This is a genomic window from Campylobacter sp. RKI_CA19_01121 (assembly GCF_025771295.1).
Taxonomy (GTDB): Bacteria; Campylobacterota; Campylobacteria; order Campylobacterales; family Campylobacteraceae; genus Campylobacter_D.
Genome location: NZ_JAKMQA010000008.1, coordinates 1 through 57,671, shown reverse-complemented (window position 1 = coordinate 57,671; position 57,671 = coordinate 1). Strand labels below are relative to the sequence as shown.

The 57,671-nt window shown below is 30.1% G+C and carries 56 protein-coding genes and 1 tRNA gene (1 of these 57 running past the window's edge); 27 read left to right on the top strand and 30 right to left on the bottom strand.

What is annotated here, in order from left to right:
- A protein-coding gene (locus L8T90_RS05525; RefSeq protein WP_263736943.1) for a metallophosphoesterase crosses the window boundary here: on the bottom strand, positions 1-705 show its 5' portion. It extends 426 nt beyond the left edge of the window; the window shows 705 of its 1,131 coding nt (coding positions 1-705); it begins with the start codon at positions 703-705; the stop codon falls past the left edge of the window.
- Between the two features lie 71 nt (positions 706-776).
- Here L8T90_RS05525 and abc-f point away from each other — a divergent pair, with 71 nt between their 5' ends.
- The 7 genes from abc-f to L8T90_RS05490 are packed head-to-tail and all read left to right on the top strand — an operon-like array spanning position 777 to position 7,516.
- Positions 777-2,714 carry a ribosomal protection-like ABC-F family protein gene (abc-f, locus tag L8T90_RS05520; protein ID WP_263736942.1) on the top strand — a complete coding sequence of 646 codons (1,938 nt, stop codon included), beginning with the start codon at positions 777-779 and terminating at the stop codon, positions 2,712-2,714.
- A gap of 53 nt (positions 2,715-2,767) precedes the next feature.
- Positions 2,768-3,955: a M48 family metallopeptidase gene (locus L8T90_RS05515; protein ID WP_263736941.1), complete on the top strand. Its 1,188-nt coding sequence runs from the start codon at positions 2,768-2,770 to the stop codon at positions 3,953-3,955.
- Positions 3,955-4,755 (top strand): HemK/PrmC family methyltransferase, encoded by an 801-nt coding sequence (locus tag L8T90_RS05510; protein ID WP_263736967.1) that lies wholly within the window; start codon positions 3,955-3,957, stop codon positions 4,753-4,755. Before L8T90_RS05515 ends, L8T90_RS05510 begins: the two co-directional genes overlap by 1 nt.
- Positions 4,756-4,785: 30 nt before the next feature.
- Positions 4,786-5,259, top strand: a complete 474-nt coding sequence (locus tag L8T90_RS05505; protein ID WP_263725229.1) for a DUF4149 domain-containing protein — start codon at positions 4,786-4,788, stop codon at positions 5,257-5,259.
- Between the two features lie 28 nt (positions 5,260-5,287).
- A complete protein-coding gene (locus L8T90_RS05500; protein WP_263736940.1) occupies positions 5,288-6,037 on the top strand; it encodes a flagellin in 750 nt (249 codons plus the stop codon).
- A gap of 37 nt (positions 6,038-6,074) precedes the next feature.
- On the top strand, positions 6,075-6,950 hold the full coding sequence (gene cmoB / locus L8T90_RS05495) for a tRNA 5-methoxyuridine(34)/uridine 5-oxyacetic acid(34) synthase CmoB (RefSeq protein WP_263736939.1): 876 nt from the start codon (positions 6,075-6,077) through the stop codon (positions 6,948-6,950).
- A gap of 2 nt (positions 6,951-6,952) precedes the next feature.
- On the top strand, positions 6,953-7,516 hold the full coding sequence (locus L8T90_RS05490) for a hypothetical protein (RefSeq protein WP_263736938.1): 564 nt from the start codon (positions 6,953-6,955) through the stop codon (positions 7,514-7,516).
- On the opposite strand, the gene L8T90_RS05485 is transcribed toward L8T90_RS05490, so the two are convergent.
- Both L8T90_RS05485 and L8T90_RS05480 read right to left on the bottom strand, forming a co-directional pair.
- Positions 7,496-7,681, bottom strand: a complete 186-nt coding sequence (locus L8T90_RS05485; protein ID WP_039668212.1) for a hypothetical protein — start codon at positions 7,679-7,681, stop codon at positions 7,496-7,498. The genes L8T90_RS05490 and L8T90_RS05485 overlap by 21 nt on opposite strands.
- An 8-nt stretch (positions 7,682-7,689) precedes the next feature.
- On the bottom strand, positions 7,690-8,214 hold the full coding sequence (locus L8T90_RS05480) for a thermonuclease family protein (protein WP_263736937.1): 525 nt from the start codon (positions 8,212-8,214) through the stop codon (positions 7,690-7,692).
- A 53-nt stretch (positions 8,215-8,267) separates the two neighbouring features.
- On the opposite strand from L8T90_RS05480, the gene L8T90_RS05475 reads away from it, so the two are divergent.
- Together L8T90_RS05475 and L8T90_RS05470 are read left to right on the top strand one after the other, a co-directional pair.
- Entirely contained in the window at positions 8,268-9,536 is a 1,269-nt protein-coding gene (locus L8T90_RS05475; RefSeq protein WP_263736936.1) for a M20/M25/M40 family metallo-hydrolase, read from the top strand.
- A 130-nt stretch (positions 9,537-9,666) separates the two neighbouring features.
- Positions 9,667-11,061 carry an anaerobic C4-dicarboxylate transporter gene (locus L8T90_RS05470; RefSeq protein WP_263663985.1) on the top strand — a complete coding sequence of 465 codons (1,395 nt, stop codon included), beginning with the start codon at positions 9,667-9,669 and terminating at the stop codon, positions 11,059-11,061.
- Between the two features lie 29 nt (positions 11,062-11,090).
- Here L8T90_RS05470 and L8T90_RS05465 read toward each other — a convergent pair whose 3' ends face one another.
- The 8 genes from L8T90_RS05465 to L8T90_RS05430 form a co-directional block, all read right to left on the bottom strand.
- A complete protein-coding gene (locus L8T90_RS05465; RefSeq protein ID WP_263736935.1) occupies positions 11,091-12,941 on the bottom strand; it encodes an aryl-sulfate sulfotransferase in 1,851 nt (616 codons plus the stop codon).
- A 43-nt stretch (positions 12,942-12,984) separates the two neighbouring features.
- Positions 12,985-13,629, bottom strand: coding sequence for a thiol:disulfide interchange protein DsbA/DsbL (locus L8T90_RS05460; protein WP_263736934.1), 645 nt, complete (start codon positions 13,627-13,629; stop codon positions 12,985-12,987).
- Positions 13,630-13,684: 55 nt separating this feature from the next.
- Positions 13,685-16,084, bottom strand: a complete 2,400-nt coding sequence (locus L8T90_RS05455) for a DUF3726 domain-containing protein (protein ID WP_263683030.1) — start codon at positions 16,082-16,084, stop codon at positions 13,685-13,687.
- 17 nt (positions 16,085-16,101) lie between these two features.
- Positions 16,102-17,628 (bottom strand): BCCT family transporter, encoded by a 1,527-nt coding sequence (locus L8T90_RS05450; protein WP_214126123.1) that lies wholly within the window; start codon positions 17,626-17,628, stop codon positions 16,102-16,104.
- 9 nt (positions 17,629-17,637) lie between these two features.
- On the bottom strand, positions 17,638-18,630 hold the full coding sequence (locus tag L8T90_RS05445) for a dipeptidase (RefSeq protein WP_263678876.1): 993 nt from the start codon (positions 18,628-18,630) through the stop codon (positions 17,638-17,640).
- A gap of 26 nt (positions 18,631-18,656) precedes the next feature.
- On the bottom strand, positions 18,657-20,102 hold the full coding sequence (locus tag L8T90_RS05440; RefSeq protein ID WP_263678874.1) for an aldehyde dehydrogenase family protein: 1,446 nt from the start codon (positions 20,100-20,102) through the stop codon (positions 18,657-18,659).
- An 18-nt stretch (positions 20,103-20,120) separates the two neighbouring features.
- Positions 20,121-20,504 (bottom strand): RidA family protein, encoded by a 384-nt coding sequence (locus tag L8T90_RS05435; protein ID WP_263663992.1) that lies wholly within the window; start codon positions 20,502-20,504, stop codon positions 20,121-20,123.
- A 227-nt stretch (positions 20,505-20,731) separates the two neighbouring features.
- Positions 20,732-21,361, bottom strand: a complete 630-nt coding sequence (locus tag L8T90_RS05430) for a GntR family transcriptional regulator (RefSeq protein ID WP_263663994.1) — start codon at positions 21,359-21,361, stop codon at positions 20,732-20,734.
- A gap of 146 nt (positions 21,362-21,507) precedes the next feature.
- Here L8T90_RS05430 and L8T90_RS05425 point away from each other — a divergent pair, with 146 nt between their 5' ends.
- On the top strand, positions 21,508-21,888 hold the full coding sequence (locus L8T90_RS05425; protein WP_263736933.1) for a YbgC/FadM family acyl-CoA thioesterase: 381 nt from the start codon (positions 21,508-21,510) through the stop codon (positions 21,886-21,888).
- Here the strand turns inward: L8T90_RS05425 and L8T90_RS05420 are convergent.
- From L8T90_RS05420 to L8T90_RS05410, 3 genes are read right to left on the bottom strand one after another with little or no spacing between them, the layout of a single operon-like run.
- Positions 21,866-23,083, bottom strand: coding sequence for a hypothetical protein (locus L8T90_RS05420; protein WP_263736932.1), 1,218 nt, complete (start codon positions 23,081-23,083; stop codon positions 21,866-21,868). The genes L8T90_RS05425 and L8T90_RS05420 overlap by 23 nt on opposite strands.
- Positions 23,080-23,691: a uracil-DNA glycosylase family protein gene (locus tag L8T90_RS05415; RefSeq protein WP_263736931.1), complete on the bottom strand. Its 612-nt coding sequence runs from the start codon at positions 23,689-23,691 to the stop codon at positions 23,080-23,082. Before L8T90_RS05415 ends, L8T90_RS05420 begins: the two co-directional genes overlap by 4 nt.
- A complete protein-coding gene (locus L8T90_RS05410; protein WP_235362456.1) occupies positions 23,691-24,164 on the bottom strand; it encodes a GNAT family N-acetyltransferase in 474 nt (157 codons plus the stop codon). Before L8T90_RS05410 ends, L8T90_RS05415 begins: the two co-directional genes overlap by 1 nt.
- 138 nt (positions 24,165-24,302) lie before the next feature.
- Here L8T90_RS05410 and rpmH point away from each other — a divergent pair, with 138 nt between their 5' ends.
- Genes rpmH through L8T90_RS05355 form a run of 11 tightly spaced genes read left to right on the top strand, consistent with a single transcriptional unit; the run spans position 24,303 to position 35,354 of the window.
- Entirely contained in the window at positions 24,303-24,437 is a 135-nt protein-coding gene (gene rpmH / locus L8T90_RS05405; RefSeq protein ID WP_012661270.1) for a 50S ribosomal protein L34, read from the top strand.
- Positions 24,434-24,760: a ribonuclease P protein component gene (gene rnpA, locus L8T90_RS05400; protein WP_263664026.1), complete on the top strand. Its 327-nt coding sequence runs from the start codon at positions 24,434-24,436 to the stop codon at positions 24,758-24,760. Before rpmH ends, rnpA begins: the two co-directional genes overlap by 4 nt.
- On the top strand, positions 24,748-25,131 hold the full coding sequence (yidD, locus tag L8T90_RS05395) for a membrane protein insertion efficiency factor YidD (protein ID WP_263664027.1): 384 nt from the start codon (positions 24,748-24,750) through the stop codon (positions 25,129-25,131). The genes rnpA and yidD overlap by 13 nt, the downstream gene beginning before the upstream one ends.
- Complete coding sequence (gene yidC / locus L8T90_RS05390; RefSeq protein WP_263736930.1) at positions 25,095-26,675, top strand: membrane protein insertase YidC; 1,581 nt, start codon at positions 25,095-25,097, stop codon at positions 26,673-26,675. Before yidD ends, yidC begins: the two co-directional genes overlap by 37 nt.
- On the top strand, positions 26,659-27,504 hold the full coding sequence (locus tag L8T90_RS05385; protein WP_263683038.1) for a Jag N-terminal domain-containing protein: 846 nt from the start codon (positions 26,659-26,661) through the stop codon (positions 27,502-27,504). The genes yidC and L8T90_RS05385 overlap by 17 nt, the downstream gene beginning before the upstream one ends.
- The gene (gene mnmE / locus L8T90_RS05380; RefSeq protein ID WP_263736929.1) at positions 27,501-28,829 is read left to right on the top strand and encodes a tRNA uridine-5-carboxymethylaminomethyl(34) synthesis GTPase MnmE; all 1,329 of its coding nucleotides are present in this window, start codon (positions 27,501-27,503) and stop codon (positions 28,827-28,829) included. The genes L8T90_RS05385 and mnmE overlap by 4 nt, the downstream gene beginning before the upstream one ends.
- A 12-nt stretch (positions 28,830-28,841) precedes the next feature.
- Positions 28,842-31,019: a phosphoribosylformylglycinamidine synthase subunit PurL gene (purL, locus tag L8T90_RS05375; RefSeq protein ID WP_263736928.1), complete on the top strand. Its 2,178-nt coding sequence runs from the start codon at positions 28,842-28,844 to the stop codon at positions 31,017-31,019.
- A gap of 2 nt (positions 31,020-31,021) precedes the next feature.
- Positions 31,022-31,792: a DnaJ domain-containing protein gene (locus L8T90_RS05370; RefSeq protein ID WP_263736927.1), complete on the top strand. Its 771-nt coding sequence runs from the start codon at positions 31,022-31,024 to the stop codon at positions 31,790-31,792.
- Entirely contained in the window at positions 31,789-33,321 is a 1,533-nt protein-coding gene (gene purH / locus L8T90_RS05365) for a bifunctional phosphoribosylaminoimidazolecarboxamide formyltransferase/IMP cyclohydrolase (RefSeq protein ID WP_263736926.1), read from the top strand. The genes L8T90_RS05370 and purH overlap by 4 nt, the downstream gene beginning before the upstream one ends.
- 15 nt (positions 33,322-33,336) lie before the next feature.
- Positions 33,337-34,929 (top strand): methyl-accepting chemotaxis protein, encoded by a 1,593-nt coding sequence (locus tag L8T90_RS05360; RefSeq protein ID WP_263678856.1) that lies wholly within the window; start codon positions 33,337-33,339, stop codon positions 34,927-34,929.
- Positions 34,930-34,940: 11 nt separating this feature from the next.
- Positions 34,941-35,354, top strand: a complete 414-nt coding sequence (locus tag L8T90_RS05355; RefSeq protein WP_263725209.1) for an META domain-containing protein — start codon at positions 34,941-34,943, stop codon at positions 35,352-35,354.
- Positions 35,355-35,364: 10 nt separating this feature from the next.
- Here the strand turns inward: L8T90_RS05355 and pyrF are convergent, their stop codons facing one another.
- The 6 genes from pyrF to L8T90_RS05325 are packed head-to-tail and all read right to left on the bottom strand — an operon-like array spanning position 35,365 to position 40,036.
- A complete protein-coding gene (gene pyrF / locus L8T90_RS05350; RefSeq protein WP_263664007.1) occupies positions 35,365-36,048 on the bottom strand; it encodes an orotidine-5'-phosphate decarboxylase in 684 nt (227 codons plus the stop codon).
- Positions 36,045-36,443, bottom strand: a complete 399-nt coding sequence (nusB, locus tag L8T90_RS05345) for a transcription antitermination factor NusB (RefSeq protein ID WP_263659333.1) — start codon at positions 36,441-36,443, stop codon at positions 36,045-36,047. Before nusB ends, pyrF begins: the two co-directional genes overlap by 4 nt.
- Position 36,444: 1 nt before the next feature.
- Complete coding sequence (ribE, locus tag L8T90_RS05340; protein ID WP_012661257.1) at positions 36,445-36,915, bottom strand: 6,7-dimethyl-8-ribityllumazine synthase; 471 nt, start codon at positions 36,913-36,915, stop codon at positions 36,445-36,447.
- A gap of 12 nt (positions 36,916-36,927) precedes the next feature.
- Entirely contained in the window at positions 36,928-37,731 is an 804-nt protein-coding gene (gene kdsA / locus L8T90_RS05335; RefSeq protein ID WP_263736925.1) for a 3-deoxy-8-phosphooctulonate synthase, read from the bottom strand.
- Between the two features lie 21 nt (positions 37,732-37,752).
- Positions 37,753-39,114: a uracil-xanthine permease family protein gene (locus L8T90_RS05330; protein ID WP_263736924.1), complete on the bottom strand. Its 1,362-nt coding sequence runs from the start codon at positions 39,112-39,114 to the stop codon at positions 37,753-37,755.
- Positions 39,104-40,036 (bottom strand): DMT family transporter, encoded by a 933-nt coding sequence (locus L8T90_RS05325; protein ID WP_263678848.1) that lies wholly within the window; start codon positions 40,034-40,036, stop codon positions 39,104-39,106. Before L8T90_RS05325 ends, L8T90_RS05330 begins: the two co-directional genes overlap by 11 nt.
- A gap of 99 nt (positions 40,037-40,135) precedes the next feature.
- Between L8T90_RS05325 and der the strand changes: the two genes are divergently transcribed.
- Genes der through L8T90_RS05300 form a run of 5 tightly spaced genes read left to right on the top strand, consistent with a single transcriptional unit; the run spans position 40,136 to position 46,616 of the window.
- Complete coding sequence (der, locus tag L8T90_RS05320; RefSeq protein WP_263728032.1) at positions 40,136-41,521, top strand: ribosome biogenesis GTPase Der; 1,386 nt, start codon at positions 40,136-40,138, stop codon at positions 41,519-41,521.
- Positions 41,505-42,002, top strand: coding sequence for a shikimate kinase (locus tag L8T90_RS05315; RefSeq protein ID WP_263736923.1), 498 nt, complete (start codon positions 41,505-41,507; stop codon positions 42,000-42,002). The genes der and L8T90_RS05315 overlap by 17 nt, the downstream gene beginning before the upstream one ends.
- Positions 41,999-42,958 (top strand): tryptophan--tRNA ligase, encoded by a 960-nt coding sequence (gene trpS, locus L8T90_RS05310; protein ID WP_263664013.1) that lies wholly within the window; start codon positions 41,999-42,001, stop codon positions 42,956-42,958. The genes L8T90_RS05315 and trpS overlap by 4 nt, the downstream gene beginning before the upstream one ends.
- Before the next feature lie 11 nt (positions 42,959-42,969).
- Positions 42,970-44,205, top strand: coding sequence for a serine--tRNA ligase (gene serS, locus L8T90_RS05305; protein ID WP_263736922.1), 1,236 nt, complete (start codon positions 42,970-42,972; stop codon positions 44,203-44,205).
- Positions 44,206-44,213: 8 nt separating this feature from the next.
- On the top strand, positions 44,214-46,616 hold the full coding sequence (locus L8T90_RS05300; RefSeq protein WP_263736921.1) for a tetratricopeptide repeat protein: 2,403 nt from the start codon (positions 44,214-44,216) through the stop codon (positions 46,614-46,616).
- Positions 46,617-46,702: 86 nt separating this feature from the next.
- Here the strand turns inward: L8T90_RS05300 and L8T90_RS05295 are convergent.
- The 7 genes from L8T90_RS05295 to secA all read right to left on the bottom strand — a co-directional run bounded on the left by L8T90_RS05295 (position 46,703) and on the right by secA (position 54,222).
- Positions 46,703-46,777 (bottom strand) — tRNA-Asn (locus L8T90_RS05295).
- A 68-nt stretch (positions 46,778-46,845) separates the two neighbouring features.
- Positions 46,846-47,754, bottom strand: a complete 909-nt coding sequence (locus tag L8T90_RS05290; protein ID WP_263736920.1) for a radical SAM protein — start codon at positions 47,752-47,754, stop codon at positions 46,846-46,848.
- The gene (gene hemE / locus L8T90_RS05285) at positions 47,751-48,773 is read right to left on the bottom strand and encodes a uroporphyrinogen decarboxylase (RefSeq protein ID WP_263736919.1); all 1,023 of its coding nucleotides are present in this window, start codon (positions 48,771-48,773) and stop codon (positions 47,751-47,753) included. Before hemE ends, L8T90_RS05290 begins: the two co-directional genes overlap by 4 nt.
- Positions 48,774-48,785: 12 nt before the next feature.
- Entirely contained in the window at positions 48,786-49,292 is a 507-nt protein-coding gene (locus L8T90_RS05280; protein WP_012661246.1) for a YqhA family protein, read from the bottom strand.
- Between the two features lie 11 nt (positions 49,293-49,303).
- Positions 49,304-50,320 carry an aspartate-semialdehyde dehydrogenase gene (locus L8T90_RS05275; protein ID WP_263678836.1) on the bottom strand — a complete coding sequence of 339 codons (1,017 nt, stop codon included), beginning with the start codon at positions 50,318-50,320 and terminating at the stop codon, positions 49,304-49,306.
- Between the two features lie 12 nt (positions 50,321-50,332).
- A complete protein-coding gene (locus tag L8T90_RS05270) occupies positions 50,333-51,622 on the bottom strand; it encodes a sigma-54-dependent transcriptional regulator (protein ID WP_263736918.1) in 1,290 nt (429 codons plus the stop codon).
- Positions 51,623-51,630: 8 nt separating this feature from the next.
- The gene (secA, locus tag L8T90_RS05265) at positions 51,631-54,222 is read right to left on the bottom strand and encodes a preprotein translocase subunit SecA (RefSeq protein WP_263736917.1); all 2,592 of its coding nucleotides are present in this window, start codon (positions 54,220-54,222) and stop codon (positions 51,631-51,633) included.
- A 117-nt stretch (positions 54,223-54,339) separates the two neighbouring features.
- Between secA and lolA the strand changes: the two genes are divergently transcribed.
- Positions 54,340-54,846, top strand: a complete 507-nt coding sequence (lolA, locus tag L8T90_RS05260) for a LolA-like outer membrane lipoprotein chaperone (RefSeq protein WP_263702827.1) — start codon at positions 54,340-54,342, stop codon at positions 54,844-54,846.
- Here the strand turns inward: lolA and L8T90_RS05255 are convergent, their stop codons facing one another.
- The 3 genes from L8T90_RS05255 to L8T90_RS05245 are packed head-to-tail and all read right to left on the bottom strand — an operon-like array spanning position 54,847 to position 57,615.
- On the bottom strand, positions 54,847-55,491 hold the full coding sequence (locus tag L8T90_RS05255) for a flagellar basal body-associated FliL family protein (protein WP_263736916.1): 645 nt from the start codon (positions 55,489-55,491) through the stop codon (positions 54,847-54,849).
- Between the two features lie 2 nt (positions 55,492-55,493).
- On the bottom strand, positions 55,494-56,849 hold the full coding sequence (locus L8T90_RS05250; RefSeq protein ID WP_263736915.1) for an ATP-dependent DNA helicase: 1,356 nt from the start codon (positions 56,847-56,849) through the stop codon (positions 55,494-55,496).
- 1 nt (position 56,850) lies between these two features.
- Positions 56,851-57,615 (bottom strand): class I SAM-dependent methyltransferase, encoded by a 765-nt coding sequence (locus L8T90_RS05245; protein WP_263683070.1) that lies wholly within the window; start codon positions 57,613-57,615, stop codon positions 56,851-56,853.
- Positions 57,616-57,671 lie beyond the last annotated feature (56 nt).

The following is a 57,671-nucleotide window of genomic DNA, read 5'->3' as shown; positions in this document are numbered from 1 at the left end:
GCTTATCGCATTTATATCATTATAATACTCATGATTTCCATAAACAAAATAAGTACCATATTTTGATTTAAAATTTTCTAACAAATTAATATAAGACATACTAGCTATATCTGCATCGATTAAATCCCCAGCTATGATGATTATATCAACATTTAAAGCATTAACCTCATCAATTAAGGTTTTTAAAAAATCTTCACCTAAATTTTTCCCTAAATGCACATCAGAAAGCAAAGCTATGTTTAAATCTTCTTTTAAATTTTTAATTTTAATATCTACCTCATTAACCTTAGGCGTGCTGATAGCATTTACAAAGCCTTTAAACACCATACTAACGCTAAGTATAATAAGCCAAGAATCAAAAATTAATTTTAAAAACTTTCTTCTTTGAAGGCTAAAAATTTGCTCTTTTTTATTTTCGTTAAAGAAAATCCAAGAACCAATTTCAAAAACCACTCCAAAAAGCAATAAAAAGCAAGTAATAGTAGGAAAAATAGCTAAAATATAATAAAGCTTTTCATGCAAAAAATCCCCGCGCATATTTACAAAAAAGATTAATTCACATGCAAAAACTATTAAAACAAAAGCTAGTACAAACTTCTTATAAGGTTTTAAAAAATCAACCTTACTTAAAAATCTTTTATAAATATACCAATTTGCCAAAGCAAAAAATAAAACTAATAAAGTAAAAAAAACAAACACTCTCATAGTGTAATTTTATTTAAGCAAAATTAATACTTTTTAAAGTAAAATCGCAAAAAAACATTTGGGAAAGAAATTTGGCTTTAGTAGATTTAATCGATGCAAATAAGAAATTTAATACAAAAATAGTTTTAGAAAATGCAAATTTTAGTGCAAATTTAGGAGAAAAAATCGCCATTATAGGCAAAAATGGCGAAGGAAAATCAAGCTTTTTAAAAGCCCTTATGGGAACTTTAAAACTAGATAGCGGTAGAGTGATTAAACAAAATAACACTAGCATAGGCATACTAAGCCAACAAGTAAGCTTTGAAAGCACCTTAAGCGTGAGTGAGACCATCAAAAAAGAACTTGAAGAAATTTACCAAGCCTTAAAAGAATTTGAAAACTATAACGAAAAACTAGCTCTTGATCCTGAAAATAAAGAATATTTAAAAAAAGTAGATGAATTAAGTTTATTTATAGATTCAAAAGATGCATGGAATTTAGACCAAAAAATACAAAGAATACTAGAAGAGTTTAAACTATTAGAGTATAAAGACAGAACACTTTGCTCTTTAAGCGGAGGTGAGATAAGGCGCGTAGGACTTTGCACACTTTTGCTGAAAAATCCTGATATATTATTGCTTGATGAGCCAACTAATCATCTAGATGTATATATGAGTAGCTTTTTAGAAGAAAGATTAAAAGCTTCTAAAATGTGTGTTATTTTCATCTCCCATGATAGATATTTTATCGATGCAATAGCACAAAAATGCGTAGAAATAGAAGCAGGAAAACTAAGTATTTTTGAGGGTGGATATACGCAATATCTAGAAAAAAAAGCAGCTATTTTAGCTTCTTTAGCTAAAAGTCATGAAACCTTACTTAAGCAACTAAAAAGCGAAGAAGAATGGTTAAGAAGAGGAGTTAAAGCTAGACTTAAACGCAACGAAGGGCGTAAAGAACGCATTTTTAAAATGCGTGAAGAAGCCAAGAAAAACCCAGGAGCTATCAAACGCTTACAACTTGAGATTAAAAGAGCAAGTAAAAATTTCAACCAAACCCAAAGTCAAAATCGTAAAAAAATGCTTTTTGAACTTAAAAATATCTCAAAATCTATCGCTAACAAGACACTTTTTAAGGACTTTAATGCACGAATTTTACAAGGTGAACGCATAGCCATAGTAGGTAAAAATGGCTGTGGTAAATCTACTTTTTTAAAAATTTTACTTGATCAAATTCCACTTGATAGTGGAGAAATTAAAAGAGGTGAAGTTAAAATAGGCTATTTTGATCAAAGCAGAAGCTTACTCAATACCGATAAAAAACTTTTAGAAATTTTTTGCCCAAATGGCGGTGATCACATTCAAGTGCGTGGTAAAAATATGCATGTTTATGGATATTTAAAACAATTTTTATTTCCAAAAGAATTTTTAGAACAAAGTGTGAGTGTGTTAAGTGGGGGCGAGAAAAACAGAGTTGCCCTAGCCTTGCTTTTTACTAAAGAATATGATGTATTAATCTTAGATGAACCAACAAATGATTTAGATATAGCTACGATTAATATCTTAGAAGAATACTTACTTTCTTTTGAAGGTGCGATTTTGCTTGTCTCGCATGATAGATATTTTGTTGATAAAATAGCAACTAAACTTTATGCTTTTGAAGATAATGCAAATATTAATATAGAAGTTCTTTCTTATAGTGAGTATTTAGAAAATGAAAAAGAATACAAGGACTTTGAAGAATTTTCTAAAAGTTTAGAAACAAACACTACAGCAAGTGTAAAAACAAAAGAAAAATCAAGTAAAAAACTAAGCTATAAAGAAAATGAAATTTTAAACTCATATCCTGATAAAATTCATAAATTAGAAGAAGAAATCAAAGAAATCAAAAATGCCCTAAGCAATCCTGTAATCTATCAAGAGCTAGGTATAAACACCCTTTATGAAAAGCTAAATTCCTTAGAAAATGAACTTAGTATTTTAGAAGAAGCTTATTTTGAAGTTTTAGAAAAAAGTGAAAGCACTGGTTAACTTTATATATTTTAAATAAGATAAAATTACTCAAATTTATTTAAGGAAAAATTATGACTTTAATAACTATTTTATGTATTTACACGGCCTTTTTGATTTTTATATCTTATATGCAAATTTCTTTTTTAAAAAAAGAAAGAGAAAAGCATGCAATTATTTTAAATGAGCATGATTATAAAAATGCTGCAAATATCGCCATAGAAAATGAAAAATACAAAATCTTTTCTAATCTTTATAATCTGATGATTAATATTTCTTGGATTAGCTTTGGCTTTTTATATTTAAAAGAAATTTTCATCAAAGAAAATTCTACTTTAGAAAATACTTTATTTTTACTTACATTTTTATTGATTATTAGTATTTTAAATTTACCACTTAGTTATTATGAAAGCTTTGTAAAAGACAAAAAACACGGATTTTCAAATATGACTTTAGTACTTTTTATTAAAGACAGCATTAAATCTTTAGCCCTAATGCTTATTTTTGGCTTTTTAATTATCTATGCTTTAGTGTTTTGCTTTGAATTTTTTAACACATACTGGTGGATTGTTGCTTTTGCTTTAAGCTTTATAATCATACTTATTATAAATCTCATCTACCCTACTCTTATTGCACCTATGTTTAATAAAATGAAAAAACTTGAAGATGAAAATTTATTAGAAAAAATCACCAATTTAATGCAAAAATGTGGCTTTAGTGCAAATGGTGTTTATGTTATCGATGCAAGTAAAAGGGATAAAAGATTAAATGCTTATTTTGGCGGTTTATTTAAAAGCAAAAGAGTGGTGCTTTTTGATACACTTTTAAATGCTTTAAAAGAAAAAGAACTCATCGCTGTTTTAGGTCATGAGCTAGGACATTTTGTGCATAAAGATTTACTAAAAATGTTATTTTCTAGTGCTTTGATGCTTTTTGCTTTATTTTTTATCTTTGCACATTTACCAAACTTTTTTTATATTGAAAGTCATTTAGATGGAGTAAATGCTGGAGTTTTTGCGCTTTTATTGATTTTTGGAAATATTTTTACTTTTATTATCTCTCCACTACTTAATAAAATGAGTCAAAAAAATGAATTTAATGCTGACTTACATGGAGCAAAACTAAGTTCTAAAGAAGATATGAAAAATGCCCTCATAGCCTTAGCAAAAGAAAATAAAGCCTTTGTTAAAACAAGTAAAATTTACACTTTCTTTCATCTAAGCCATCCTTGTATTTACGATAGAATCAAAGCTTTGCAATGATTTCAATCAAACAGGCCTTAAAGCAAGCTTACGCAAAAGATCCTACTCACAAAGAATATATACTTTTTATTCTTTGTGAGCTTTTACAAAAAGATAAGGCTTGGATTTTTTTAAATCCTGAATTTCAAATCGATGAAAAAGTTTTTTTAGAATACGTAGATAAATTTTTAAATGGCGAGCCTTTTGAGTATTTATTTCAAAAAACACAGTTTTATGGTTTAGATTTTTTTACTAAAAAAGGTGTTTTAATACCGCGTTTTGATAGTGAAATATTACTTGAAAGATGCTTAGAAATTTTAGATCATAACTCTTTTAAAAATATACTTGAGATTGGCTTTGGGAGTGGAATTTTAAGTATCTCTCTAGCAAAGTTAAAGCAAATTTTTATACAAGCTTGCGATATCAACCCAAAAGCATTGGAACTTGCTAAAAAAAATGCAGATTTTCATAATGTTTCAAATTTAATTGATTTTCAACTTTGTGATTTTAAAAACATGCAAGGAAATTTTGACTTTATTTTTTCCAATCCACCTTATGTTAAAAATGACTATCCTTTAGATAAATGGGTGCAAAATGAACCGCATAATGCTTTATTTGGCGGGGATAAAGGTTGGGAAATTTTACATGAAATTATCCTTTTTGCCAAAAATCATAACACAAAAGTCTTAGCATGTGAATTTGGTTATGATCAAAAAGCAATTTTAAATAAAATTTTAGAAGAAAATGATTTTAAAGCTACTTTTTATCAAGATTATAATGGATTTGATAGAGCCTTTGTTGCGTGGAATTTAAAAAATTAGACTATAATTATCTTTTTATAGGAGAAAATAATGAAATCAATATATTTATTTTTACTAGCAAGTTTAATTGGGATTGAAATTAGCATAGGCGTACTTTTAGCTCCGACTATATTTTATCCTGCTAAATTCATAGGTGAAGGAGTTTTAACTCATTTTCAAAGTGGACTTTTAATGACACACATTTTTGTACAATTTGGTTATGTTTTACTAGGTGTGAGTGTTTTATCTGTTTTAATGGAAATTTTCTCATTTAAGGATAAAAATTTAACTTTTAAAATAAATTTTTCAAAATTCATGCTTTCTTTAATCATTTTGGCACTAAGTTTGCTTTTTGTATTTTACTTCACTGCTTATGTTTTAGAAGCACAAAGTTTAGGAGAAGAAGCAACTAAGACTCAAGAATTTATAAAAATTCATGGTGCAAGTGAAGTTGTGATGAAAATTATCATGTTATCACAAGTAATTTTATTTTTTTTAAATTTTAAAACAAAAAAAATGATATAATAAAATAAGTCTTTAAAAGGAGTCAAAGATGAAAATAGGCGATATAGGGACAACTCAACAAAACCATTACTTAAATCAAGCGCAAAAAAGCCAAGAAAAAGCTTTAGAAAATATAGCCGCAATGCGTGCTATAGATGGGAGCGATGGGGCAAATTTAGCCATAGCTGATTCTTTAAGAAGTCAGTATAGCACCATAGATCAAGGTATTTTAAATGCTTATGATTCAGTAGGTGTTTTACAAATTGCTGATTCGACATTAAATAATATCTCAGCTACTGCAGATAAACTTAATGAGCTTTCTGTACGCTCAAATAGTGCTGCATTAAATGATAGACAAAAAAGCATGCTAAATGCTGAAGCAAATAAGCTCATCAGCTCGATCAATGATGCATTTTCAAACGCGACTTTTAATGGAAAAAATGTTTTCCAAAGTATGGATTTTGTTGTTGGATCTGGGGTTGAAAGTATCAATTTAAACCAACCAAGCACGGCAAACTTAAGCCTTGAAAACCAAGATGGAATTCGCGATTTTCAAGATCAAGTAGGTTCTTTACGCGCAGATATTGGTGCTGGGATTAATGCTATCCATTCTAATATCAACTCATCTTTGCAAACTAGCATTAACACTAAAGAAGCTGAAAGTAAATTGCAAAATAATGACTTAGCGCAAAATATTAATGATTTTAATGCAAATTACCTAAAAGAAAATGCATTTTTATTTGCAAATGCTCACTCAAATGTAATGCTACAAACTAAACTAGCAAGCCTACTTCAATAATAAAACTCCCAAATAAGGGAGTTTTTTAAGGAAAAATATGCAAGATAATGCTTTATTAAAGCAAGTTTTAAAACATCCTTTATATGAAAAAATTCAAAAACTTGGCACAAAAGTTAAAAACTCAAATTATCTAATAAACGAAAGTTTTGATATTTTTTGTGATAAAAGTTTAGATAATGAGATTAAGGACATTGCCTTAGAATTAAAACCTTGGCGCAAAGGACCTTTTAAAATCAATGATTGGTTCATAGATACAGAGTGGCAAAGTTTTATTAAATTTAACATATTAAAGCCTTATATGCAAGAAATCAAAGGCAAAGTGGTTGCGGATATTGGTTGTAATAATGGTTATTATATGTTTAAAATGCTTGAATTTAATCCTTCAAAACTCATAGGTTTTGATCCTTCTATTAAGTATTATTTGCAATTTTTACTTTTAAACTCTATTGCAAAAACTCCTATACAATATGAGCTTTTAGGCGTGGCTGATGTACCAAATTATGGCATAAAATTTGATGTGATTTTTTGTCTTGGCGTAATTTATCATCGCAGTGATCCTATAGCCATGCTAAAACAACTCAAGCAATCTTTAAATAAAGATGGTATAGTCTTTTTAGATACTATGTATATAGAAGATGAAAGAGAAATTGCACTTATCCCTCAAAAAACTTATTCAAAAATACCAAATATTTTTTTCATTCCGTCGATATTGGGTTTAAGAAATTGGTGTTATAGAGCTGGATTTAGTGAATTTGAAATTATAGCAACCAAACAAACTGATTTTGAAGAACAAAGAAAAACACAATGGATTGATTCTTATTCTTTAGATCAATTTTTAGATGAAAATAACTCAAATTTAACTTGTGAAGGCTATGAAGCACCAAAAAGAGTTTATGTTAAATTAAAGGTGTAAAAATGGCAAGAACAGTAAGTGCTGTTACTATAGAAGAGCTAATAGACCCTGAAGAATTAAATCGCATTAAATCAGAACTTATCACTTGTCCAGGGATAAATAATGCTTTAGCAGGAAGCATTTCTCATATAGAAAAAAACTTTGCTAAAGGTATCTTAATCACAACCCATGATATGGCAGTAGATGAGCTAGGATTAGTGCATAGTGGTTTTGTATTTAACGCGGCAAATTATATAGCTCAAGCTGCAATCAATAAAGAATTTAGCGTCTTAATAGGCTCAAGAAGCTTTTTTTATGCGCCTTTAAAAGTTGGAGATGTTTTAAATCTTGAAGCAAGTGCTTTATTTAGTGATGATTCAAGAAAAAGAGAGGTTAAAGTAGTTGGCTTTGTAAATGATATTAAAATTTTCGATGCATCTTTTCAAGTAATCACCACAGATGATCATATATTTAAATTAAAACAAAGTCAAAGCACAAGCTCTAGCAGTCAAAACCAACAAGAAACCTCCAAGCAAGATGCTGCTCCAGAGGAATTAAATGCTGTTTTAAAAGGAATCGGGGGTTAAAGGTAAATCCACCCAATTCTTTGGGCATTCTTTATGGTAAGTCCCGCTTGCATCATAATATTCTTTACAATCATCATAAAAGCGGTTTGAAATTCCTCTTTCATTTACAAAACAACCGCCAAAAAATAATGCTAAAAATCCAATGAAAAATATTTTTTTAAACATCTCTTTTCCTATTTTAATCTTATTTGTTTACGCCATTTATAAGGTTCTATAGGATTTTCATCTACCCATAAGCCTTTTTTATTTTCTTTGGCATAATTTTGCTCATTTACATACAAATCACTATAATGTTCATAAGCCCAAGCAAAGCCATTTTTAACCATAACTTGATTGATATCTTTATCATTTAAATACACAATGGCTAAAATTCTACCATATTTATCCTCATCTTTTACATTCAAAACCACTTCTTTATTCAACACAATTGCATTTAAAAATTGCGTAGCCATCTTTCCATAAGCTTGATCACTTTCAGGTGCATCTATACCAAAAAGTCTAATTTTAAGTTTTTCATCTTCAAATTTAGCCTCAATAGTATCCCCATCTACTACACGACTTACTTTAGCATTAATATATGAGCCACTATCATAATTTAAAATATAAGCAAAAGCAAATAAAAAAAGTGCAATTAAAAATTTCTTTGGATCTTTTAGTAAAGTTATTAGTAATTTAATTTGCTTTTTAGAAATTTTCATTTAAACCTCATCTATATAAAAATATGCCATAATTACAACAAAAAGGAGATTTTATGCAAGAAATTATACAAAATTTTAAACAAATTACTCAAATACCTCATTGTAGTTTCCATACTGAAGAATTAAAAAAATTTCTTATTGATTTTGCCAAAAGTCAAAACTGCCGAGTAAACGTTGATAAAGCAGGTAATATCCATACATATAAAGGAAAACCTAAAATTTGTTTACAAAGTCATTATGATATGGTTTGCATGGGAGAGGCTCCTAATATACAAATGTATGAAGAAAATGGATATTTAAAGGCCAAAAACTCGAGCTTGGGTGCAGATAATGGCATAGGAGTATCATTAATGATGCAAGCTTTAAAAGACTTTGAAAATATCGAATGTCTTTTTACTAATGATGAGGAAGTTGGCCTTTGTGGAGCAAATAATCTTACACATGCTTTGATTTCAAACAAACTATTAAATTTAGATCATGAGAGTGATGATGAAGTTGTTATAGGTTGCGCTGGTGGTGTGGATATTTTTGCTAGTTTAAACTTAGAAATAGGCGAAAAAGAAGGTGAATGCTATGAAATAGAAGCAATTGATTTTAAAGGTGGGCATTCAGGGATTGATATTGTTAAAAATATTAAATCTTCTATTAAAGAAGCAAGTTATTTTATCACTCAAAACCAAGGTGAGCTTTGTGAGTTTAACGCAGGTGAGAGAATTAATTCTATACCAAAACATGCTAAAATCATAGCATTTTTTAAAAATCCCCCAAAAGAAAATAATCATTTTAAAGTGAATTATATAGGTAAAATCAAAAGGACATATTATAAAAATTCTCAAATCATTTTAAATCTTATCAATGCTTTTGCACAAGGTGTTAGAACTTTTAATCATCAATTAAATTTAGTCCAAACAAGTATCAATCTTTCATTAGCTTATGAAAAAGAAGGTAAATTTCATTTTGAACTTTTTGCAAGATCAAATGATTTACAAGAGCTTAAAAATATAGAATTTGAAACCTTAACTTATTTTAAAATGCAAAATTGTGAAGTTTCAAGTGCAAATTTTTATCCGCCTTGGGCTAACAAAGATACTAATTTTGGAGAAGAAATTCTAAGTTATTTTAAAAAAGAAAATCCAAATGCCAAGCTTTATACTATACATGCTGGTTTAGAATGTGGTATTATAAGTGAAAAACAACCGCTAGAATGTTGCTCCATAGGCCCAAATATCAACAGCCCTCACTCAACAGATGAAAAATGTGAAATAGCTTCTATTGAAAAAATCAGCAAAATTCTTTTTGCTATCTTAAAAAATTACCAATAAGCAAAAAACCAATATTTTGACAAACAAATTCAAAATATTGGTAAATATTTATTTAAATAAGAAAAAATTTTATTTACTATTAATAAAAATTACACTATACTCTCGCATATTTTAAAAACAAGGAGAGAGTATGGAAATGCTAACTAGCCTTAGCGAAGGCACTCAATTTAGTATCCAACTAGCCGTAGTTCTCATTTGTCTTTTTTATGGGGCAAAAAAAGGCGGTATCGCTCTAGGTTTGTTAGGCGGTATAGGTTTATTAGTTTTAAGTTTTGGTTTTGCTGTAGCACCTGGAAAACCTTCTATTGATGTTATGCTTACTATCTTAGCTGTTGTTGTTGCTAGTGCAACTTTACAAGCTAGTGGTGGTTTAGATGTAATGTTGCAAATTGCAGAAAGGGTTTTAAGAAAAAATCCTAAATTTTTAACCATCTTAGCTCCTTTTGTAACTTGCTTTCTGACCATGCTTTGTGGAACCGGACATGTTGTTTATACTATGATGCCTATTATTTATGACATTGCTATTAAAAATGGCATACGCCCAGAAAGACCAATGGCTGCTTCTAGCATTTCTTCTCAACTTGGAGTTATAGCAAGTCCTGTTTCAGTTGCTGTTGTAAGTTTAACCGCATTACTTTTAAATCCAGAAATCAACAAACATCCTTTAGCAGGATTTGATGGCTATGTAGATTTACTTGCTATTACTATACCTTCTACTTTAGTGGGCGTTTTAGCTATAGGAATTTTTTCTTGGTTTAGAGGAAAAGATCTTGATAAAGATGAAGAATTTCAAGCTAGAATTAAAGATCCAGAACAAAGAGAATACATCTATGGTGATAGCAAAACTCTTCTTGGACAAAAACTTCCAACTATTCAATGGGTAGCTATGTGGATTTTCTTAGGTGCTATTGCAATAGTGGCTATACTTGGAGCCTTCCCGGAACTTAGGCCACAATTTACCTCAAAAGGCGTTACTAAACCTATGAATATGGTTGCAGTAATTCAAATGTTCATGCTTTTAGCAGGTGCGGCACTCATCATCTTTACTAAGCTTGATGCAAGTAAAATTGCAAAAAATGAAATTTTTAAATCAGGTATGATAGCTTTAGTAGCTGTTTTTGGAATTTCTTGGATGGCAGATACTATGTTTGCAGTACATACTCCTATGATGAAAGAATCTTTAGGAAATATTGTTATAGAACACCCTTGGACTTATGCAGTTATGCTTTTATTAATTTCTAAATTTGTTAATTCTCAAGCAGCAGCAATTGCAGCTTTTGTGCCACTTGCATTAGGAATTGGTGTTGAACCAGGTATTATCATTGCTTTTGCAGCAGCTTGTTATGGATATTATATTTTACCAACCTATCCAAGCGATCTTGCAACTATACAATTTGATAGATCAGGTACTACAAAAATAGGTAAATTTGTTATCAATCACAGCTTTATCTTACCAGGTTTAATTGGTGTAATTGTTTCTTGTATAGTAGGTTATTTCTTAGCTTTAGGTGCAGGATATTTATAAAATCAAAGGGCTTATTTTAAAGCCCTTTTTTATTTAAATGCTTTTTCTAAATCAATAGGCATAGCCTGATAACCAGTACTTGCTCCACTAAAGCGAATTTGTACTGAAGGTTCTTTAGCTCCCCATTTAAACTCATCTATTTCAGGTTTTGGTTCTCCTATAGCAACACCCTTGCTTAAATCAAAAGCCATACCAGCACTAGCACTATAAACCATAATCGAATTTTTATCTTTATAATACTCAGCTAAAGAAGTAATAGGCGAAAACCATTTATTGCCTCTTTGTTTTCCATATTCCCAAATTTGCTCTACGGTTTTATTTTTTTGATCTATTTTATATACAACCGCTCTTGAATATTTCATCGAAGCAAAAGCAGGTTGTGTTATAGCTCTTGCATCACCATTGTCAAAAGCTGTAATGTAAATATATCTTTTGTTAGATTTTTCATCTATTCTAAAAGCAGTGTGTTGTGTCCATGTAAAATCAAAGCCACCTTCCTTATTTTTATAACCAGGACATTTGCTATAATCATCTTCACAAATTATATTTTTGCCATTTTTATCAATAGGTTGTAAAAGTGCTTTTTTATATTTTTCTCCCCAGCCCTTATGTGCTCCTAATATCCATTTTACTTTTTTATCACGGCCGATTTTTATAATAGCGCTTTGATGACGACTTGAAATGATAATGCTATCATCACTTGGATCATAATCTATGCTATTTACATGAGCCCAGTTACGCCCTACTCCAGTGCCTGCTATATCCCCAAAAATTTCACTTGTATCCATTTTAGCTAATTCTTCATTGCTTAAAGTTTTACCCGCTTTTGAAACATCTACATTTAAACAAACTGCACCTTGATCTAAAACTTTGATAATATTAGCTCTATATGGATCTAAAATTTCAAAAAGCCTCCACTCATCTACCACATTGCCATTTTTATCAACTTCTACTATCACATCACGCACTGAGCGCACATTTTTACCATCAGGACGCTTAACATTAGCCAAAGCTACTCTTAAAAGATAATTACCATTTGGCATTTGACTCATAGAATGAGAAAAATCTATATAAGAAGAAGGTAAAATGCTGTTAAAAATTTCTCTACCCATTAAATCATATTTTACATATCTTTGACCAAACCCAAAGCTTAATGCCCCATCTGAGTTTTGTCTAAAGCCCATCATAATACCACGATTATAAATATTATTTTTATCCATTAGCTTATCATTATCTAAATACCAACGAATTTCACCCTTTGTATCGACAATGAAGGCATTAGAAGCCTCATCCCATTCTAAAGCACCACCACTTGGATTATTCCATATAGCTTGAGAGCTTTTTGCGCTGTATTTTCCTGGAGTATTATTTACTAGATATAATCTATCTTCAAATTCTTTATCTACTTTAAGTACTTCCACTTTTTCAAAAGGCACACCTCTTTGCATAAGACTTCCACTTGGCTCTATATTTACCCCACCTGTTGCTATTTTATATACCTCATCTATTACTTTTTCACTTTTTCCAAAAGCACTTTTAGTATAGCTTACTTTTACTGTGTTTAAATACGATGGATAAAGTCCAAAAATAGGAATTCCTCCATAAGTTTTAATTTTATTAGAACTTACCTTATAAGATATAGTTTGTCCATTTGGCTTTGGAACTATAGTCACACTCACATCACTTAACTCATATCCTCCATCTACAATCACAGCACTAAGCGGGGATAAACCATAAGGATTGAGCTTTATAGTTCCAATTTGTCCTTGCACTTGATAGTCTATCTTAGCTCCGCTTACTCCACCTACAGCTAAAGCTAAATTTGGCGCTAAAACCATGCTAGCTAGCAAGCTTAAGCTGATGATTTTTTTAATTTTCATGCTTATCCTTTATAAGATCAATAACACCTTTAAAATAAAGGCATTATTTAACTGAAAGTTCTTTAATTATACGGATTAGTTCTTCTAAAGAAGTAATGTATTCAGGATTGATTTGATACTTACCATTTACTACAAAAGCAGGCGTGCCATAATTTCTTGAAATTTCATTAGCCACATCATAAGCAACTAAAAGCTCTTTGGCTTCTTTAGTTTGTAAAAATTTTTGCAATTCTTCTTTACTAGCACCAATAGCATTTAAACCTATTTTATAAAACAAATCAAGATTATTTAAATTTAATTTTTTTTCAAAATGACTTACAAAATACACATCAGCAAGCTTATAAGTAAGACTTTTTTCACTAGTAACATCTAAACCTAAAGCTTTTTCTTTAAAAGAAGCTAAAGCAAACATCTCATTTAAAGCCCCACCATACTCACTCATAGAACTTACCGAAAAAAGATCATATTTTAAATTTGGCAAAACCTCTTTAACCTTTGCCAAAGTGTGAAATTGATGATGGGTGTAACAATGAATGCAACGATAAGAAAATACCTCTATTAGAGAATTTTGTGCATTTGGAATAGGTGTTTTTAAAGTAATATACTCTTTACCCTCACTTAACGCATTTGCATTTATAGCAAAACTGAGCGTACAACAAACAATCAAAAAAATATTTTTTAAATTCAATTTTAACTCCTATATCATGATATTGCAATATAATTATATTGCAATATCATAAACATCAGGATTCAACCACACCTCCAGCATCTTTTCTTGATTGCTCACTAGATTGAACCATAATTCCTTTTGTATATTTCAACAGTTCCTCCCATTCTTTCTTTTGTAGCAAGATGCCTTTTTGAACACTCTCTTCGTAATTTTTTTCAATAATATCATGAGAAATACTTACATTCTCATCATTTCTGATTAAAGGATTTTTAGAAATTTCAATATAAAGCGCTCTTTCATCTAAATCACAAGGTATATTTTTCATTAAAATATCTGGAAAATCTTCATTATTTTTTATAAAGTATTCCACATACTGAGATTGCTTTATGTCATACCAATAAGCTTTAACATATAAATTTTTATTTGATAATCTTTTTAACTGAGAATACACAAAACACCTATTATAACATTTTGAAATTTTTATATTTAAAGAATTATATTGATTTAAAAAATCAAGCGCATACGCAATAATAATTTGAATATGACATAATATGCTATGATGATTAAGATCAACACTTAAATACTCATTTGTAATATTTAATGTTATATCTAAATTGTCGCTTTTCAAATAAGGTGCAGCTTTAAGAAAATTTGATAATCCATTTAATCCAGCCATTTGCATGTCAATAACCATAGATGCAATTAAATCAGCTTCTCCAAGATTTAATTTTAATCCATTATAAGCTTTAATACAAGCAGCTTTAAGTTCGTTTTTGGAAACATAAACATTATTATTAGATAAATCACAAACACTATGCTTATTTTTTGGCAATAATGGAAACATCCACTCATTAGCATGAATTTCATCCATTAAAGGTGCATTCTGAAACAATGTCACTTGAACCCATCTATCTGATCTTGGATCATACTTTGTTGCACCAAACATAGACAATTTAGCTCTTAAAAGATGCATAGGCAAAAAGTCTTTTGCTAAAACATTAGCTCTTATATCACCCATTACACAATTTCCCATAGTCCAAACTCTTCTAGCTATAGATGTAAAACAAGGGTTTTCTAGTAAAAATTTACTTATATGTAAATAATCATCCTGATTTTTTAAAGCATTGTAAAATTTAACCACTTGCCTAGCAATATCTAAAGGTTGTTCTAGCTCATCTCCATTATCAATACCTCTTACTCCAAGCCTAGGCTCTTCTTTTTCTTCAGATATATACCAAAACCAATAATTATTTTCAGGATTTTCAAAATTAATACCTAAAGCCCAATCATATTTTTTCTCTATTACATTTTTAATTTCAGAAATTTTAACACCAGTAAGTTCTAATGGAGTTTCATCGATTGTCATCATTTTATCGTGTATATCAACTAATTCAGGATACAGTTCTAATAAACACGAAAGTACGATTTCTTGTGCTTCCAAAGAATATTTTTTTGTATATTCTACAAATTCCTCAATAACCATAGAAGCATTTATTTTTGTTTTTATTTCTTTTACTATATAAGAAAGCTCACTTGAAGCTATTTTGTTTAAATTATCTTGCCTTGAATCTATTGTTGTTATTTCTTTAAGATGTAAACTTGCTCTTTTTAAATAATCAATCAATTCTTTAGCCTTACTCATATCAAGCTTTTGTTGCATAACTTTTGACAAAGCTAATTCTCTTTGATAAAGCCAGTTATCAACAACTTTTGGGTGTTTAATCAAATAAGGAGCCATACCAAGTCCAGTAGCATTTCCCACACCTAAATATCTTTGAATATCTCTATCAAGTTCTACAGCTTTATCTCCGCAACGCTGTTTGGCTATATAATTTACCCAATCTAAACTAAATTGCCTTACAATATAAACAGCGCACATTTCAGCAGAAAATGACTGAGAAAAATCTCCATTTTTTTGCAGATTATCAAAATCAGAAATTCCAAATTTTCCACTTCCATATACAGCTGTGGTTCTTAATATATAACCAACTTTAGCTAGTTCATCTAAATCAGGTTGTTTTCCATTAGCTAAAGAATTAACAATATATTCAAAAATTCTTACACTTTTATTAGCCCTTGCTAAAACAAAAGCATTGTTAAAATTTCTACCAGCTTCTTGCAGTGGAACATTTTCTTTTAAAACAGTCAATAATCCACTGTCAATCTCTCCATTTACAAAAGTAAAAGTAACATCCCACTTATTTGCTATAACTCTATCATTTCTTTCTTCATCTTTTATATAATTAGCAAATATAACAAGATGATATATTCCATGAGGTGTTCTAACTTGATATATTACATCACCAAATCCTTTATCATCTAAATCCCATAAAATATTTTTTAATACCCATTTTTCTTGAGCAATTTTCCTCATCAAAGTTCTAGTAAAACTAAGTCTAGATGAGTGCATAGAGCCTAGTCTTTCTAAAGACATGACTTCTTGCGGACTTCTTAATTTCATATCATTTTTCATTTTGTCTCCTTTTTGTATTAACGTAAATTTTGCTCATCTGCCATTTTAATTGCAATCTGTATAGAGTTCCATAAGGTTGGTAATAATATAAATGAAACAGGCACAGCAGTAATTACTATAAATGATTGTAAAGCCGAAATTCCTCCCTGTCCGATAGATATTAAAATAATTGCCAATACCCCCATTAAAATTCCCCAAAAAGCTCTAAGAAGTTTACTAGGTTCAGTGTTCCCACTAACAATAACACTCATAGTATAAGTCATAGAATCACCAGTTGTAATAATAAAAATAGCTGCCAATATCAAAAATAATGCTGAAATAAATGTTGACAATGGCAATGACTGTGTTATTGCTATTAACGCAGCAGGTATATTAAAACCTTTAAAAGCAGAGCTTATGCTGCCTGGATTTTCTATTTCAAAATACAATCCTGTTCCACCAACAATAGTAAACCAAAACATTGTGATAATTGGTGCGCAAATACTTACAGCTATAATAAGCTCTCTTAAAGTCCTACCTCTTGAAATTCTAGCAATAAAGATAGCCAATACTGGACCATATCCTAAAAACCACCCCCAAAAAAACAAAGTCCAAGATGCAAGCCAAACAGTATCTTCTCTATAAGTAGCCATAGGTATAAAATTTTGTATCAAAGTTCCAACACCTTGAACATAAACATCCAAAATAAATTTTGTAGGACCAAAAATAAAAATAAAAAACATCAAACCTACAGCTAAAATAACATTCCATTTACTAAGAATTTGAATGCCTTTTGCTAAACCCCTAAGTGAAGATATAGTATAAACTAAAATAGCCAAAATAATAATACTCATTTGAGTGATTATATTATCTGGTATTTGAAAAATCATATTTAGTGCATAAGAAATTTGTAAACCTAAAAATCCTATAGGTCCTATAGTACCAGCAGCAACAGCCACAATACAAAAAGCATCTATTAAAGAACCAATCCATCCGTGTATAACTTTATCACCAAAAATAGGATAAAGAATAGTTCTAGGTCTTAAAGGAAGGCCTTTTTCATAGTGTAAATACATTAGCACTATTGTGGTAATAGTTCCAGAAACAGCCCAAGATAAAAAACTCCAATGCATGTAAGATTGCGCTAGAGCTTCTGTGATTTTTTGAAAAATATTACTAGTATTTCCAAATACAGGAGATGGAGAAACAAAATGAGCTATAGGCTCTCCAGCAGCCCAAAAAACACCTCCGCCTGCAAGTAAAGTACACATAATAATAGATATCCATTGAAATGTACTCATTTCAGGATTTTTAATATTACCCAAAACTACGCCGCCTGTTCTTCCCCAACTAAGCCCGATCCCAATAATAAAAGTCAAAAGTAGTAAAATTTGCCAATAAGCACCAAAGTATTTTGCTGAGACATTAAAACCAAACTCAACGATCGCACTAAGTAACTTTGAATCAATTAAAGCTATTACAACAAATATCATCAAAAATCCACTACTACAAATTAAAGTCAACTTATCAATACGAGTATTGTTTTTAGGAGCACTGTTTAACATTTTAACTCCTTAGCAAGTTTGAGCTTTTAAGCCATCTTGTAAAAAATGAAGCCAATTAAGACCCATGATTTTTTTTACATCATTCTCAGAAAACCCATAATTAATCAATCCTTTATAAATATTATATAAGCCACTAGAATCATTAAACCAAGACACATTTTTAGGCCATGTGGAATTAGTAGCACTACCTTCGCCATAATCTTTTATCTTAGACCATCTACCATTGCGCATCCATTCTAATACATCTAATGGTTGATTTAAACATAAATCACTTCCTATACCTATATGATCAACCCCTATCATATCTGCCAAATCAGCACTCATTTTACAAAAATCATCCAATGTACAATCACTTCCATTTGGCAAATGAAAAGGATATAAAGACAAACCTATCAAACCTTTTCTCTTAGCTAAAGCTTTTATCACCTCATCGCTTTTATTTCGCAATCCATTGTGCGCAAATTTAGGATTAGCATGAGATATACATATAGGGCGAGACGATATGTCAATAGCTTCCAATGTTGATCTATCACTACTATGAGACATATCAACAATCATACCAACCCTATTCATTTCTTCAATCGCTTGTTTGCCAAAGCGAGTAATACCACTGTCGTTTTTTTCATAACAACCAGTAGCCAATAAGCTTTGATTATTATAAGTTAGCTGCATAATCAACAAACCAAGCTGTCTCATAACAGATATTAACCCTATTTCATCATCAATCAAAGAACAATTTTGCGCTCCAAAAAAAATCCCTACCTTATTTTGAGCTTTTGCTTTTAAAATATCTTCGCTTGAAAAAACAGGCAATATATATTCATTAAATTCTTCAAAAAATCTATGCCACTGAGCAAATCTAGTGAGTGTTTCTCTAGCATTTTCATGATATACTAAAGTAACATGCACAGCACTAACACCACTTGATTTTAAAAATTTAAAATATTCTTTATCCCATTTGCAATATTGCAAACCATCTATAATGATATCTTTCCCAAACATAACCACCTCCTTTTTGTAAACAACATTTAATAAGCTTTTACATAAGTTGTTTTTACAACTGTGTAAAATTCCTTCGCATAAGAACCTTGCTCTCTTGGACCAAAGCTAGATTCTTTTCTGCCTCCAAAAGGTACATGATAATCTGTTCCAGCTGTAGGAAGATTAATCATAACACAACCACTTTTTGCTTCTTTTTTAAATATGTTTGCATTTTTTAAACTCGATGTTACAATCCCTGAAGTCAATCCAAAACGAGTACCATTATTAAGCGCAACAGCTTCTTGTAAATCTTTTGCTTTAATCACACATGCTAATGGAGCAAAAATTTCTTCCTGATTAACATCCCAATCATTTTTAGTATTAATAAATAAAGTAGGAGACATATAGTAACCATTTTTATCAAGTGATAATTTTTTACCACCAAATACCAATTCCGCTCCAAGATCTTTAGCTCTTTGAACCCATTTGAAATTAGATTCAAATTGTTTATTATCGGCTACTGGTCCCATAAAAATTCCATCATCTAAGCAATGGCCAACCTTTAATGTTTTCATTCTAGAAACCATTTTCTCAACAAAAGCATCGTGAATACTTTCTATAACAATCAAACGAGAACTTGCTGTGCATTTTTGTCCAGTACCTGAAAAAGCTCCTGCAATAGCACACTCAACAGCAAGATCAAGATCTGCATCATCCATAACAACTAAGGCATTTTTACTACCCATTTCTAATTGACATTTAACAAAATTTGCAGCCGTAGCACGTGCTATTTTTCTACCAACATCAACAGATCCAGTAAAAGAAAGTGCGTTGATATTTCTAGAATTAATAATAGTCTCACCAACTTCTCCACCACTACCTAAAACTAAATTAAATACACCGCTTGGCAATCCATGCTCATGAATAATCTCAGCCAAAGCTACAGCAGAAGCTGGAGTGGTATTAGCTGGTTTCCATACTATACTATTACCAAAACAAAGAGCAGGAGCTATTTTCCAAGAAGCTGTTGCAATAGGGAAATTCCAAGGAGAAATAATACCAACAACACCAACAGCCTCTCTTGTAATCTCAACATCAACACCACTTCTTACAGACGCTGCATTTTCCCCAATTTGTCTTAATACTTCAGCTGCATAATATTGAAAAAATTGACCTGATCTAAACGCTTCTCCTTTTCCTTCTATTTTTGTTTTTCCTTCTTCTAAAGATATGATTTTTCCAATCTCATCGCTTCTATTCATTAAAGATTCACCGATTTTATAAAGCAAATTTGCCTTTTCTTCTAAAGGAGTTTTTTCCCAAGAAACTTGAGCCTCTTTAGCAGCATCAATAGCTAGCTCTACTTGTTTTTTATCAGCCTGTGCTACATCCCCTAGATCATTATCAATATCAGATGGATTAATATTTTTTATAGTATTAACACCCTCTACCCATTGACCATTAATATATAAACCCTTAGTACAATCTAACATTTTATCTCCTTTATAATTTTAATTATGAGTTTGCGCATAAACTACAAATTCAACCAGCATTTCTTCTCTAGCCAAACCAGAAACAATAAATGCAGCTCTATTTGGATAAACTGTATTGAAATAGGTTGAATATATCGAATTTACAAATTTTAAATCTTCTCTTTTTGTAACATAAATTAAAATCTGTAACACATCATCTAATTTAGAACCAGCACATTCTAAAGTATGAATAAGATTTGAAAAAACTTGCTTGGTTTGCGCTTCTATACCACCAGTAACAACCTCTCCATTTTTATCAATAGGAATTTGTGCTGTATATAAAATATTATTTGATACAACCGCCCATTCTAATGGAGATTTTGAGGGGAATAATTTTGTTTTAACCGCTATTTTACTTGACATACAACTCCTTTTTGTATTGTTATATTTTCAAGTCTATAGGAAAAAAACTTAATAAATACTTAATGCCGACAATAAATATATTATATATTTTCTTACCTTGAAAAAACATGTAAATATGTGAATATTGGTAAATATATTTAAAAGATATCCCTATGATTAAAACATCAAATAAGTTAGTAAGGTAGTTTTAGTTGTAAAATTGAATATATACTTATTATATGATTATATCAAATCAAATATTGTTTAACAAAATTCTCAAAATAATCAATAATGTCATCAACATATTCCAAAGCTTTTTCTGTGTTTTTTTGATACACAGCTTTTAATATATTCTTGTGTTTTTCTTTTACAATATCATGTTGACTATTTTGAGCATAGCGATACCAAAATCTCCTTGAAATCCCTTGCACATTTCTCAATTCTTCGTAAATAAAATAATTTTTAGAAGCTTTAGCTAATACATCTTGTCTTTTATCAAGCCATGATAAAAAATTTATTTCATCATAATTTTCAATTTCATTTAAAAGTTCATTTATAGCTTTTTTATCATCCTCAGTAAGTCTTTTTATAGCACATTCTATACAAAGTTTCAAAATAACTCTTCTTACTTCCAAAAGTTGCATTTGTAAAGAAGCATTCATTTGTGGAACCATTATTCCTGCTTTTGATATATTCACCAAATAACGTTTTGAAAGCAACAATAATGCTTCTCTTACAGGCGTACGTCCAACATCAAGCATATTTGCTATGCCCTGTTCTGTCAAAATACTACCAGGCTCTATTTCACAAAAAACTATTCTTCTTTCTAATTCATCATATACTTGTTCGGCTAAAGTTTTATTTTTCACTTTTTTCATGTAATTTCCAAATATAAAATAAAAATTATAGAATAATATCTAATTATTAATGTATTTAAGACAGAATATTAATGATTAAAATTCATATTTGATATTCAATTTACTTTAAATATAATGTATTATAAAAAACAAAAAAAGGATTTTAAATGCAAATACGAATTTATTATGAAGATACCGATGCAGGCGGAGTGGTATATCATAGCAACTACTTAAAATTTTGCGAAAGAGCAAGAAGTGAGATATTTTTTCAAAAAAATGCAAAAATTTTTGACAAAAGCACAGGACATTTTCTACTTACAAAAGCAAATTGTAACTTTTTAAAACCCGCTAAACTTGGAGATCTTATAGAAGTAAAAACATTTATCACAAAGCTTAAAAAAGCTTCAGTTTATATAAAACAAGAGATTTACAAAGAAAACACCAAACTTTTTGAGGCTGAATTTACCCTAGCTTTTTTAAAAAATGAAAAAGTAGCCCCTATAGATGAGGCTATAGCTAAGATTTTTACTGATTTTGCAAAGGAGTAAAACCTAAGCCTTGCGAGCGAATGATTTTAACCTTATAGTCAAATTGATTATCATTTAAACTCTCATCGAAAATTCTTTGAGAGTCTTTATCTAAAAACTGCGTATAAAAATAATCAAGCCCCACGCTAGTTGCATACGCTATCCAGTTGTAATTAATATTTTGCGAAAAAAGCTCATTAAGATAGCTTAGAGTTTGATCCTCATTAGAAATGGAATTTGCTAGTAAAAGTTTTTTTCTATCGTTAATTTGCGTTAAACTTAGCAAAATAGGATTATAATTAATCTGAGTTGATAATAGCACAAAAGGTTCTATATCATAAGTTCTTATTTGCGAGCTTATGAGTGCTGTTTTTATCAAAGAAGTATTTAAAATAATACTAGAATCTTGAAAACTTCTATTTTGATTTAAAATGCTTCTAAAATCAAATTTAGAACTATTAATAGTGTAAATTTTCTCGCTACCATTCCCTATGTTTAAAACATTTTCATCTAAGCGATTTGCCAAAGGTGTTCCATCTGAAAAAATGATATTTTTACCATTTGAATACTCTAAAAGTTTTTGAATTTGTTTTTGATAATCTATACTTCCAAAATATACATTTTCATTTTGCGTATCAAAATTTCTTTTGTGTGCAGTAGGAATAAAAACTTTTACATTAGAATCAAGGCTTTCTTTTAATAAATTTTTCACACCTTTATCTGTAAAACCAGCGATGATGTAATTAAATTTTTCTTCTTGAGCTTGTTTAAAAGCTTTAGTTATCTTGTTCTCATCTTCTGTGCCTATTAAAAACACCTTTACTTTTATTTGCGCTCTTTGTCTTAATAAATACGCTATGCTTGAATTTATAATAGTATTAGAATAACTTTTAATCGTTTGCTCAGGTATAATAATAGCTAATTTTACACTAGCATTTTTTTGAATTCTTTTTTCAAAATCTATGATGGAATTTAAAAGTTTAGTATAGATATTAACCAAGAGTTCATTTGCATTATCATTGTTAAATCTTGATAAGAAATTAAAATAAAGTCCTGTTTCTAGCAAAGTAAATAAACAATCATTATCACAATTTTGAAATTCTAAATTAGGATAAAAAGACTCACTAGGTTCTATGGGCGATGGCTTTTGTTCTTTTGCAAAAACACTTAAAGTTAAAACAAAACTCATCATCAAACAAACTAAACTTTTTCTCATAAATAACCTTTTATTTTTTTAATATCATCTATAAATTCAGTATAAAAGCTAGGATTTTTACTCAAAAAATTCAAATCATAACTTGGCAAAAGCAAAGCATTATTAAAACGCATACATTGCCCTTTGTATTTTTGAAAGTTCTCAAAACCCAAACTTACAAAAGCTTCTTGACCAAGACATAAAATAATCTTTGCTTTTACAAAATCAAGCTCGTTATAAAAATACGGCAAGCATAATTTTAGTGCTTGATCATCTATTTTAAAATTACTAAAACATTTAAACATATAAGAAAAATATATCTCATCTTCTTTTAAATTTAAAAGCTCTTTGCATAATCTTAAAAACTCTTGTTTGTTTTTAGAAGCAAAAAACTTTCCACTTTCGTTTTCTTCTTTATCAATAAAAGCTTGATAAATCAGAATTTTAGCATTTTTGGCTTCTTTTTCTATTAAACTATACTTTCTTAATTTAGAAAAATGACAAAGATTGCAAGTTTTTACTCTTTCGTTTAATTCTTTAAAACTTAAGTTAAAATGTCTAATTTGCTTTTGTTCATCAAAGTATTCATAACCAAAAGCTTTTAGATAATACAAACTGCGTTTATTCATCACATCAATGCTTCTAAATTTTCACCCTCTAAACGATAAGTTCTCCACTCACTCATATGTCTTGCATTTAACTTGGTATAAAATTCAATCCCCAAATCATTATCATTTAAACAAACCCACTCTAAGCGTTTAAGATTTTTTTCTTTGCAAATTTGCGCTAGATATTTAAAAACAGCTCTAGCATAACCTTTTTTTCTATATTTTGGCTGTATGTAAATATCTTCTAGGTATAATCCACCCAAACCCCAAAAAGATGAAAAAGTAAAATAATACATCACATAGCCTATTATCTCACCATCAACCTTTAGGCTCAAAGCCTTAGCATATTCATGTTTAAAAAATGATTCTTCAAGTTCTTTGCTTGTGCATTTTACATCTTCAAGCATATTTTCATGAATAGCAAGTTCTTTGAGTAATTCTAAAATTTTTTCCAAATCTTCTTTTTTACTCTCACAAATTTCAAAAGCCATTATTTTTCCTTAGTTTACAAAATAAAATCAAAATTTAGCAAAAAGTTTTAAAATAACTCTTAATTAAAAGCAGATTTAAGTAAGATTTTGCTAACATACTCGCTTATTATTTTGTTTTTTATTTTAAGTTAAGGAAAAAATATGAAAAGAACATATCAACCACATAAAACTCCTAAAAAAAGAACTCACGGCTTTCGTGTACGTATGAAGAGCAAAAATGGTCGCAAAGTGATCAATGCTAGACGTGCTAAAGGTAGAAAAAGATTAGCGGTATAAAAGATTTTCTAAGTATTAACGACTTAGGAGAGTTTGCAGCAATTTATAAAGAAGGTAAAAAATGGCATTGCGAAGGCATGATCATCTTTTACTCTTTAAGCGAAGAAAAAAAATTCGCCGTTGTTGCTAGCAAAAAAGTTGGAAAAGCTGTTATAAGAAATAGAGCCAAAAGGCTCTTAAGATCAGCTTTTTTTCAGGTTAAAAATCAAGTTGAAAACGGAAAATACATACTTGTAGCCAAAACGAGTATCACTGAAATTCCTTTTTTAAAATTAGAAAAAAACTTGAAATGGGGTTTGAAAAAAATAGGATGCATAAAATAGTTTGTCTAAAATTTATCAGATTTTATCAACTCTTTATCAGTCCTTTTAAACCACAATGCTGTAGGTATTACCCAAGTTGCTCTGAATATGCCTTATGGCAATTTAAAAAAAATAATATTTTTAAAGCATTTGGTGCAGTTTTTTTAAGAATTTTAAAATGCAATCCGTTTTTTAAAGGTGGTATTGATTATCCTAAAATACGCAAGAATAATCTAAACTCAGGTATATGTTTTAAACCTAGTTTTAATGCTTTAAAACAACTCAATTATCTTTATATCCCTTGCAACGATAATCAATTTTTTTTAATTAAGATTATATTTCCAAAGGACAATCCGTGTCAGAAAATTTATCTCAACAAAAACGCATATTAATTGCTGTTGTATTATCATTTTTATTTTTTGTAGTTTATGATTATTTTTTTATACCCAAAGCTCCACAAACTGAGCAAAATATCACTCAAATAGAACAAAACAACTCAGCTCCACAAAGCACTACGAGCACTAACTCTCAAGCTCCAAAAACAGAACTTAGCGTTAATCAAAAAGAAGAAATAGCAGTTGTTAAAAGTGAACATTTTGAAGCACATATTGACTCTTTAGGTAGGATAGCTAAATTTTATCTAAGTGATGAAAAATACAAAGATGAAAATGGCAAAAGTATTAATCTAGTAGATACTTCTTTATCACCTTTACCATTAGAAATAAGATTTAGTGATGCAAAAATCAATCAAGAGGCATTTAATACACCATATACCACAAGTCAAAAAACTATCAATGTCAGTGATGAAAACACAACCTTGATCCTTACTCAAAATTTAAATGATTTAGTAGTAACTAAAAAAATCACTTTCCATAAATATGGAAACTATGATTTAGAGGTTAATCTAAGCAAAGACGCAGCTTATTTTATCACACCAGGTTATCGTCCAAATATAGCAGTTGATAGCTATACAGTACATGGGGTTTTGATCTTAGATAAAGATGATAAAATCACAATGTTAGAAGATGGCGATGTAGAAAATGATGAAAGTTTTTCTAATGTAACCCTTATGGCGGCTTCAGATCGCTATTATAGTGCTTTCTTTTATAATTTTGAAAAACCACTCAATGCTGTAGTTACTAAAGATAATCACGAAAATTCTATCGTTTTTGCAAGTGCGACAAATACTTTTAAGGCAAGCGGTTATGTTGGCTCAAAAGAGCATGAAATTTTAAGAAGCATTCATGCGGATTTAGATGATGTTGTGGAATATGGTTGGTTTACTTTTATAGCTAAGCCTATGTTTGAATTTTTAAATTTCTTACATGGCTACATGGGCAACTGGGGTTGGGCTATTGTAGTGATGACTTTAATTGTGCGTATTATTCTTTTCCCACTTACTTACAAATCAATGATTTCTATGAATAAACTCAAAGATTTAGCACCTAAAATGAAAGAAATCAGAGAACGTTATAAAGGCGATCCGCAAAAGATGAATTTGCACATGATGGAACTTTATAAAAAACATGGTGCAAATCCTATGAGCGGATGTTTGCCTATACTTATTCAAATTCCAATTTTCTTTGCAATTTATAGAGTTTTACTAAATGCTATAGAGCTAAAAGCTGCACCATGGGCTTTTTGGATTACAGATTTATCTGTGATGGATCCATGGTTTATCTTACCTATATTTATGGGTCTAACTATGTTTATCCAACAACTTATCACACCAATGGCTATACAAGATCCTATGCAAGAAAAGATTATGAAATTTTTACCATTAATTTTCACTTTCTTCTTCTTAACCTTCCCAGCAGGTTTAACTTTATATTGGTGTGTAAATAATATATGCTCACTTATTCAACAAGTGATTGTAAATAAACTTTTCAAAAACCACAAAAAAGAGGAAATAGCTAAACATGAACATAGAAGCTAAAGACTTACAAACTGCACTCATAGAAGCCTCAAAACAACTTGAGTGCTCTGTGATTGATCTAGAATATGAAGTTATTCAACATGCTAAAGCAGGATTTTTTGGTTTGTTTAGAAAAAATGCTATTATTTGTATTAAAGGACACAAAAAAACCAAAAAACCTCATCAAGAAAAAGCTAAAAAAAATCAAAACGAGAATTTTAGCAAACATTCACAAAAAAATCTTGAAAAAAATGAACACTACAAAGAACACAGAGAAAGTTTTCAAAAACCACTTGAAGCCAATGCTCCAACTAAAGAACATTATAAAGTAAAAAATGATGCTATTTTTGATTCATTTCATAAAGAATCACCAGAAGAAAAAAATATCGCTTCTTATATTGATGAGATAAAAATTTCACTAGAAAATTTACTGGCAACTTTTGATTTTGATATCAAGGTTGTACAAGTTAGTGTTTGGGACGAAAATTGTGTATTGATAAAACTTGATGGAGAAGATGCAGCTTTACTTATAGGCAAAGAAGCCCATAGATATAAGGCTTTTTCATATTTACTTTATAACTGGCTTAGCGCTAAATATAAAATTCAGCCAAGACTAGAAATCGCTCAATTTTTAGAAAATCAAACCCAAGCTATAGAAAATTATTTAAAAATTCTTATAGAAAAAGTAGAGAGTACAGGAAGAGTCCAAACAAAGCCTTTAGATGGAATTTGGCTAAAACTTGCATTAGAAAAATTAAGAGAACGTTTTCCTGATAAATATGTAGCTATTAAACAAAATGACGATCAAAGATACATCGTTGTAAATGATTTTTTGAAGAAAAATGAATGAATGACACTATAGCTGCTATAGCCACAGCCCATGGAGTGGGCTCTATAAGTATCATTAGAGTAAGTGGGGAGAAAGCTTTAGAGCTTGCATTGAAAATTACCCACAAAAAAGAATTAACGCCCCGCTATGCACACTTGTGCAAACTTTATAAAAACAACAATGACTTCTTAGATGAAGCTTTAGTGATTTATTTTAAAGCACCCTACTCTTTTACAGGAGAAGATATAGTAGAATTTCAACTTCATGGGGGTTTTTCTTTGAGTGAAATTTTACTTGATGAGCTTATTTTAGCAGGAGCGCGTCTTGCTAGCCCTGGAGAATTTAGCAAAAGAGCTTGTTTAAATGGCAAAATGGATCTTTTAAAAGCTTTAAGTATACAAGATGTCATCATGTCAAAATCAACAAGTGCTGCAAATATCATAGCAAAAAACATTAAAGGTGATTTAAGCAAATTTTTAAATACCATTAGAATGGATCTTGTTCAAACCCTTGCTTTTGTAGAAACTAGTATTGATTATGCAGATGATGACTTACCACAAGATTTACTTGATCAAATCATTACCATGTGTGAAAAAAATTCAAAACTTTTACGCGATATAGTAGATATTTCTTTAAGTAAAAAAGGACTTATAGAAGGCTTTAAAGTTGCTATTATCGGTAAGCCAAATGCAGGAAAAAGCTCATTATTAAATTCACTTTTAGCTTTTGATAGAGCTATTGTTTCTAATATTGCAGGTACTACAAGAGATCGTATCGAGGAAAGCTTGAAAATAGGCTCACATTTAATCAAAATCATCGACACAGCAGGTATAAGAAATGCAGATGATGAGATAGAAAAAATCGGGGTTAATTTAAGTTATGAAAGCATTAAAGAAGCAGATATTATCATAGCTGTTTTTGATGGATCTAAAGAATTTGAAGAAGAAGATGAGCGTATTTTACAAGCTTTAAAAAATTGTGATAAAAAAATCATTTATGTTTTAAACAAAAGCGATCTGACTACCAAATTTAAACATGAAATTAGTACTTCTTGTATACGCATTTGCGCTCAAGAAAACACCCAAGCCATTAAGGAAAATTTAAATGAATACTTAAATACTTTAGATGGCGATGGAATGCTAATTAGCAATACCTTAATACTCAATGCTTGCAAGAATGCTAGCGAAGCTATTTTGCGCGCAAGGGATTTATTAAAAGAAAGTTCTTTAGAACTTTTTGCTTTTGAACTAAATTTAGCCATAGGAGAGATAGCCCAATTTACAAAAGATTTTGAAAGAGATGAAATTTTAGATGCTATGTTTAGTAATTTTTGTTTAGGTAAATAAAAAGGAGAGAAAATGGATAAAGAAATTATAAAACAACACAAAATTAGTGACGAAGAATATCAAGAAATTTTAAATATACTAGGCAGAGAGCCTAATTTACTAGAGCTTGGAGTAATTTCTGCTATGTGGAGCGAGCATTGCTCATATAAATCAAGCAAAAAATACCTTAATGGCTTTCCAACCAAGGCTCCTTGGGTAATCCAAGGTCCTGGTGAAAACGCTGGGGTGATAGATATAGGCAAAGGAATGGCAGCTGTATTTAAAGTAGAAAGTCACAATCACCCAAGCTTTATAGAGCCATTTGCAGGTGCAGCAACAGGTGTGGGCGGAATTTTACGTGATGTTTTTACCATGGGTGCAAGAGTTGTTGCAGGTATGAATTCTTTAAAATTTGGCAACATCCACGATGAAAAAATAGGCAAACATCAAAAATATTTAGTTAAAGGTGTAGTAAGTGGAATTTCACACTATGGTAATTGCATGGGTGTGCCTACTATTGGTGGAGAATGTGCTTTTGATGAATGTTTTAATGGAAATATCTTAGTTAATGCTTTTGCGCTTGGAACTTGCAAAATCGAAGATATTTTTTATGCAAAAGCTGAAGGTATAGGCAATCCTGTAATTTATGTGGGTTCAAAAACTGGTCGCGACGGGCTTGGCGGAGCTGTAATGGCAAGTGATAGCTTTAATGAATCTAGTAAAAGCTTAAGACCAACCGTGCAAATTGGCGATCCATTTGCTGAAAAATTGTTAATGGAAGCTTGTTTGGAACTTTTCAAAACTGATTATATAGTTGGAATTCAAGATATGGGTGCAGCAGGACTTACTTCAAGCTCTTTTGAAATGGCAGGACGCAGTGGTAGCGGTATGAAACTTTATCTTGATAAAACTCCTATGAGAGAAGAAGGTATGACTCCTTATGAGTTAATGCTAAGTGAATCTCAAGAGAGAATGCTAATTTGTGCCAAAAAAGGCTATGAAGAAAAAGTTATAGAAATTTTTAATAAATGGGGGCTTGATGCAGCTATTATAGGCGAAGTTACCAATACTGGCAAAATGGAACTATTTTGGCATGATGAATTAGTTGGCTTAATCCCTATTGAACCACTAAGTGAAAAAGCACCTATACTTGATAGACCTGTGGCTAAACCAAAATACTTAGATGAGATAAAAAACTATCAATTTAAGCTCAACATTCCTACCCAAGAAGCATTTGAAAAACTCCTTGCAGATGAAAATGTTAGCAATAAAGCTTATATTTATGAGCAATTTGACTCAAGCGTACAAACCAATACTTTAAAAAGCAATGGAGCTCTAGGAGCCAATAGCATTAGAATCAAAGAAAACAACTGCTTACTTTCTATGGCCATTGAGTGTAACTCAAGATTAAACTATGTAAATCCAAAAATCGGCGCAGCAGCAGCTGTTGCAAGTGCAGGAAGGAAAATAGCATGCTCAGGAGCTAGACCTTTAGCAATTAGCGATTGTTTAAATTATGGTAACCCACAAAACCCTGAAGTAATGTGGCAATTTGCCCAAGGTTGTGAAGGTATTAAACTCGCTTGTAAAGAACTCAATACACCTGTAGTAAGCGGAAATGTTTCTTTATATAATGAAACCGATGGAGTAAGTATTTTTCCAAGTCCAACCATAGCTTGCGTTGGGGTAAATGAAAAAGCAGAAAATGTTTTAAAATCATATTTTAGCAAAGATACTAGCGCTATTTATCTACTTGGAGAAAGCAAAGGTAGTTTTGGTGGATCTTTAATTGCTAAAGCACTAGATCAAAAAGTAGCAGGAGAGCTTGAAGATATAGATTTTAACGCAGAATTAAAACTATGGGATTTCCTATTAAAAGCAAACGAAGCAAAATTACTTGATTGTGCTAATAGCATAGGTATAGGTGGTCTTGCTATTACCTTAGCTAAAATGAGCGCAAAGGCAAATTTAGGTATTGAAATAAAAACTAATTTTGAAGATAAGAGTTTTATTTTCGAAGAAAGTCCAACAAGAGTTATAGTTGGTGTTAAAAATGAAGAAAAATTTATCAAATTTGCAAATGAAATAGGAGTTAAATTTACAAAACTTGGAAATTTAAATGAAAAAGATTTCATTTTAGATGATATTAAGATATCTTTAGCAAAACTACAAACAATTTATTTTGATAAATTTAATGAGTATTTAGGATAAAAATGCTTTTTGTTTTACTCGTATTGGCAATTTTGGCATTTTATTGGTATTATAAAACATGGGGTAAAGATGATCTTTTAGGCTCTTTAAAAAAAGGAGCTAAAAGTTTCTCTCAAGGTTTTAAACAAGGCTATCACGAAGAAAGAATTGATGGATTTAAAAGAAGATTAAACTACTATGTTATAGCACTTTTAGCAAAAATAGCAAAAAGTGATGGCAGAGTTAGTGAAAATGAAGCTAATATGATCTCACAAATTCTTGATTACAATGCTAAAGATTCAAGAGAAAGAGAATTTTTAAAACAAAGTTTTAATGAACACAAAAACACCTTAAATGACACCTATGAAGTAGCCAAAGAACTCATCAAGGAAGTACCTTTACCTCAACAAGAAAGAATTAATATATTAAATGTTTTGGTCGCAATGGCCTTGATTGATGGAGAACTTAACAGCACTAAAAAAGATGCATTAAAAGCCATTGTCAAAGCATTTAATCTTGATGTAAATATACTTGAGAGACTTCTAAATTCTATGCAAACTCAAAAGGTGGGTATGAATTTGCAAAAAGCATGTGAGGTCTTAGGTGTAAGCGAAAATGTAAATTTACAAGAGCTTAAAAAACGCTATAGAGAACTTGCTAAAAAATATCATCCTGATATTTTAAACGCAAACAACAGCGATGAAGCAAAAATAAAAGAAGGTGTAAAAAAATTTCAAGAAGTTAATGAATCTTATGAATTTTTAAAACAATACATAGAAAGGAAAAATCAATGAAAGCACTAATTAGTGTCAGTGATAAAGAAGGAGTAGTAGAATTTGCTAGTGAGCTTGCAAAATTAGGTTTTGAGCTTTTATCTACTGGAGGCACTTATAAGCTTTTAAAAGAAAACAACCTGCAAGTACAAGAAGTTAGTGATTTTACTCAAAGTCCTGAAATGTTTGAAGGACGTGTAAAAACCTTGCACCCAAAAATTCATGGTGGAATTTTATACAAAAGAGAAGATGAAAGCCACCAAAAGCAAGCTAAAGAGTATAATATAGAAAACATAGACTTACTTTGTGTGAATTTATATCCTTTCAAAAAAACTACAATTTTAACCCAAGATTTTGATGAGATTGTAGAAAATATCGACATTGGTGGTCCTGCTATGATACGCAGTGGCGCAAAAAACTTTAAAAATGTCATTGTAGTTTGTGATATTTTAGATTATGATAAAATCATACAAGCTTTAAAAGATAATACTTTAGATCTTGATTTTAGAAGAGCTTTGATGATCAAAGCTTATGAGCATACAGCAAATTATGATGCTTATATAGCAAATTATATGAACGAGCGTTTTAATGGTGGTTTTGGAGCAAGTAAATTTATTGTAGGTCAAAAAGTGTTTGACACAAGATATGGAGAAAATCCTCACCAAAAAGGTGCTTTATATGAATTTGATGATTTTTTCACACACAATTTTACAACCTTAAAAGGCGAGGCAAGTTTTAACAATCTAACCGATATTAACGCAGCTTTAAATTTAGCAAGTGCTTTTGATAAAGCTCCAGCAGTAGCCATTGTAAAACATGCAAATGCTTGTGGTTTTGCTATAAAAGAAAACTTACTCCAAAGCTATATCCATGCGCTTAAATGCGATACCTTGAGTGCTTATGGAGGAGTTGTAGCTATCAATGGAACCTTAGACAAAGAATTAGCGCAAAAAATCAATGAAATTTATATAGAAGTAATCATTGCAGCAAATGTAGATGATAATGCTTTGGAAGTTTTTAAAGATAAAAAACGTATTAAAATCTTTACACAAAAAGCGCCATTTTTAACTAGAGCTTATGATAAATATGATTTTAAACATATAGATGGTGGTTTTGTATATCAAGATAGCGATGAAGTTAAAGAAGATGAATTAAAAAATGCAGTATTAAAAAGCGAAAGAAAAGCTAATGAACAAGAATTAAAAGATCTTGAAATAGCTATGAAAATTGCTGCATTTACCAAATCAAATAACGTAGTTTATGTAAAAAATGGAGCTATGGTAGCCATTGGTATGGGTATGACAAGTCGTATCGATGCAGCTAAAGCAGCTATTAATAAAGCTAAGGAAATGGGGCTTGATTTAAATGGTTGTGTTTTAGCAAGCGAGGCTTTCTTTCCATTTAGAGATAGCATAGATGAGGCTAGTAAAATAGGTGTAAAGGCCATTATCGAACCAGGTGGAAGCATAAGAGATGAGGATATCATCCAAGCTGCCAATGAATATGGTATTGCACTATATTTTAGCGGTGTAAGACACTTTTTACATTAATACAAGGAGCTTCAAATGTTTAAAAGCATAGGTGCGAAGATATCTTTGGCAATGATTTCTACATTGCTAATTAGTTTTATTATCATGCAAATTATCTTACAAAAAGATTCTCAGCAAACGACAGATAGAATCAGCCGTGCACATTTGGATACCTTAAGTACTTCTGTTTTTCAAACATTAAGAATGGCAATGAATTTAGGTGACCCTGCTATTATAGAACAAGCTATAAAAGATGCTGGAGAAATTGAAGGCATAAAAGATATTAAAATTTATCCTTCAAAGGGCACAATTGAACTTTTTGAAATGCAAAAATATACAAAAAGTGATGAAAGTATCATCAACGAACAATTTAACAAGCCGCAAATACAAGCTGTTGAAATCAATAACAATCAAGGACATTATCTAAGACTTATACGCCCATTAATCGCTAATGAAAGTTGCTTAGCTTGTCATGCTAATGCTAAAGAAGGTGATGTTTTGGGTGTTATGGATATGTATAATGATTTAAAACATGTAGATGATGATTTGGCAAGCTCAGCTAGAACTTATATTATAATCTTTAGCATAGCTTTACTTTTTACTGTTTTTGCTGTGCTTTATATTTTAAAAATAGTTGTGGGTAATCCTGTTTTAGATCTTTTAAAACACGCTAAAGAATTAGCTAGCGGCGATGGAGATTTACGCGCAAGAATCAACATAAAAAGCACTGATGAAATAGGCAAAGCTTGCACCTACATCAACCAATTTATTGAAAAAATTCAAAATGCAGTGATTTCTACTAATGAAAATTCTCAAATGGTAGATAAACAATCTAAGCTTTTAAATACCAATGCACTTGATCTAGCAAATAGAACAAAAGAAGGTCACACAAAAACTGATGAATCTTATCATTTAAGTGAGCAAATTCATACAGAGTTGCAAGATCTTGCTGAGCTTTCAAACAATGCAAATAAAGCCAATACAAAATCTTTTGAAGTTTTAAACACCATGCTTGATTCATTAAATCAGGTAGTAGATAAAGTAAGAGTTGTTGCAGAAAATGAAGATGTTTTATCTCAAAAAGTTGAAGTTATGGAAAAACAAGCAGAAGAGATCAAAAAGGCTTCTGATATGATGGGAGAAATTGCTGATAAAACCAATCTTTTATCATTAAACGCAGGTATTGAAGCTGCACGTGCTGGAGAATTTGGTCGTGGTTTTTCAGTTATCGCTGAAGATGTAAGAAATCTTGCTCAAAGCTCAGAAGAATTTTTAAAAAATATTGCTATTGTCACCAAGCAATTAGTAGATAGTATTAATGAAGTTTCTAAAGAATTAAAACACAATGCTAAAGAAATTAATTCTTTAAACCAAGATGCAAAAGATCTTGTAGAAGGGACCAATGAAGTAAAAGTTTGCAATGAAAACGCAAGAGACTTAGCAAATGCTTGTATGCAAAAAATCTCAAGCACACAAGAAACTTTACAATCTTTACTTGATAAAATGCAAGAAACGGTAAAATTAAGCGATAAAAATGAAGAAATTTCAAAAATTTTGCTTGATGTTGCTCATGAGTTAAATGTAGTTTGTCAAAATTTAGAAGATGAATTAAAACATTTTCATGTATAAGGAGAATAAAAATGAGAAAAATAATCACATTAAGCATAGCAAGTTTAGCTGTTTTTAGTGGCTGTTCTGTGGCAAATTTAAGTGTTGATGATTTACAAAATAAAGAATTTACCATAAGTTCTTATGAAGCAAATGGAAAAAGCTACGAACTTCCTCAAAATACAAAAACAAGTATTAGTTTTGACAATAAAGACAAAAGGCTTTTTGGAACAGCAGGATGTAATAGATTTTTTGGAAATTATAAAGATCAAGGAAGCAGCATAAAAATAGAAGACAATCTTGCTTCAACAAAAATGCTTTGTGATCAAGAATCTATGAAATTTGAAGACAATTTCCTAAGATACTTTAATGGAGAATTTAAAATCATTAACGATGATGATGGAATTGTTTTAGAAAATAAAAAAATGAAAGTTTATTTAAAATAAGCCTTAAGGCTTATTTTAAATGCTCTAATATATCCTCGCAAACCTTTCTAGGTTCTTTTGCTTTATAAATAGGTCTTCCAACCACAATAAAATCTGACAAATTATCCTTAGCACACTCTATATCAGCTACTCTTTTTTGATCATCTGAATTTTCTTTAAACGGACGAATTCCAGGCGTTAATGTAATAAATTTTGTACTTGTATTTTCTTTTATCAGCAAGCTTTCATATACTGAGCAAACCATACCATCAAGACCACTTTCATAACTAATTTTAGAAAAATCTTTAACAGCTTGTTTAATATCTTGTTTATACACACTAAAAAATTCTTGCTCATCAAAGCTAGTTAAAGCAGATACGGCAAGCACTAAAGGTCTTTTGCTTAAAGCATTTAAGCGCTCCATAATCATACACATAGCACTTTTACCTGCACTTGCATGGATATTAAACATATCTACATCAAGCTTAGCAAGTTCTTCACAAGCATCTGCCATAGTATTTGGTATATCATAAAGCTTTAAATCTAAAAAGATTTTAAAATTATCCACTTTTTTAATCGCTTCTAAAAGCTTTACTCCATCTCTTAAATACGATCTAAGCCCTATTTTAACCCAAAGATCTAAACCTTTTAATTCCTTGGCTAAATTTATACACTCATCATAGCTTGCCACATCAAAAGCCACACAAAGTTTCATTGCTTTTCCTTGTTGATTTTATCCAACACCCCGTTGATAAATTTAGGAGCATTATCTCCTGCCATTTCTTTTGCAAGCTCTATGGCTTCATTAATAATAATCGCTTTTTGTGTAGAAGTAAATAAAATCTCATAAGCACCCAAACGCAAAATAGCCTTTTCTATACTAGCTACTCCATCTAACTTATGCTCTTTTAAACACTCATTAATTTTCTCATCAAGCAAAGTAAGTTGCTCATTAATACCATTATATAAATCTAGAGTGAATTTTCTTTGGTCATTGCGAATTTTTTTCTCATCTAAAAATTCATTAATAAAATCTTTATTTTCTTGGTTTAGCTGTGCTGCATAAAGCAAAGAAACAATACTTTGTCTTACTTGGTGTCTAGTAGCCATTTTAAGCCTTAATTTTTTGGATTAAATTAAGCATTTCAACCACAGTAAGCATAGCTTCAAAACCTTTATTACCTGCTTTACTACCTGCTCTTTCTATGGCTTGCTCTAAAGTATCAGTTGTTAAAACTCCAAAGCTTACAGGCACATTAGCTCCAAGCCCCACACTCGCTATACCTTTAGTAGTTTCAGCTGCTACATAATCAAAATGTGGCGTACTTCCACGAATTACCGCTCCAACACAACAAATTCCATCAAATTTTTTACTCTCACAAGCTTGTTTTAATGCAAAAGGAATTTCAAAAGCACCTGGCACTAAAATAAGACTTAAGTTCTCTTCCTTACCCCCATGTCTTAAAAAAGCATCTTTAGCACCTTCAACTAAACGATCTGTGATAATATGATTAAATCTTGCATTAATAATTGCAATTTTCTCATCACCTTTTAAACTTAAATTTCCCTCTATTATCTTCATATTTTTCCTTTTTTAAATGATTTCTTGAATTTTTAAAAGTGTATTTACGCAGTTTTTAAGTCTTGAAAGATCAAGCATATTTGGTCCATCACATAAAGCCTTACAAGGATCAATGTGTGTTTCAAAGAAAAATCCATCTACACCCACACTAGCAGCAGCTCTTGCTAAAGGCTCTACAAATTCACTTTTGCCTCCACTACTTCCACCATTTGCTCCTGGCATTTGCACACTATGAGTAGCATCAAAAACAACCGGAGCATATTTTCTCATGATAACCAAACTTCTCATATCTACAACTAAATTTCCATAACCAAAACTCGAACCTCTCTCAGCTACAAAAACCCCATTTTCTTTGGCTATTTCAAAACCTTCTTCGCTAATGCCTCTAGTTTGTAAAATTTTAGCTACGCTGTATTTAATGTCTTCAGGGTTTAAAAATTGCCCCTTTTTTACATTTACCTTAGCTTTTGTTTTAGCAGCAGCCACCAATAAATCAGTTTGCCTGCATAAAAAGGCTGGAATTTGTAAAACATCTACAACCTCAGCCGCAATACTTGCTTGAGAACTCTCATGAATATCAGTTAAAATTTGCATGCCAAATTTATCTTTAACTTTTTGCAAAATTTCCAAGCCTTTTTCAATGCCTGGCCCTCTAAAACTATTAATACTAGTTCTGTTTGCTTTATCAAAACTTGATTTAAAATAAAAATCAATTCTATCATCTTTTAAAAAGCATTCAAGCTCTTGTGCAACCTTAAAAACAAGCTCTTCATTTTCTATCACACAAGGCCCTGCTATTAGTATCATTTTTTTCATCATTTTTTCCTTGTTTTTTTATTATTTTACTTTATTTTTACTATTTTCTTCAAGAGGAAAAACAAAATTTAAAATAATAGCTGTAATCCCACCTGCTGCAATCCCTGAAGAAAATAAAGTTTTAAACCACATTGGCATAAATTCTAAAATATCAGGATTATTAGAAACTCCAAGTCCTATACCCAAACTCATAGCTATGATGATAATAGAACGACGGTTTAAATTTTCTTTAGAGATAATCCTAACCCCCGTTGCAGCTATAGTACCAAACATCACTAAAGTTGCCCCACCTAAAATAGGCTCTGGAATTTGCAAAGTAATATCAGCCACAATAGGAAATAAACCCAAAATCATCAACATAAAAGCTACAATAAACCCTACATAGCGACTTGCAACACCTGTTAAAGCTATGACGCCATTATTTTGCCCAAAACATGAGTTTGGAAAAGTATTAAAAAAGGCTGAAACAAAGGAATTAAAACCATTTGCCAAAACTCCACCTTTTAATCTTTTTGCATAAAGTTCACCTTTAACTGGCTGATTAGAAACTTCGCTAGTAGCACTAATATCACCAATAGTTTCTAAAGAAGTTACCATAAAAACTAAAATCAAAGGTAAAATGAGATTATAATCAATACTCAAACCATAATGCAAAGGATCAGGCAAAAACATTAAAGGTAAATTTTCATTAAAATTAAAGCTAAAATTTTCAAAAGTCATAGCCACTAAAAGCCCTATTATCATAGCTATAAATAAAGAAGAAATTCTTATATAGGCATTGTTAAAACGATTTAATATAATAATACTTAAAATCACAACTCCGGCTAATAATAAATTTTGCAAAGAACCAAACTCACCACTTGCCTTAGCCGCAAATCCACCTCCTGCACTCACAAGACCAACATTAATCAAACTAAGACCTATAATCATCACTACTATACCTGAAACCAAAGGCGAAATCACTCTTCTAATAAAAGGTAAAATTTGAGAAATAATCATTTCAGTGGTAGAACAAAGCATTAAAGTGCCAAAAATAGCCCCAAGCATTGCTTCTTGTGATAAACCATTATTTTTTAAAACAAGCCCACCTAGTATAATAGGCGCAACAAAGTTAAAACTAGTCCCTTGAATAGATAAAAGTCCACTCCCTATAGGACCCCAAGTTTTAATCTGTAAAAGCGAAGCAACACCTGAAGCAAAAAGTGACATGCATATAATTCTAGCTGTATTAGTATCATCTATTCCAAGACCCTTACAAATTAATAAAGCAGGTGTAATCACAGCCACAAACATAGCCATTAAATGCACCAAAGCAGCAAAAAAAGCTTTAGCAAAAGGCGGTTTATCTTCTAAACCATAAATTAAATCTGTTTTATTTTCCATTTTTATTTCCTTTTGTTTGCTTACTAACCAAAATAATTCCTCCTATAATAATGCTAAAAATTCCTATAAAAACCATCAAACTAGGAAATTCATCTCCTAATAATATGCCCAAAAATAAAGTAAAAACTACATCTATATAACTAACCCCAGCAACAACTCCTGCCTTTTTTGCCACCCCATAAGCTTTGGTAACATGAATTTGATACATTGCTCCAAAAACACCCATTAAAATAATAAAAATCCAAGCTTTAAAACTAGGCATAACAAAAGGAGCAATTAAAAAATCAAGTTCTTTTATTTCATAAAAAGAACCTATAATCATAGACATTAAAGGCATTAAAGTACCAATTAAAACGAAAGATAAAGCTATAAAAGGTGCTGGATATGATTTTCTAAGCTCTCTTACGCTAGTTAGCGCCAAGGCTGCACAAAAACCACTTAAAATTCCCAAAATGCTATTTTTTAAATCAAAACCTGAGTGCATAGTACTATCTGCAAAAGGCTGACAAATTAACAATACTCCTATAAAAGCAATCAAAATCCCAAAACAAGCTTTTAATCCCAAGCTTTCTTTAAAAAATAAAAAAGCAATTAAAGCTATAAAAATCGGTGCTGTTTTTTGAAAAGCAAAAGCTCCACCTAAAGAAATATTAGAAACATTATAAAAGAAAAGATATAAGGCAATCGTTCCTATAACACCTCTAAAAATAAGCAAACCCAAACGACCGCCGCTTTTATGAAAATTTAATTTTGAAAGCGCATAAAGCATAAAAGCTGTGCCTATGATATTTCTAAAAAACATAATTTCAATCGATGATAATTCTTCACTAAGAATTTTTGCACAAGCACCTACAAGTGCAAATTCTATGGAAGCAATAATCATAAAATATATACCTAAATTTTTTTTAACTATTCTTAACATATAAATTCCATATAAAAATTCCCGTTATTTTAGTCTTTTTTGCTTAATTTTAAGGCAATTTTTATATAATCACAAATAAAAATTTAAAAATGAGTATTAATGCAAAGTATTATTTTAATAGGAAAACCAAATGTTGGCAAATCAAGTCTTTTTAATAGACTTGCAAGAAAGCGCATAGCTATCACCAGTGACATAAGTGGGACTACAAGAGATACTAACAAAATAGAAGTGGAAATTGATGGTAAAAGAGCCTTATTGATAGATAGTGGTGGACTTGATGAAAGCAATGAGCTTTTTAAAAATGTCAAAGCAAATTCATTAAAAGCTGCTAAAAATAGTGATATTATCTTTTATATGGTGGATGGAAAATTTCTGCCCGATGATGAAGATAAAGCTTTTTTTTATGAAATGAAAAAACTCAACAAACCTATAGCCTTAGTAATTAACAAGGTGGATAATAAAAAGGATGAAGAAAGATCTTGGGAATTTTCTAATTTTGGCGTAAAAGAAGTTTTTAATATCTCTGTTACACATAATATAGGCATTGATGAGCTTTGCATGTGGGCTGGCAAGTTTTTAAATGAAAGTTTTTTAAATGCAGATGAAGAAGAAGACTTTGAAAGCTATTTAGAAAATTTTGATGAAAATAGCGGAGATTTTAAGCTAAAAACTATCAATGAAAACCATATTAAAGTAGGAATTATAGGTAGGGTAAATGTAGGAAAATCAAGTCTTTTAAATGCTTTAGTTAAAGAAGAGCGTAGCGTGGTAAGCGATATAGCAGGCACTACGATTGATCCTGTTAATGAAAGCATTATGCATAAAGATAAAATCATTGAGTTTGTAGATACTGCAGGGATTAGAAAACGTGGGAAAATACAAGGCTTGGAACGTTATGCGCTAAATAGAACTGAATATGCCCTAGCTAATGCTCAAATTGCACTTTTAGTGCTTGATGCAGCCGAAGGCTTTAACGAACTTGATGAGCGTATTGCAGGACTTGCTGCCAAGCATTGTCTAGGTGTGATTATCGTGCTTAATAAATGGGATAAAAGCGAGCTTGATTTTGATAAAACTTTAAAAGAATTAAAACTAGATCGTTTTAAATTTCTAGCTTATGCACCCGTTGTAAGCGTATCAGCTTTAAGCGGAAAAAGAGTGCATGTACTTTTAGATAAAATTTTAGAAGTTTTTGCCAATTTTACACAAAAAATTCCAACTGCAAAATTAAATGCCTTGGTAGAAGAAGCCACAAGAGCCCACCCGCTACCACATGATTATGGTAAATTAGTAAAAATTTATTATGCGGTTCAATATGACTTAGCACCTCCAAAAATAGCTCTAATCATGAACAGACCAAAAGCTTTGCATTTTAGCTATAAGCGCTATTTGCAAAATCAAATTAGAAAACAATTTAATTTTGAAGGTGTTCCTTTGATTTTAGCTTCAAGAAAAAAAGGTAGCAAAGATGAGCAAGAAGGATAATCTCCTTTTTGTAGGCTTTATGGGTTGTGGTAAAACAACCATAGCAAGAGCTTATGCTAAAAAATACAATAAAATATTTTTAGATACAGATAGTTTAATCAAAGAAAAATTTAATCTTAAAATTGATGAAATTTTTAAAACATATGGTGAAAAAAAATTCCGTAAAGAAGAGAAAAAACTTGTTTCTTTTTTAACTTGTGTGCAAGATTGCTCTATTGCAAGTGGTGGTGGTTTCATAGGACAAAAAAAACTAAAAGACATTGGGACAATTATATATTTAAAAGCAAGCTTTGATTATCTTTTGCAAAGATTAAGCAAGGAAGAATTAGCCACTAGGCCTTTACTTACAAATATAAATAATGCCAAAATTCTTTTTAATCAAAGGGCAAAAAAATATGAAAAAAAAGCAGATATTATAATTAACATTGAAAACAAAAGTATTAAAGAACTTATCAAAGAGATTAAAAAAGAGGTAAAATGAGAGTTATTACAGGATTGCAACCAAGTGGAGATTTACATATAGGCAATTATTTTGGCTCAATCAAACAAATGCTAAATATGCAAGAAGAAAATCAAATGTATATGTTTATAGCAAATTACCATGCTATGACTTCAAGTTTTGATGGTGAAAAACTCAGACAAAATTCACTCAAAGCTGCAGCAGCTTTTTTGAGTTTAGGGATTGATCCGCAAAAAAGCGTGTTTTGGTTGCAAAGTGATGTAAAAGAAGTAATGGAACTTTATTGGATTCTTTCTCAATTTACCCCAATGGGACTTTTAGAAAGAGCGCATAGCTATAAAGATAAAATCGCCAAAGGTTTAAATGCCAACCATGGACTTTTTTCTTACCCTGTTTTAATGGCTGCAGATATTTTGCTTTTTAATGCTCAAGTAGTTCCTGTAGGCAAAGATCAAATTCAACACGTTGAAATAGCAAGAGACATAGCCTTAAAAGTAAATAATGAATGGGGTGAAATTTTCACTCTACCTCAAGCTAAGGTTAATGATGAAGTTGCGGTAGTACCTGGCACTGATGGAGCCAAAATGAGTAAATCTTATCAAAATACAATCGATATTTTTAATACACCAAAAGCTATTAAAAAACAAATTTCTTCCATTGTTACAGATAGTACAGCTTTAGAAGATCCAAAAGATTGGCAAAATTGCAATATATTTAAAATCGCAAAATTATTTTTAGACAAAACAGAGCAAGAGGCTTTAAAAAGTCGTTATGAAAAAGGTGGCGAAGGTTATGGGCATTTTAAAATGTATTTAAATGAAATCATTAGTGAGTATTTTGCCTCGGCTAAGGAAGAATATGAAAAATTACTAGCTAATCCTTCAAAAATTGAGGAAATTTTAGAATTTGGAGCAAGTAAAGCAAAAAAACAAGCCCAAGAAACAATGGAAAAAATTTATGCTAAAATAGGACTATAAAAGGAGTTAGAATGTTAGATTTAAAACTTTTACAAAATAATTTCGATGAAATTGCACAAAAATTAAAAGCTAAAAAAGTGGATGAAAATTTACTCAAAGAACTGAGTGATTTATTTATAAATTTAAAAAAAGAAAAAGCACTTTTAGAAGAATTTCAAGCTTTTCAAAACAAATTTAGCAAAGAACTTGCAACAGCACAAGATAAAGAAAGCTTAAAAGCACAACTAAGTCAAAATAAAGAAAAAATCAATACTCAATCAAAAATCGTTAATGAATTAGAAGAAAAACTGGAGCAAATTGCTCTAGCAGTACCAAATACCCCTGATGATTGTGTGCCTTTTGGGGAAGATGAGGATGAGAATGTAGAATTAAAAAAAGTTCTTACCCCACCTAGTTTTGATTTTGAAATTAAAGAACATCATGATTTAGGAGAAAAATTAAATTGGCTTGATTTTACAAGAGGAGTTAAAATCTCGCAAAGTCGCTTTTGTGTACTTAAAAATGAAGGAGCTTTACTAAGTAGAGCCTTAGTAAATTATATGATAGATTTTAATAGAAGTAGAGGTTTTGAGTTAGTTAATGTGCCATTTTTAGTAAATAGTGCGACCATGTATGGCACTGGACAACTTCCTAAATTTAAAGATGATATGTATAAGGTAGAAAATGATGATTTATACCTCATTTCAACTTCTGAAATTCCTGTAACCAATCTTTATTCTAATGAAATTTTAACTCAAGAAGAATTACCTTTAAAAATGACTTGCTATAGCGCTTGTTTTAGACAAGAAGCAGGAAGTGCAGGTAGAGACACAAGAGGCATTATAAGACAACATCAATTTGAAAAAGTAGAACTTGTTAGTATATGCAAGCCTGATCAAAGCGAGCTAATGTTTGAAGAAATGCTAAATTGTGCTAGTGATTTGCTAAGCTCTTTAGGTCTAGCACACAGACATTTGATGCTTTGTACTGGAGATTTAGGATTTTCAGCTGCAAAAACAGTGGATTTAGAAGTTTGGCTTCCATCTCAAAATAAATACCGTGAAATTAGCTCTGTATCTAATTGTAAAGATTTTCAAGCAAGACGTGCAAAAATTCGCTTTAAAAACGATAAAGGCAAAAACGAATTAGCGCATACACTTAATGGCTCTTCACTAGCTGTTGGAAGAACCTTGGTAGCTATTATGGAAAACTATCAAGAAAAAGATGGAAATATAAGAATTCCTGATGTGTTAAGAAAATACTTTTAAGAGAAAACATGGCCGAAGAAGTAACACTTAAAGAACAAGACAACCAAGAAAAAGCTTTCTCTGAGTTAGATGAAAATCCAGGAGTAGAAGAACAAGCTATCCCTCCTGGCATGATACCTCCTGAATTAGAGGAGGAAGAAAGCACCTTTCAAAGAGTGGAAGAAGAACCTCAAACACCACAACCTGAAGAGAAAAAAAAGCTTTTTGATAAAAAATTTATTATTTTAATTTCTGCACTTGGAGCTCTTGCTCTAATATTGCTTGTAGTTTTAATTTTACTCATAGTTTTCAAAGAAGATAAACAAGCTATTTTAAATACTCAAGTCTTAGATGATAATACTAGCTCAAGCATCACTAAAGTAAAACAATCAGCATTAGATCTTGTAGTACAAAAAGCAAATTTATTATATGAAAAAGGTGATGTAGAAAGCGCTTTAGAACTTTACAATAACATTAACATTTTCAATCAATCCTTATCTAGTTATAATCTTGGCGTAGCCCAAATGAAACAAAAAGATTATGCTAGCGCAATTGAAAATTTCAAGCAATCTTTAGAATTAGAAGAGCACAAAGTGGCTGCTGCCATAAACACTGCTGTGTGTTATTTTAATCTTGGTAATAAAGAAAAATTTAATTATTATCTTGACTTAGCAAGAGTGCATTTACCACAAGATTCCAAATCATCTTTGTATGATTATTATCTAGGTTTAATTAATTATTATCAAGGATTTTACCCTGAAGCTTTGCAAATGTTTATGCGCTCAAACAACATCAATGGTTATCAAGGTGAATCTTATTATCTTGGAGCAAAAGTTTATGCTTTATTAAAATCAGAAAAAAACGCCATTGATTTTTTACAAAAACAAGAAGATTATGAAGCAAGTTTGCCCTTAGGCTTATTATATGCAAAATCAGGAAACTATCAAAAAGCTAAAGAATATCTTGAAAAAGCCTCAAAGATAGGAGAACATGAAGCTAGAAGTAAGGTTGCTTTAGCCTTAGTTGAATTAAAAACCGGTCAATTTGAAAGTGGTGCGCAAATTTTAAAAGCTCTTTACATCAAAGATAAAGATATAGGTTCAAAATACTATAATATCAAAACAAGATTAAAAAGAAATTTTTCAAATATTGATATTGCCCAACAAAATTTTGCCAAGAGATTGATTACTGGAAAACAACAAATATATGATTTACTGTTTTACTTTTCACCATATCGTGTTTTTGATGTTAAACAAAGCATGGAGCTTATTACAAAGGCTGATTTGGGAAATTTTATACAAGGATATGAGTACGAAAATGAATTACTTGTTAAAAGTAAGGCTTTATCAGGGGTTAATATAGAATTATCTCATGCTATTAACTTAGCTTTTAATTTTCATCTAAGAGAAGCTAATCAAGAATTTAAAAACTTAAGTGAAATTTATCATGCTCATGATGTAATTCATTATAATCTTGCCCTAACTTACGCACAATTACAAGATTATAACAATGCTTACAAGCACTTTTCAACCGCATATCATTTAAATCCTAAAAATTATATTGCAGGAATTTTTGGCATATATTGTATGGATCTAGCAAAGAAAGATTATACAAAACTTGCTAATGAACTTTTAGAAAATCTCCAAGCAGATAATACCATTGATCAAAACAACAATATATACAAATATTTACTATATTTAGCTAAAAATGACTTTACTGCTACTATTCCTTACCTAGATAATCTTTCAAATACTAATAACACACCTTTGGAGTTAATATTTGCTATTATAGCTGCAAATGGCAATAATCTTGAAACCCTAAGAAACCAAAAAATAAAAGAATTAAAAGATTTATTAAGTGAGGATATTATTAGCAATATTTTATATTTTAACTCCAAAAATATGAATTTAAATATCAAAGAATACGCCAAACAAGCTCAAATGTATTTTTTAAATACCAAACTTGATTATAATTCTTTATTTGGAGGAGCTGGGATAGTTAAAGATAGCTATGTAACGCTTATGCAAATAACAGGCTTGCTTAATCATGTTAGAAATGATATTAAAAAAAGACTAGCCATGAGTAATAAAAATTCCATTGGATTAATCTTTGCTCTAGCTTATGTAGATATATTTGCAAAGGAATACCAAGAAGCATATACACTTTATAATATTTTAATAGATGATTACAAAATTAAAGATGCTCAAACTTTATTTTTAGCTGCAGTTGCAGCAATAGGTTCAAATAATCCAAACTCAGCCATTGCTTTACTTGAACTTGCAAGATTGGAAAACGAAGAAACCTTAGAAGCAAGGCTTGCTTTAGGACTTTTATACCATGAAGTGCAAAATCTAGAACCTGCTATGTTTCAGTATGAGAAAGTAGGCAATAACTTCGAAAGCAAATTCTTTACTTTTGATATCAAAAACTAGTATTTTCGTTACGAAAATACTAGTTATATAAAATCATATAATTTACTTAACACTTATAAAAATCAGGATTATAATTTAAAAAGAAGTGGCTCCGGATGTAGGATTCGAACCTACGACCAATCGGTTAACAGCCGACTACTCTACCGCTGAGCTAATCCGGAACATCAATAAATAAGAAATGGTATTATATAAGAAAAAAATACTCTTGTCAAGAGTTTTTCACAAAAAATTATATTTTTTTATAAAATTTCACTCCAGCTAGATTTTTTACAATAACTTCTTGCTCCTTAAGTAACTTTTCTAATATATCTTTACTATATTGACTAAATTTATTTTCAACATCAAATTCACTTTGAGCTCTAAGTTGCAACATTTTTAAAAGCTCTTGAGTATTAAAATCAATTTTTTCACCTTTATAATAATGCTTAGCAAGCACAACAGGGGCGCTATTAATATACATACTTAATTCTTCTAATTTTTCCATAGATACACCTTTAACAGGATAAGCTGGAGGTCTATCAATAGTGCTAAAATCTACTCTTAATGGCTTTATTTTATCAAATACCTCATTTAAAGCTAACATTTCTTCTTTATTGTCATTTAAGCCTTGTACAACTAAAACTTCCATAACAAGCTCACCTAGAAATTTTTCCCTAAAAGTAATCATTTTATCAATCATTGCTTCAAGTTTAATTCGTTTTAGAGCTTTATCTATTCTATAAAATGTTTTTTCTTTAGCACTATCAAGACTAAATTTAACTACATCAATATCCAATAAAGCATTGAATGCATTTGGATTTAACACACCACTACCATTACTTAAAATCAAAAGTTTTTTATCTTGTTTTATTTTATTTAACTCGCAAACTAATTCTTTTAAATAAGGATACAGACTAGGTTCACCATTTGCAGTTAATGTAAGAAAATCAAATTTCACATCGCTAGCTAAAGATTGCTTTACCTGTTCTAAGATATCTTGAATTTTTGGATATACTAAAGATTTTTCCACAGGTTTTGCAGCTTGCAACTCACAATATACACAATCGAAATTGCACTGCTTTTGATTTGGACTTAAATCAATCCCTAAAGAAAGCCCAAATCTTCTTGAGCTTATGGGGCCAAAGGTAATTTTGTTCACTTTTTAGATTTCTCTTGAACTAGCTTGATAAAATATTTAGCATTTTCAACAGGAATATCAGGCAAAATACCATGTCCAAGGTTAAAAATATGTGCACTATCTTGCATAATATTCAAAATTTTATCCACTCCTACTTCAATCGCATTTTTATCATACAATCTACAAGGCTCCATATTACCCTGTAAAGTATACTTAGCGCCTAATTTTTCTTTTGCCAATTCTAAAGGCGTACTCCAATCTACACCAAAAACATCAAAATTTCCATTTATACCATCCAAAAATCCACTAACACCTTTAGGAAATAAAATCACGGGAATATGTGGATATTTTTCTTTGATAAAATCAGCAATTTCAAGCATGTATTTAAAAGAAAATTCAAAAAACATCTCTTTTTCTAAAGCACTTGCCCAACTATCAAATATCTGTATAGCATTAGCTCCTGCTTTAATTTGTTCTTGAATATAATGCTTTAAAGCTAAAGTAAGTTTAGATAAAATTTGATGTAAAAATTCAGGATTTTGATAAACTAATTTTTTACATTTTGTATAATTTTTACTACCACCACCCTCTATCATATAAGTAGCAATAGTCCAAGGACTTCCACAAAAACCAATCAAAGCTTTATCATGCGCAAGTTTTTCTCTAGTAAGCGCTAGTGCATCATAAACATAAGAAAGATTTTTAATACTTTTTTCAGCATCTAATCTTTCCAAATCTTCCTTAGTTTTAATGGGATTTGAAAATACCGGCCCTTCGCCTTTTTCAAATTTTAAATCCATACCCATTTCTAAAGGCACCACTAAAATATCTGAAAAAATAATAGCTGCATCAACGCCCAAAATATCCACAGGTTGCAAAGTAACTTCACTTGCTTTTTTATAGTCCTTGCAAAGTGATAAAAAATCCCCAGCACTTGCTCTAACTTCCATGTACTCAGGCAGATATCTTCCTGCTTGACGCATCATCCAAACTGGAGTATAAGGAGTTGATTTTTTAAAACACGCATCAATAAAAATCATTTTTATTCCTTATTAATGATCACTTTTATGCAAGAAATAAAGCCCCACACAAAGAGCCAAAATAGAACCTGCTAAATAAGTCATATCCAAAACTGTATTAAGTTGCATTTGTAAAATTCTTTGAAAAAAATTTACAACTAAAACCATGATAATTACTTTTGCAAGCTTATCTTTTAGCTGATCCAAACTATGTACTTCTAAAACTTTTGACTGCTTTGTTTGTTTAAAATCCTCTATTTCGCTAATAAAAAGCTCATAAATTCCAAAAGAAAAAATAAATAAAACCAAAGCCATCAAATATAAATCCACAGCTCCTATAATCAAACCAACAATATCTTCATGCAAATCTACCGTAGAATTTGGCAACATAAAGTATTCAAATACATATTTTAAAACTTTAATCACATCATAACTTGCGATAAAAAATAAAACAAAAGCCCCTATTAAACCAAAAATCACAGGTAAAATAGTAACCAAACGACTTTTAACTAATAAATTCTCAAAAAATCTTTCTAGCATTTTTCTCCTTTTTAAACCAATTCTAGCCATTTTTGCGCAATACGCACTGCATTTGTAGCAGCTCCTACACGAATTTGATCAGCCACGCACCATAAATGTAAAATGTTTTTGTGATTAATATCACGTCTAATTCTTCCTACATAAGTTTCGTTAGTGTCACTTGTAAAAAGTGGCATAGGATATTTTTTATTTTCTACATCATCAATCACAACAACACTTGGTGCTTTAGAAAGTATCTCTCTAACTTTAGCAACATCAACATCTTTTTCAAAATGCATAGTAATAGCTTCACTATGGCTTCTAAGCACAGGAACTCTTACGCAAGTTGCTGAAATTTCAAGTTTTTTATGCAATATTTTTTGCGTTTCATTTACCATTTTTAATTCTTCTTTGGTGTAGCCATTGTCGCTAAAAACATCAATTTGAGGAATCAAATTTAAAGCCAAAGTATATGGAAAAGTTTTTGCTTCAAATTCATCTAGTTTAAAAGCAAAAAAACTTTGCATTCCTTGAACTAGTTCTTCCATACCTTCTTTACCTGCGCCACTTGCTGCTTGATAAGTACTTACATCTACTCTTTTTAGATTAAATGCATCATCAAGTGGTTTTAAAACATGTACCATTTGTATGGTAGAGCAATTTGGATTAGCAATAATCCCTGTTTTTTCCCAATCTTTAATATCTTCACTATTGCACTCAGGAACCACCAAAGGAACATTCTCATCCATTCTAAAATGGCTCGTATTATCAATCACCACAGCACCACATTCTACTGCGTATTTTGCATACTCAGCACTTATATTTCCTCCAGCACTAAAAAAAGCAATATCTACAGGATTTTCTTTAAAAACACTTGGAGTTAATTCTTTTACTTTATAGCTTTTACCTCTAAATTCTACTTCACTACCTGCACTTTTTGCACTTGCTAATGGCAAAATACTTTCAACTGGAAAATCAAGCTCATCTAAGACATTTAAAAGTTCTTCACCAACTGCTCCTGTTGCACCTACAATAGCTATTTTTTTCATTGTCCGTCCTTTTTAAGTAATGTTGTATTTTTTCATTTTTTCGCTAAAAATTTTCTCACTCATCCCTATAAGCTTAGCTGCTTCTGTAATATCTTGCGAATTTTTTAAAGCTTCTAAAATCAATTCTTTTTCAAGATTTTTAATATCTTTACTTTTTCTACTTTCTAAAAATAAATCTTGAGCACTAATCTCATCATTTTCACTTAAAATACAAGCTCTTTGTATAATAGAAATCAATTCTCTAATATTACCTGGAAAATCATAAGCTAGTAAAGCATCTTGTGCTTCTTGGCTTAAAGTTTTCTCATTAAAATCATATTCTTTACACGTATCAAGCAAGACCTTTTGTGCAATTTGCAAAATTTCTTCTTGACGCTCTCTTAACGGTGGTATATTAATAGGAATAGTATTAAGTCTATAATATAAATCTTGTCTAAACTCATTATCTGCAATCTTTTTTTCTATATGAGCATTAGTTGCACTGATAATTCTTACATCAATCTTTATACCTTTAGTACTCCCTAATCTTGTAATTTCTTTTTCTTGTAAAGCTCTTAATAATTTTGCTTGAATTTCATAAGGCATTTCACCTATTTCATCTAAAAACAAAGTGCCTTCATTAGCGAGCTCAAACAACCCTATTTTAGTAGTATTGGCATCAGTAAATGCACCTTTTTCAAAACCAAAAAGCTCACTTTCTATCAAATTTGATGGAATTGCTGCCATATTAATAGCCACAAAAGGTTTTTGTGCTCTTTTTGAATTTTTATGCACAAAATTTGCAAAAACTTCTTTACCTACCCCACTTTCTCCAAAAAAAAGCACACTTGCATCTGTCTTAGCAGCTTTTAAAGCCAATTTTAGACAATTTTCCAAAGCCTTAGAAGTACCATAAAAATCTTGATTTTCTTCTTTTTTAGTAGTCTTTTTATTTGTTTTTTTAGAAGTCTTTTCTTGAATTATTTTTGCGCGTTTTATTGCAGTTACTAAAGTATTAATATCAAATGGTTTTACTAGAAAATCTTTTACTCCAAGCCTTACTGCCTCTATAGCGCGATTTAGCGTTGCATTACCTGTAATAATAATAAAATCATATTTATTCTCACAAGCTTGTACAAATTCAATACCATCCATACCCGGCATATTAATATCTGTAATAATTAAATCAACATCATCATTAAGTTTTTTTAGTGCTTCAGTTGCTGATTTATAGGATTTTATAGTAAATTCTTCATACTCACCCAAAGCTATTTCGAGTGATTTTCTCATATTTATATCATCTTCAACTATAACTAAATTCATCTCAAACCTTAAGCTAAAATACCTTTTTTAGGACCACTTTTACCATGACATTCTTTATATTTTTTGCCACTACCACAAGGACAAGGTGAATTTCTAGGTACTTTAGTAATTTGTGCTTCACCGTTTTCATTAACACCACTTTCTGTAGTATTTGACAACAACTGCTCATTTTGTTCATGGCTTTTTTCTTCAAAATTTTGTACTTCTTTTTGAGTAAAAACTACATTAAATAACAATTTTAAACTGTCAAATTTAATACGCTCAACAAGCTCCATGAAAAGATTATAACTTTCTTTTTTATACTCCACTAAAGGATCTTTTTGGTTATAACTTCTTAAACCTATACCAGTTTTTAAAATATCCATTTGGTATAAATGCTCTCTCCATAGATTATCTAAAATTTGAAGATATAAAATTCTTTCAATTCTTCTAGCTTCCTTATCTTCAATAATACTCATTTTATCTTTATAAGCTTTTTCTAAAATTTCACTTAATTTATTTTCTACTTCAATCACACCTAAATCTTTAAAATCAACTTCGTTTAGTTCAAGATTACACTCATAACTTACTTTTTGCTTTAAGCTTTCAAAATGTTTAACATCATCTTCAAGCTCTGCATTTAGATAAATTTGACTTACTAAATGATTGCTATATTCAACAATATTTTTTAAAATTTTATCTTGCAAATCAAATTCTTCATCTAGTAATTCATTTCTATAATTATAGATAGTCTTTCTTTGCTCATTAGCCACATCATCATATTCAAGCAAATGTTTTCTACTTTCAAAATGTAAACTTTCAACTTTTTTTTGAGCATTTTCTACAGCTCTTGTAACAATGCGACTTTCTATATGCTCACCCTCTTCTATACCCAATCTTTCCATGATATTTTTAATGCGATCACCGCCAAAAATTCTCAAAAGATTATCCTCTAAACTTAAATAAAATCTACTTACACCAGGATCACCTTGACGCCCTGCACGACCACGAAGTTGATTATCTATTCTTCTACTTTCATGGCGTTCAGTTCCTATGATATAAAGCCCTCCTAAAGCTCTTATTTCATCATCTATTTTTATATCAACGCCACGACCTGCCATATTAGTAGCTATGGTTACTGCACCTTTTTTACCCGCATCTTGGATAATCAAAGCTTCTTGCTCGTGATTTTTAGCGTTAAGCACATGATGAGGAATGCGTTCTTTTACAAGCATATTATGAAATACTTCACTTCTTTCAATACTTGCAGTCCCTACTAAAACCGGTTGACCTTTTGCATTTGCTTTTTTTATCTCTTCAATAACTGCTTTAAATTTTTCTTCTTGTGTTTTATAAATCAAATCATCTTTATCTATTCTTGCAACCTGTATATTTGTAGGTATGGAAACCACATCTAAATTATATATTTGAGAAAATTCCGTTGCCTCAGTTTGCGCAGTACCTGTCATACCTGCTAATTTTTTATACATTCTAAAATAATTTTGGAAAGTAATATCTGCTAAAGTTTGACTCTCTTCTTGAATTTTTACCCCTTCTTTAGCCTCTAATGCTTGGTGTAAACCATCACTAAAGCGTCTTCCTTCGCTTAGCCTTCCCGTAAATTCATCAACAATTACAACTTCTTTATCTCTTAATACATAATGCACATCTTTTTCAAATAAATTATGTGCTTTTAAGGCCTGATCAAGCTGATGGGCTAATATTGCATTATCTAAGCTATATAAATTTTCTACTCCAAATAATTTTTCTGCTTTAGAAATTCCAGCCTCTGTAATCATGATAGTTCTATTTTTCTCATCAACAACAAAATCTCCACTTGGTAATTCTTGAGGAGTAGCCGCTGCTTGACCTTTTTGCATTTGTTTTGCTACTTCATTTGCTTTAATATAACCATCTAAAGTTCTATTTGTAGGTCCGCTTATTATAAGTGGAGTTCTTGCTTCATCTATTAAAATACTATCTACTTCATCAACTATAACAAAATTATGCTCTCTTTGTACTTTTTCAAGCTTTGAAAATTTCATATTATCACGCAAATAATCAAAGCCAAATTCATTATTTGTACCATAAGTTATATCACACTCATAAGCTTTTTTATGTGCTTCATCGCTATTTTGCTCTGAAAGTATCACACCTACACTAAAACCTAAAAAATTATAAATAGCACCCATTTGCTCTGCATCTCTTTTGGCTAAATAATCATTTACAGTAACTACGTGCACACCCTTACCGCTCATAGCATTTAATACAACAGGTAAAGTTGCAACCAAGGTTTTACCTTCCCCGGTTTTCATTTCAGCAATTTTTCCCTCATGTAAAACCATACCACCGATTAATTGCACATCAAAATGACGCATATTAAGCGTTCTTTTTCCTACTTCTCTAACTATTGCAAAAACATCATTTAGTATTTGGTCTAAAGTTTTTTCTTCTTTTTGAATTTGTGTTTTAAAATCTATAAAATTTTGTTTTAACTCATCATCACTTAAATTTTGGTATTTTGACTCTAAAGCATTAATTTGCGCAACTCTCTTTAAATATTTTTTTACTTCTCGATCGTTTTTTGTGCCAAATATTGCTTTAAATACACTAGAAAACATTTTTTTACCTTTAATTACAAAAATATATGCTAGATTATACCTTGATTTTAATTAGAACTATATAAAATTTTATTTGCATAAATTTTATATAATTTGTAAAATTTTTAAAGGATAATTATGAAATATTTTGTATTTTTAATGATATTTGCTTATAATATTTTTGCTTTTGATATAAATTTTAAAAATTTTAGCAGTGATTTTGAACAAAAAGTGCAAAGTAATAATTCTTCGCTAAATTATAAAGGAAATTTTATCATCACTCAAAATAAAGCCTTTTGGAATTATACTAAGCCGAATAAAAAGCAAATTTATATCAACAACAAAGAAGTTGTTATCATAGAACCTGAATTAGAACAAGCCATTTATACTCAATTACAAAATTTACCAAATCTTCAAGCAATTTTTAAAAATGCGAAATTAATATCTCACGAAAGCTATGAAGCAAAATACGAAAATATCATATATAATATCAAACTAGAAAACGGTAGCCTTAACAGTATTTCTTATAAAGATGAATTGGGAAATTTAGTCAGTCTTTATTTTTACAACCAAAAATTTGATCAAAACATCAACGATAATATTTTTATACCAAAAATTCCAAGCCATTTTGATATAATCCATTAATCAAAATGGTATCTCTTTAAACAAATCTTGTTCTTTGCTTGGTGCTAACATTTGCATTTGAGCATTTTCCATAGTTTTTAAAATCATATCCATAGCTTCTTTGCTTGTATTAACATCTTGATTAAAACTTATATTACTATCTTTAATACTGTTTGCTTGAGTAACATTTATGTCTTTTGACTGGGTATTATTTTGATCTGAAGTTTTAGCAACTTTAAGGATATCTTGAATTTCTTCTTGCTTAGCAGTTTCTTTTAAATCTTCTTCCTTTTTTTCTAAATCTTTTACAAAACGCTTCAGTTCTTCTATATCAAATTGAGCCACTGAGTTAATTTTTAAAATATAAATGTTTTTTATTTGGGTTTTGTATTTTTTATTGCTAAATTTAAGCAAAATTTCTTTGAAGTTGTTTTTGCCCACTTCTGTAAACAAATCTTCATAAAAATAACTAGATACAATAGTATTTAATGCGTCTGTAATTTTCTTTTGTTCTAAATTTTCTCCCTCAAATTCTAAAGTCATTTCAATCTTTTTTAAAGTATTATTTCCAGCTTTTGAATACAAATCTGTTCTAAAATCTTCTATGCTTAAAGAATTAGCATAAATACTACAAAAAGAAAAAAATAAAATTACTACCCATCTCATAATCACTCCCTATCTTCTTCTAAATTTATAAACTTTTCTTGCAGATAAAATCGCTTTACCTCTTTATCAAATTTTAAAATTTTTAAAAAATAATCCTCAAAAGGCATTTTATAATTATATATTATTTTTAAATTACTTGGATTAATGGCTCTTGATAAACATACATATAATTGTCCTTTTTCAAAAATTCCATCAATATCACATATTAATTTATCTATACTCATGCCTTGAGATTTATGGATTGTTATAGCATAAGCTAGTTTTATAGGAAATTGAACAAATTTAGCTTTTATCTTAACTTCTAGTTTTTCATCTTTGTCTAACTCATACTCTTCTAAGGTATATTCATATGGTTTTAATTTCAATCTTTCACCATTATTTTTTTCTATCAGAATATATTCTTGCTCTTTATCTTTTATAAAATCTAAAACAACACCCTGCTCCCCATTATAATAATTTTCTTCTTTATTATTCACACAAAAAATAATCTTAGCACCTATTTTTAATTTTAACTCACTCAAAGAATTAAGTCCATTAATCCACTGCTCGTATGTTTTATCATCTAAGGTACAATCTAGTTTTTCAGCTTTTGCTTTAAATATACTTTCTTTACCTTGTAAAAGATTTAATTTTTCAGTATTAATATGATTAGTCTTTTTATTGGTAGCGCATAATAAAGTATACTCATCCATATACTCAAGTAAATTTTTTGAACTAATTAACATTTTTTTAAAGAAATTCAATATTTCTTTATTTGTTTCACCCATTCTAAGAAAAAACAAATATTCATAAAATTGTTTATCTAAAGTTCTTTTTGTAATACTAAGTTTTAAATTAATAAATTTAAGATCACTCCAAGCTTGCGAAGAAAAAGCATATAAAGTATTTTGAAATAAAGTACTTTGAATTTGATTTTCTTTATGCTTAACCACGGGTGGAAGTTGAAAAAAATCTCCAACTAATAAAATTTTACCATTAAAACCACTTCTTGATAATCTATAATAAATCATTTCCATCAACGAAGCACTTACCATAGAGATTTCATCTATAACCAATAAATCACATTGTTTTAAAATTCTCTTTAATTTTTCTAGTTTATCTTTTTGCTTTCTATCTTCATAATATAACTCATCATAATTTTGACATCTTTTAAAAGCAAAAAAACTATGTAAAGTAACCCCACCTATATTAAAAGCACTAAGAGCGGTAGAACCCAATACAATAACAATTTTTCCTTGAACTCTATAAGATTTTATAAGCTCCATAGTTAAAAAAGACTTACCAACACCTGCACCACCACTTAAAAATACATTATTATTTTTTAAAAAAAATCTTAATTTATCTACAACTAAGTTCAAGCTACTCTTTCATGCAAGATATTATCAACATCATTGGCCTATGCCATTCTTTTTTAAATTCATTTTTGAATTCAGGAAAAAGATTGATAATTTTATTAGAAGGCTTTGGCTCAATAATATTGGTTATTTTAAAATTATTTTGCAATAAGGGAGAAATATAACTTGTTAAGGTACGGTGATATTTAATCACACCCTCACCTAAAAAATTATATTTATTTTTATTTTCATAAAAATAATTTTTAATAGGAAAATATTGAATATCCCCATTATTATCATATATAAAATCTTGGGAAATATTTGCGGTAAAAACAGGATGCTCAACACTAAAAACCAAACTACCATTTTTATTAAGAAGATTTGAAATATTAAAAATTAATTTTTCATAATCCTTTATATAATGAAAAACTAAAGAACTAATAACTATATCAAATTTCATATTTTGTAAGTCAGTGATTTTATCTATTTCTTCACAAGAACCTCTATAAAAGGATATTTTATTTTTATATTTACTTGTTTTAGTCTTAGCTTTATCTAACATTTTTAAAGATAAATCAATAGCAAAAACTTTTTTAGCCCCATTTTCTAAAGCATAAATACTATGCCATCCATATCCACAACCTAAGTCTAATATAACTTTATCTTTTAAACTTGGTAAACATGTTTTAAAATCTTCCCATTCACCAGCACCATCCAATCCTACTTTAGATCTTAGCATTAAGGCATATTTATCAAAAAAAATATTATCATCATACTTATTATCCAACATTATACATCCTTATAATAACTTTATTATATCAAAACTTTTCATTTTAATCTCACCCC

Excerpts from the sequence above, each read along its gene's own strand:
- L8T90_RS05515 (WP_263736941.1), top strand. The coding sequence starts at position 2,768 with ATGACTTTAATAACTATTTTATGTATTTACACGGCCTTTTTGATTTTT.
- L8T90_RS05505 (WP_263725229.1), top strand. The coding sequence starts at position 4,786 with ATGAAATCAATATATTTATTTTTACTAGCAAGTTTAATTGGGATTGAA.
- L8T90_RS05500 (WP_263736940.1), top strand. The coding sequence starts at position 5,288 with ATGAAAATAGGCGATATAGGGACAACTCAACAAAACCATTACTTAAAT.
- cmoB (WP_263736939.1), top strand. The coding sequence starts at position 6,075 with ATGCAAGATAATGCTTTATTAAAGCAAGTTTTAAAACATCCTTTATAT.
- L8T90_RS05490 (WP_263736938.1), top strand. The coding sequence starts at position 6,953 with ATGGCAAGAACAGTAAGTGCTGTTACTATAGAAGAGCTAATAGACCCT.
- L8T90_RS05485 (WP_039668212.1), bottom strand. The coding sequence starts at position 7,681 with ATGTTTAAAAAAATATTTTTCATTGGATTTTTAGCATTATTTTTTGGC.
- L8T90_RS05480 (WP_263736937.1), bottom strand. The coding sequence starts at position 8,214 with ATGAAAATTTCTAAAAAGCAAATTAAATTACTAATAACTTTACTAAAA.
- L8T90_RS05475 (WP_263736936.1), top strand. The coding sequence starts at position 8,268 with ATGCAAGAAATTATACAAAATTTTAAACAAATTACTCAAATACCTCAT.
- L8T90_RS05470 (WP_263663985.1), top strand. The coding sequence starts at position 9,667 with ATGGAAATGCTAACTAGCCTTAGCGAAGGCACTCAATTTAGTATCCAA.
- L8T90_RS05465 (WP_263736935.1), bottom strand. The coding sequence starts at position 12,941 with ATGAAAATTAAAAAAATCATCAGCTTAAGCTTGCTAGCTAGCATGGTT.
- L8T90_RS05455 (WP_263683030.1), bottom strand. The coding sequence starts at position 16,084 with ATGAAAAATGATATGAAATTAAGAAGTCCGCAAGAAGTCATGTCTTTA.
- L8T90_RS05450 (WP_214126123.1), bottom strand. The coding sequence starts at position 17,628 with ATGTTAAACAGTGCTCCTAAAAACAATACTCGTATTGATAAGTTGACT.
- L8T90_RS05445 (WP_263678876.1), bottom strand. The coding sequence starts at position 18,630 with ATGTTTGGGAAAGATATCATTATAGATGGTTTGCAATATTGCAAATGG.
- L8T90_RS05440 (WP_263678874.1), bottom strand. The coding sequence starts at position 20,102 with ATGTTAGATTGTACTAAGGGTTTATATATTAATGGTCAATGGGTAGAG.
- L8T90_RS05435 (WP_263663992.1), bottom strand. The coding sequence starts at position 20,504 with ATGTCAAGTAAAATAGCGGTTAAAACAAAATTATTCCCCTCAAAATCT.
- L8T90_RS05430 (WP_263663994.1), bottom strand. The coding sequence starts at position 21,361 with ATGAAAAAAGTGAAAAATAAAACTTTAGCCGAACAAGTATATGATGAA.
- L8T90_RS05425 (WP_263736933.1), top strand. The coding sequence starts at position 21,508 with ATGCAAATACGAATTTATTATGAAGATACCGATGCAGGCGGAGTGGTA.
- L8T90_RS05420 (WP_263736932.1), bottom strand. The coding sequence starts at position 23,083 with ATGAGAAAAAGTTTAGTTTGTTTGATGATGAGTTTTGTTTTAACTTTA.
- L8T90_RS05415 (WP_263736931.1), bottom strand. The coding sequence starts at position 23,691 with ATGAATAAACGCAGTTTGTATTATCTAAAAGCTTTTGGTTATGAATAC.
- rpmH (WP_012661270.1), top strand. The coding sequence starts at position 24,303 with ATGAAAAGAACATATCAACCACATAAAACTCCTAAAAAAAGAACTCAC.
- yidD (WP_263664027.1), top strand. The coding sequence starts at position 24,748 with ATGCATAAAATAGTTTGTCTAAAATTTATCAGATTTTATCAACTCTTT.
- L8T90_RS05385 (WP_263683038.1), top strand. The coding sequence starts at position 26,659 with ATGAACATAGAAGCTAAAGACTTACAAACTGCACTCATAGAAGCCTCA.
- mnmE (WP_263736929.1), top strand. The coding sequence starts at position 27,501 with ATGAATGACACTATAGCTGCTATAGCCACAGCCCATGGAGTGGGCTCT.
- purL (WP_263736928.1), top strand. The coding sequence starts at position 28,842 with ATGGATAAAGAAATTATAAAACAACACAAAATTAGTGACGAAGAATAT.
- L8T90_RS05370 (WP_263736927.1), top strand. The coding sequence starts at position 31,022 with ATGCTTTTTGTTTTACTCGTATTGGCAATTTTGGCATTTTATTGGTAT.
- purH (WP_263736926.1), top strand. The coding sequence starts at position 31,789 with ATGAAAGCACTAATTAGTGTCAGTGATAAAGAAGGAGTAGTAGAATTT.
- L8T90_RS05360 (WP_263678856.1), top strand. The coding sequence starts at position 33,337 with ATGTTTAAAAGCATAGGTGCGAAGATATCTTTGGCAATGATTTCTACA.
- L8T90_RS05355 (WP_263725209.1), top strand. The coding sequence starts at position 34,941 with ATGAGAAAAATAATCACATTAAGCATAGCAAGTTTAGCTGTTTTTAGT.
- pyrF (WP_263664007.1), bottom strand. The coding sequence starts at position 36,048 with ATGAAACTTTGTGTGGCTTTTGATGTGGCAAGCTATGATGAGTGTATA.
- nusB (WP_263659333.1), bottom strand. The coding sequence starts at position 36,443 with ATGGCTACTAGACACCAAGTAAGACAAAGTATTGTTTCTTTGCTTTAT.
- ribE (WP_012661257.1), bottom strand. The coding sequence starts at position 36,915 with ATGAAGATAATAGAGGGAAATTTAAGTTTAAAAGGTGATGAGAAAATT.
- kdsA (WP_263736925.1), bottom strand. The coding sequence starts at position 37,731 with ATGAAAAAAATGATACTAATAGCAGGGCCTTGTGTGATAGAAAATGAA.
- L8T90_RS05330 (WP_263736924.1), bottom strand. The coding sequence starts at position 39,114 with ATGGAAAATAAAACAGATTTAATTTATGGTTTAGAAGATAAACCGCCT.
- L8T90_RS05325 (WP_263678848.1), bottom strand. The coding sequence starts at position 40,036 with ATGTTAAGAATAGTTAAAAAAAATTTAGGTATATATTTTATGATTATT.
- der (WP_263728032.1), top strand. The coding sequence starts at position 40,136 with ATGCAAAGTATTATTTTAATAGGAAAACCAAATGTTGGCAAATCAAGT.
- L8T90_RS05315 (WP_263736923.1), top strand. The coding sequence starts at position 41,505 with ATGAGCAAGAAGGATAATCTCCTTTTTGTAGGCTTTATGGGTTGTGGT.
- trpS (WP_263664013.1), top strand. The coding sequence starts at position 41,999 with ATGAGAGTTATTACAGGATTGCAACCAAGTGGAGATTTACATATAGGC.
- serS (WP_263736922.1), top strand. The coding sequence starts at position 42,970 with ATGTTAGATTTAAAACTTTTACAAAATAATTTCGATGAAATTGCACAA.
- L8T90_RS05300 (WP_263736921.1), top strand. The coding sequence starts at position 44,214 with ATGGCCGAAGAAGTAACACTTAAAGAACAAGACAACCAAGAAAAAGCT.
- hemE (WP_263736919.1), bottom strand. The coding sequence starts at position 48,773 with ATGATTTTTATTGATGCGTGTTTTAAAAAATCAACTCCTTATACTCCA.
- L8T90_RS05280 (WP_012661246.1), bottom strand. The coding sequence starts at position 49,292 with ATGCTAGAAAGATTTTTTGAGAATTTATTAGTTAAAAGTCGTTTGGTT.
- L8T90_RS05275 (WP_263678836.1), bottom strand. The coding sequence starts at position 50,320 with ATGAAAAAAATAGCTATTGTAGGTGCAACAGGAGCAGTTGGTGAAGAA.
- L8T90_RS05270 (WP_263736918.1), bottom strand. The coding sequence starts at position 51,622 with ATGAATTTAGTTATAGTTGAAGATGATATAAATATGAGAAAATCACTC.
- secA (WP_263736917.1), bottom strand. The coding sequence starts at position 54,222 with ATGTTTTCTAGTGTATTTAAAGCAATATTTGGCACAAAAAACGATCGA.
- lolA (WP_263702827.1), top strand. The coding sequence starts at position 54,340 with ATGAAATATTTTGTATTTTTAATGATATTTGCTTATAATATTTTTGCT.
- L8T90_RS05255 (WP_263736916.1), bottom strand. The coding sequence starts at position 55,491 with ATGAGATGGGTAGTAATTTTATTTTTTTCTTTTTGTAGTATTTATGCT.
- L8T90_RS05245 (WP_263683070.1), bottom strand. The coding sequence starts at position 57,615 with ATGTTGGATAATAAGTATGATGATAATATTTTTTTTGATAAATATGCC.